Origin of the sequence: Limosilactobacillus equigenerosi DSM 18793 = JCM 14505 (assembly GCF_001311375.1) — a bacterium.
Lineage (GTDB): Bacteria > Bacillota > Bacilli > Lactobacillales > Lactobacillaceae > Limosilactobacillus > Limosilactobacillus equigenerosi.
In genome coordinates, this window is sequence record NZ_BBAS01000001.1 from 57,672 (window position 1) to 115,342 (window position 57,671).

Annotated in this window: 50 protein-coding genes, 2 tRNA genes, 1 other RNA gene, 20 pseudogenes and 2 other annotated features (1 of these 75 only partly in view); of the genes and pseudogenes, 13 read left to right on the forward strand and 60 right to left on the reverse strand. The window is 45.6% G+C overall.

The annotated features are described in order from the left end of the window. The 3 genes and pseudogenes from prfB to JCM14505_RS00285 all read right to left on the reverse strand — a co-directional run. Nucleotides 1-103 (reverse strand): annotated as a pseudogene (gene prfB / locus JCM14505_RS00275) (peptide chain release factor 2) (it extends 1,014 nt beyond the left edge of the window). Between the two features lie 63 nt (nt 104-166). After that, nucleotides 167-2,536, reverse strand: coding sequence for a preprotein translocase subunit SecA (gene secA / locus JCM14505_RS00280; protein ID WP_054652056.1), 2,370 nt, complete (start codon nt 2,534-2,536; stop codon nt 167-169). A gap of 154 nt (nt 2,537-2,690) precedes the next feature. Continuing rightward, a complete protein-coding gene (locus tag JCM14505_RS00285) occupies nt 2,691-3,329 on the reverse strand; it encodes a redox-sensing transcriptional repressor Rex (RefSeq protein WP_054652058.1) in 639 nt (212 codons plus the stop codon). 160 nt (nt 3,330-3,489) lie between these two features. On the opposite strand from JCM14505_RS00285, the pseudogene JCM14505_RS00290 reads away from it, so the two are divergent. After that, nucleotides 3,490-5,419 (forward strand): annotated as a pseudogene (locus JCM14505_RS00290) (ABC-F family ATP-binding cassette domain-containing protein). A 45-nt stretch (nt 5,420-5,464) separates the two neighbouring features. On the opposite strand, the gene JCM14505_RS00295 reads toward JCM14505_RS00290, so the two are convergent. The 32 genes and pseudogenes from JCM14505_RS00295 to tadA all read right to left on the reverse strand — a co-directional run bounded on the left by JCM14505_RS00295 (nt 5,465) and on the right by tadA (nt 27,445). Beyond that, entirely contained in the window at nt 5,465-6,424 is a 960-nt protein-coding gene (locus JCM14505_RS00295; protein WP_054652060.1) for a biotin--[acetyl-CoA-carboxylase] ligase, read from the reverse strand. Next, nucleotides 6,415-6,962 (reverse strand): annotated as a pseudogene (locus JCM14505_RS00300) (biotin transporter BioY). Before JCM14505_RS00300 ends, JCM14505_RS00295 begins: the two are co-directional and overlap by 10 nt. 104 nt (nt 6,963-7,066) lie before the next feature. Further along, nucleotides 7,067-7,824, reverse strand: a pseudogene (gene fabI, locus JCM14505_RS00305) (enoyl-ACP reductase FabI). A 14-nt stretch (nt 7,825-7,838) separates the two neighbouring features. Then, on the reverse strand, nt 7,839-8,612 hold the full coding sequence (gene accA / locus JCM14505_RS00310) for an acetyl-CoA carboxylase carboxyltransferase subunit alpha (RefSeq protein WP_054652064.1): 774 nt from the start codon (nt 8,610-8,612) through the stop codon (nt 7,839-7,841). Continuing rightward, nucleotides 8,605-9,456 (reverse strand): annotated as a pseudogene (accD, locus tag JCM14505_RS00315) (acetyl-CoA carboxylase, carboxyltransferase subunit beta). Before accD ends, accA begins: the two are co-directional and overlap by 8 nt. Then, nucleotides 9,437-10,821, reverse strand: a pseudogene (gene accC / locus JCM14505_RS00320) (acetyl-CoA carboxylase biotin carboxylase subunit). Before accC ends, accD begins: the two co-directional pseudogenes overlap by 20 nt. Before the next feature lie 11 nt (nt 10,822-10,832). Continuing rightward, nucleotides 10,833-11,267, reverse strand: a complete 435-nt coding sequence (gene fabZ / locus JCM14505_RS00325; RefSeq protein WP_054652066.1) for a 3-hydroxyacyl-ACP dehydratase FabZ — start codon at nt 11,265-11,267, stop codon at nt 10,833-10,835. Nucleotide 11,268: 1 nt separating this feature from the next. Then, nucleotides 11,269-11,706 carry an acetyl-CoA carboxylase biotin carboxyl carrier protein gene (accB, locus tag JCM14505_RS00330; RefSeq protein WP_054652067.1) on the reverse strand — a complete coding sequence of 146 codons (438 nt, stop codon included), beginning with the start codon at nt 11,704-11,706 and terminating at the stop codon, nt 11,269-11,271. Beyond that, nucleotides 11,696-12,942: pseudogene (fabF, locus tag JCM14505_RS00335) on the reverse strand (beta-ketoacyl-ACP synthase II). Before fabF ends, accB begins: the two are co-directional and overlap by 11 nt. 13 nt (nt 12,943-12,955) lie before the next feature. Then, entirely contained in the window at nt 12,956-13,687 is a 732-nt protein-coding gene (locus tag JCM14505_RS00340; RefSeq protein WP_054652069.1) for a 3-oxoacyl-ACP reductase family protein, read from the reverse strand. Further along, on the reverse strand, nt 13,671-14,621 hold the full coding sequence (locus JCM14505_RS00345; RefSeq protein WP_054652071.1) for an ACP S-malonyltransferase: 951 nt from the start codon (nt 14,619-14,621) through the stop codon (nt 13,671-13,673). The genes JCM14505_RS00340 and JCM14505_RS00345 overlap by 17 nt, the downstream gene beginning before the upstream one ends. Before the next feature lie 4 nt (nt 14,622-14,625). Then, nucleotides 14,626-14,871 (reverse strand): acyl carrier protein, encoded by a 246-nt coding sequence (locus tag JCM14505_RS00350; protein WP_054652073.1) that lies wholly within the window; start codon nt 14,869-14,871, stop codon nt 14,626-14,628. Between the two features lie 29 nt (nt 14,872-14,900). Further along, nucleotides 14,901-15,872, reverse strand: a complete 972-nt coding sequence (locus tag JCM14505_RS00355; protein ID WP_054652075.1) for a beta-ketoacyl-ACP synthase III — start codon at nt 15,870-15,872, stop codon at nt 14,901-14,903. Nucleotides 15,873-15,883: 11 nt separating this feature from the next. After that, a complete protein-coding gene (locus JCM14505_RS00360) occupies nt 15,884-16,333 on the reverse strand; it encodes a MarR family winged helix-turn-helix transcriptional regulator (protein ID WP_054652077.1) in 450 nt (149 codons plus the stop codon). Between the two features lie 33 nt (nt 16,334-16,366). Further along, nucleotides 16,367-16,814, reverse strand: a pseudogene (gene fabZ, locus JCM14505_RS00365) (3-hydroxyacyl-ACP dehydratase FabZ). Nucleotides 16,815-16,961: 147 nt separating this feature from the next. After that, complete coding sequence (tsaD, locus tag JCM14505_RS00370) at nt 16,962-17,990, reverse strand: tRNA (adenosine(37)-N6)-threonylcarbamoyltransferase complex transferase subunit TsaD (RefSeq protein WP_054652079.1); 1,029 nt, start codon at nt 17,988-17,990, stop codon at nt 16,962-16,964. Continuing rightward, entirely contained in the window at nt 17,986-18,120 is a 135-nt protein-coding gene (locus JCM14505_RS09835; protein ID WP_263848917.1) for a hypothetical protein, read from the reverse strand. Before JCM14505_RS09835 ends, tsaD begins: the two co-directional genes overlap by 5 nt. A 2-nt stretch (nt 18,121-18,122) precedes the next feature. Beyond that, complete coding sequence (locus tag JCM14505_RS00375; protein WP_225352208.1) at nt 18,123-18,431, reverse strand: GNAT family N-acetyltransferase; 309 nt, start codon at nt 18,429-18,431, stop codon at nt 18,123-18,125. 5 nt (nt 18,432-18,436) lie between these two features. Then, nucleotides 18,437-18,826, reverse strand: a complete 390-nt coding sequence (locus JCM14505_RS10215) for a hypothetical protein (protein ID WP_305068848.1) — start codon at nt 18,824-18,826, stop codon at nt 18,437-18,439. A 61-nt stretch (nt 18,827-18,887) separates the two neighbouring features. Next, entirely contained in the window at nt 18,888-19,109 is a 222-nt protein-coding gene (tsaB, locus tag JCM14505_RS10220) for a tRNA (adenosine(37)-N6)-threonylcarbamoyltransferase complex dimerization subunit type 1 TsaB (RefSeq protein WP_305068849.1), read from the reverse strand. Nucleotides 19,110-19,343: 234 nt separating this feature from the next. Next, nucleotides 19,344-20,338, reverse strand: a pseudogene (galE, locus tag JCM14505_RS00385) (UDP-glucose 4-epimerase GalE). 76 nt (nt 20,339-20,414) lie between these two features. Then, nucleotides 20,415-21,155, reverse strand: coding sequence for an acyl-[acyl-carrier-protein] thioesterase (locus JCM14505_RS00390; RefSeq protein WP_054652083.1), 741 nt, complete (start codon nt 21,153-21,155; stop codon nt 20,415-20,417). A 13-nt stretch (nt 21,156-21,168) separates the two neighbouring features. After that, the gene (locus JCM14505_RS09840; protein WP_263848918.1) at nt 21,169-21,444 is read right to left on the reverse strand and encodes a hypothetical protein; all 276 of its coding nucleotides are present in this window, start codon (nt 21,442-21,444) and stop codon (nt 21,169-21,171) included. Nucleotides 21,445-21,511: 67 nt separating this feature from the next. Continuing rightward, nucleotides 21,512-22,023: pseudogene (gene rsmI / locus JCM14505_RS09845) on the reverse strand (16S rRNA (cytidine(1402)-2'-O)-methyltransferase). A 2-nt stretch (nt 22,024-22,025) separates the two neighbouring features. Continuing rightward, nucleotides 22,026-22,370: a DNA replication initiation control protein YabA gene (locus JCM14505_RS00400; RefSeq protein ID WP_054652085.1), complete on the reverse strand. Its 345-nt coding sequence runs from the start codon at nt 22,368-22,370 to the stop codon at nt 22,026-22,028. 21 nt (nt 22,371-22,391) lie between these two features. Next, nucleotides 22,392-23,393, reverse strand: a complete 1,002-nt coding sequence (holB, locus tag JCM14505_RS00405) for a DNA polymerase III subunit delta' (RefSeq protein ID WP_054652087.1) — start codon at nt 23,391-23,393, stop codon at nt 22,392-22,394. Between the two features lie 17 nt (nt 23,394-23,410). Beyond that, nucleotides 23,411-24,038: pseudogene (tmk, locus tag JCM14505_RS00410) on the reverse strand (dTMP kinase). Nucleotides 24,039-24,049: 11 nt separating this feature from the next. Next, nucleotides 24,050-24,649 (reverse strand): recombination mediator RecR, encoded by a 600-nt coding sequence (gene recR / locus JCM14505_RS00415; protein ID WP_054652089.1) that lies wholly within the window; start codon nt 24,647-24,649, stop codon nt 24,050-24,052. A 12-nt stretch (nt 24,650-24,661) separates the two neighbouring features. Continuing rightward, nucleotides 24,662-24,970: a YbaB/EbfC family nucleoid-associated protein gene (locus tag JCM14505_RS00420; RefSeq protein WP_054652091.1), complete on the reverse strand. Its 309-nt coding sequence runs from the start codon at nt 24,968-24,970 to the stop codon at nt 24,662-24,664. 23 nt (nt 24,971-24,993) lie between these two features. Beyond that, nucleotides 24,994-26,684, reverse strand: a pseudogene (gene dnaX / locus JCM14505_RS00425) (DNA polymerase III subunit gamma/tau). A gap of 115 nt (nt 26,685-26,799) precedes the next feature. Continuing rightward, an RNA gene (gene ffs / locus JCM14505_RS08530) (signal recognition particle sRNA small type) lies at nt 26,800-26,885 on the reverse strand. A 41-nt stretch (nt 26,886-26,926) separates the two neighbouring features. Next, the gene (gene tadA, locus JCM14505_RS00430; RefSeq protein ID WP_268872724.1) at nt 26,927-27,445 is read right to left on the reverse strand and encodes a tRNA adenosine(34) deaminase TadA; all 519 of its coding nucleotides are present in this window, start codon (nt 27,443-27,445) and stop codon (nt 26,927-26,929) included. A gap of 269 nt (nt 27,446-27,714) precedes the next feature. On the opposite strand from tadA, the gene JCM14505_RS00435 reads away from it, so the two are divergent. The 5 genes and pseudogenes from JCM14505_RS00435 to nrdF all read left to right on the forward strand — a co-directional run bounded on the left by JCM14505_RS00435 (nt 27,715) and on the right by nrdF (nt 31,121). After that, complete coding sequence (locus tag JCM14505_RS00435; protein WP_054652093.1) at nt 27,715-27,894, forward strand: glutaredoxin family protein; 180 nt, start codon at nt 27,715-27,717, stop codon at nt 27,892-27,894. Between the two features lie 16 nt (nt 27,895-27,910). After that, nucleotides 27,911-28,749: pseudogene (locus tag JCM14505_RS09850) on the forward strand (ribonucleotide reductase barrel domain-containing protein). Nucleotides 28,750-28,753: 4 nt separating this feature from the next. Further along, nucleotides 28,754-29,772 (forward strand): annotated as a pseudogene (locus tag JCM14505_RS09855) (ribonucleotide reductase barrel domain-containing protein). 11 nt (nt 29,773-29,783) lie between these two features. Continuing rightward, nucleotides 29,784-30,080, forward strand: a complete 297-nt coding sequence (locus JCM14505_RS09860; RefSeq protein ID WP_263848919.1) for a ribonucleotide reductase barrel domain-containing protein — start codon at nt 29,784-29,786, stop codon at nt 30,078-30,080. A gap of 39 nt (nt 30,081-30,119) precedes the next feature. Continuing rightward, complete coding sequence (gene nrdF, locus JCM14505_RS00445; protein ID WP_054652095.1) at nt 30,120-31,121, forward strand: class 1b ribonucleoside-diphosphate reductase subunit beta; 1,002 nt, start codon at nt 30,120-30,122, stop codon at nt 31,119-31,121. Between the two features lie 407 nt (nt 31,122-31,528). On the opposite strand, the gene rplL is transcribed toward nrdF, so the two are convergent. Both rplL and rplJ read right to left on the reverse strand, forming a co-directional pair. Next, on the reverse strand, nt 31,529-31,894 hold the full coding sequence (gene rplL / locus JCM14505_RS00450; RefSeq protein ID WP_054652097.1) for a 50S ribosomal protein L7/L12: 366 nt from the start codon (nt 31,892-31,894) through the stop codon (nt 31,529-31,531). Between the two features lie 65 nt (nt 31,895-31,959). Further along, the gene (gene rplJ / locus JCM14505_RS00455) at nt 31,960-32,463 is read right to left on the reverse strand and encodes a 50S ribosomal protein L10 (RefSeq protein WP_054652099.1); all 504 of its coding nucleotides are present in this window, start codon (nt 32,461-32,463) and stop codon (nt 31,960-31,962) included. A gap of 33 nt (nt 32,464-32,496) precedes the next feature. Beyond that, nucleotides 32,497-32,620 (reverse strand) — a sequence feature (ribosomal protein L10 leader region). A gap of 127 nt (nt 32,621-32,747) precedes the next feature. Between rplJ and JCM14505_RS00460 the strand changes: the two genes are divergently transcribed. Beyond that, nucleotides 32,748-33,470 carry a DUF554 domain-containing protein gene (locus tag JCM14505_RS00460; protein ID WP_054652101.1) on the forward strand — a complete coding sequence of 241 codons (723 nt, stop codon included), beginning with the start codon at nt 32,748-32,750 and terminating at the stop codon, nt 33,468-33,470. A gap of 272 nt (nt 33,471-33,742) precedes the next feature. Beyond that, a pseudogene (locus JCM14505_RS00465) lies at nt 33,743-35,070 on the forward strand (APC family permease). A gap of 32 nt (nt 35,071-35,102) precedes the next feature. On the opposite strand, the gene JCM14505_RS00470 reads toward JCM14505_RS00465, so the two are convergent. The 8 genes and pseudogenes from JCM14505_RS00470 to JCM14505_RS00505 all read right to left on the reverse strand — a co-directional run bounded on the left by JCM14505_RS00470 (nt 35,103) and on the right by JCM14505_RS00505 (nt 39,343). Beyond that, a complete protein-coding gene (locus JCM14505_RS00470) occupies nt 35,103-35,951 on the reverse strand; it encodes a chloride channel protein (RefSeq protein WP_054652103.1) in 849 nt (282 codons plus the stop codon). Next, nucleotides 35,905-36,330, reverse strand: a complete 426-nt coding sequence (locus JCM14505_RS00475) for a voltage-gated chloride channel family protein (RefSeq protein ID WP_054652105.1) — start codon at nt 36,328-36,330, stop codon at nt 35,905-35,907. Before JCM14505_RS00475 ends, JCM14505_RS00470 begins: the two co-directional genes overlap by 47 nt. 64 nt (nt 36,331-36,394) lie before the next feature. Beyond that, nucleotides 36,395-37,086 (reverse strand): annotated as a pseudogene (gene rplA, locus JCM14505_RS00480) (50S ribosomal protein L1). A gap of 88 nt (nt 37,087-37,174) precedes the next feature. Continuing rightward, entirely contained in the window at nt 37,175-37,600 is a 426-nt protein-coding gene (rplK, locus tag JCM14505_RS00485) for a 50S ribosomal protein L11 (RefSeq protein WP_054652109.1), read from the reverse strand. Nucleotides 37,601-37,718: 118 nt separating this feature from the next. Beyond that, the gene (nusG, locus tag JCM14505_RS00490; protein ID WP_054652111.1) at nt 37,719-38,264 is read right to left on the reverse strand and encodes a transcription termination/antitermination protein NusG; all 546 of its coding nucleotides are present in this window, start codon (nt 38,262-38,264) and stop codon (nt 37,719-37,721) included. A 109-nt stretch (nt 38,265-38,373) separates the two neighbouring features. Next, nucleotides 38,374-38,547 (reverse strand): preprotein translocase subunit SecE, encoded by a 174-nt coding sequence (gene secE, locus JCM14505_RS00495; protein ID WP_370717875.1) that lies wholly within the window; start codon nt 38,545-38,547, stop codon nt 38,374-38,376. Between the two features lie 22 nt (nt 38,548-38,569). Then, nucleotides 38,570-38,719 carry a 50S ribosomal protein L33 gene (gene rpmG / locus JCM14505_RS00500; RefSeq protein WP_054652113.1) on the reverse strand — a complete coding sequence of 50 codons (150 nt, stop codon included), beginning with the start codon at nt 38,717-38,719 and terminating at the stop codon, nt 38,570-38,572. A 54-nt stretch (nt 38,720-38,773) separates the two neighbouring features. Then, entirely contained in the window at nt 38,774-39,343 is a 570-nt protein-coding gene (locus tag JCM14505_RS00505) for a sigma-70 family RNA polymerase sigma factor (protein WP_054652115.1), read from the reverse strand. A 233-nt stretch (nt 39,344-39,576) separates the two neighbouring features. Between JCM14505_RS00505 and JCM14505_RS00510 the strand changes: the two are divergent. Both JCM14505_RS00510 and JCM14505_RS00515 read left to right on the forward strand, forming a co-directional pair. Then, nucleotides 39,577-41,052 (forward strand): annotated as a pseudogene (locus JCM14505_RS00510) (Y-family DNA polymerase). Beyond that, the gene (locus JCM14505_RS00515) at nt 41,049-41,468 is read left to right on the forward strand and encodes a hypothetical protein (protein WP_054652117.1); all 420 of its coding nucleotides are present in this window, start codon (nt 41,049-41,051) and stop codon (nt 41,466-41,468) included. The pseudogene JCM14505_RS00510 and the gene JCM14505_RS00515 overlap by 4 nt, the downstream one beginning before the upstream one ends. An 87-nt stretch (nt 41,469-41,555) precedes the next feature. Here the strand turns inward: JCM14505_RS00515 and JCM14505_RS00520 are convergent. The 6 genes and pseudogenes from JCM14505_RS00520 to JCM14505_RS00545 form a co-directional block, all read right to left on the reverse strand. Beyond that, nucleotides 41,556-41,627, reverse strand: a tRNA-Gln gene (locus JCM14505_RS00520). Nucleotides 41,628-41,636: 9 nt separating this feature from the next. Beyond that, nucleotides 41,637-41,719, reverse strand: a tRNA-Tyr gene (locus JCM14505_RS00525). Between the two features lie 162 nt (nt 41,720-41,881). Next, the gene (locus tag JCM14505_RS00530; protein ID WP_054652119.1) at nt 41,882-42,265 is read right to left on the reverse strand and encodes a DUF956 family protein; all 384 of its coding nucleotides are present in this window, start codon (nt 42,263-42,265) and stop codon (nt 41,882-41,884) included. Between the two features lie 7 nt (nt 42,266-42,272). Continuing rightward, nucleotides 42,273-43,196, reverse strand: coding sequence for a PTS system mannose/fructose/sorbose family transporter subunit IID (locus JCM14505_RS00535; RefSeq protein ID WP_054652121.1), 924 nt, complete (start codon nt 43,194-43,196; stop codon nt 42,273-42,275). Between the two features lie 20 nt (nt 43,197-43,216). Continuing rightward, a pseudogene (locus JCM14505_RS00540) lies at nt 43,217-44,019 on the reverse strand (PTS mannose/fructose/sorbose transporter subunit IIC). Nucleotides 44,020-44,037: 18 nt separating this feature from the next. Continuing rightward, nucleotides 44,038-45,033: a mannose/fructose/sorbose PTS transporter subunit IIA gene (locus JCM14505_RS00545; protein WP_054652123.1), complete on the reverse strand. Its 996-nt coding sequence runs from the start codon at nt 45,031-45,033 to the stop codon at nt 44,038-44,040. Between the two features lie 182 nt (nt 45,034-45,215). Between JCM14505_RS00545 and JCM14505_RS00550 the strand changes: the two genes are divergently transcribed. Further along, complete coding sequence (locus tag JCM14505_RS00550; RefSeq protein WP_054652125.1) at nt 45,216-46,178, forward strand: type I phosphomannose isomerase catalytic subunit; 963 nt, start codon at nt 45,216-45,218, stop codon at nt 46,176-46,178. Between the two features lie 479 nt (nt 46,179-46,657). Here JCM14505_RS00550 and asnB read toward each other — a convergent pair whose 3' ends face one another. The 4 genes from asnB to JCM14505_RS00575 all read right to left on the reverse strand — a co-directional run bounded on the left by asnB (nt 46,658) and on the right by JCM14505_RS00575 (nt 50,628). Further along, entirely contained in the window at nt 46,658-48,250 is a 1,593-nt protein-coding gene (gene asnB, locus JCM14505_RS00555) for an asparagine synthase B (RefSeq protein WP_054652127.1), read from the reverse strand. A gap of 64 nt (nt 48,251-48,314) precedes the next feature. Beyond that, nucleotides 48,315-48,587, reverse strand: a binding site (T-box leader). 50 nt (nt 48,588-48,637) lie between these two features. Then, nucleotides 48,638-49,576, reverse strand: coding sequence for a nucleoside hydrolase (locus JCM14505_RS00565; protein WP_054652131.1), 939 nt, complete (start codon nt 49,574-49,576; stop codon nt 48,638-48,640). Nucleotides 49,577-49,708: 132 nt separating this feature from the next. Next, complete coding sequence (locus JCM14505_RS00570) at nt 49,709-50,032, reverse strand: MmcQ/YjbR family DNA-binding protein (protein WP_225352195.1); 324 nt, start codon at nt 50,030-50,032, stop codon at nt 49,709-49,711. Nucleotides 50,033-50,052: 20 nt separating this feature from the next. Next, the gene (locus JCM14505_RS00575) at nt 50,053-50,628 is read right to left on the reverse strand and encodes a TetR/AcrR family transcriptional regulator (protein WP_056995505.1); all 576 of its coding nucleotides are present in this window, start codon (nt 50,626-50,628) and stop codon (nt 50,053-50,055) included. A gap of 232 nt (nt 50,629-50,860) precedes the next feature. On the opposite strand from JCM14505_RS00575, the gene JCM14505_RS00580 reads away from it, so the two are divergent. Both JCM14505_RS00580 and JCM14505_RS00585 read left to right on the forward strand, forming a co-directional pair. Next, nucleotides 50,861-51,589 carry a deoxynucleoside kinase gene (locus JCM14505_RS00580; protein ID WP_054652135.1) on the forward strand — a complete coding sequence of 243 codons (729 nt, stop codon included), beginning with the start codon at nt 50,861-50,863 and terminating at the stop codon, nt 51,587-51,589. 34 nt (nt 51,590-51,623) lie between these two features. After that, nucleotides 51,624-52,133, forward strand: coding sequence for a nucleoside 2-deoxyribosyltransferase (locus JCM14505_RS00585; protein ID WP_054652137.1), 510 nt, complete (start codon nt 51,624-51,626; stop codon nt 52,131-52,133). A gap of 354 nt (nt 52,134-52,487) precedes the next feature. On the opposite strand, the pseudogene JCM14505_RS00590 reads toward JCM14505_RS00585, so the two are convergent. The 5 genes and pseudogenes from JCM14505_RS00590 to JCM14505_RS00610 all read right to left on the reverse strand — a co-directional run bounded on the left by JCM14505_RS00590 (nt 52,488) and on the right by JCM14505_RS00610 (nt 57,617). Next, nucleotides 52,488-53,131, reverse strand: a pseudogene (locus JCM14505_RS00590) (ABC transporter ATP-binding protein). 44 nt (nt 53,132-53,175) lie between these two features. Then, nucleotides 53,176-54,222 carry an ABC transporter permease gene (locus JCM14505_RS00595; protein WP_225352196.1) on the reverse strand — a complete coding sequence of 349 codons (1,047 nt, stop codon included), beginning with the start codon at nt 54,220-54,222 and terminating at the stop codon, nt 53,176-53,178. 92 nt (nt 54,223-54,314) lie between these two features. Then, nucleotides 54,315-55,344 (reverse strand): annotated as a pseudogene (locus tag JCM14505_RS00600) (YeiH family protein). Nucleotides 55,345-55,457: 113 nt separating this feature from the next. Further along, nucleotides 55,458-56,327: a homoserine kinase gene (thrB, locus tag JCM14505_RS00605; protein WP_054652139.1), complete on the reverse strand. Its 870-nt coding sequence runs from the start codon at nt 56,325-56,327 to the stop codon at nt 55,458-55,460. Nucleotides 56,328-56,336: 9 nt separating this feature from the next. Then, the gene (locus tag JCM14505_RS00610; protein WP_054652141.1) at nt 56,337-57,617 is read right to left on the reverse strand and encodes a homoserine dehydrogenase; all 1,281 of its coding nucleotides are present in this window, start codon (nt 57,615-57,617) and stop codon (nt 56,337-56,339) included. Between the last annotated feature and the right edge of the window lie 54 nt (nt 57,618-57,671).

Consider the following 57,671-nt stretch of genomic DNA (forward strand, 5'->3'; position numbering starts at 1 on the left):
GCGATAGTCTCGTTTAACGCATCAAGGTCAAAGCGACCTCCCGAAGCTGGCAACCTCAGTTTGGAGCGCTTCTATTTGTTTTTTTAATTTCGCTTAATTCCATTTTTACTTCCTTTTTTTCGACAAAAAAACGGGGCTGCTACTCGCCAGTCCCGTTCTTCGTGGTTTATCGTGTCACGTTTTGGCGAATTTCGGACTTCATAAAGAGTCGCGTTACTTCGTATTCAATATCCGTGATCATTTGTTCAAACATTTGATAACCGGCCATTTGGTATTCAACCAATGGGTTCCGTTGACCGTAACCCCGAAGTCCAACTGATTGCCGGAATTGATCCATGGCATCGATGTGTTCCGTCCACCGTGAATCAACAACCCGTAAAATAACAACTTTTTCAAATTCCAACATTTGGCTCGCGTCATAAAGTTGGTCGCGTTTTTCTTCGACCCCTTGGTGAGCCAAGTTCATAATAAAGTCGTACATCTTATCAGCTGACTTGCCCGTTAAATCAGCCACACTAATTTGATCTGGTTTAGCAATCACTTCAGTTGCAAATTCAACAATCTTGTCTAATTCCCATTCTTTTTGGGAACCTAACGTGTGTTGATCGATTGCCCGCCGAACGGTCCGTTCAATCATTGGCATTAAGACGTCATCTAAGGATTCCGTTTCCGTAATCACTTGTTGCCGTTCACCATAAATGATTTCCCGTTGTTCCCGCATCACGTCATCGTATTGCAAGACATTCTTCCGGGAGTCATAGTTGTTCCCTTCGACCCGCTTTTGAGCTGATTCAACTTGACGGGTTAAGAAGCGACTCTTGATAACCACATCTTCGTCATCAGGGTCAACTTGCATCCGTTCCAAGAAGGCCTTAATCCGGTCCCCCCCAAAGCGTTTCATCAAATCATCTTCTAATGAAAGATAGAATTGGGATAAACCAGGATCCCCTTGCCGACCCGACCGGCCCCGGAGTTGGTTATCAATCCGGCGACTTTCATGCCGTTCGGTCCCGAGCACGGCTAACCCGCCTAATTCACGTACGCCGGGTCCTAACTTAATGTCAGTTCCCCGTCCGGCCATGTTAGTCGCAATCGTAACGGCACCAACTTGCCCCGCGTTCTTCACGATTTCAGCTTCCTTAGCATGGTTCTTGGCGTTTAAGACGACGTGTGGAATGTTTTGTTCATCTAACAAGTGCGATAAGTATTCTGACGTTTCGACAGCGACGGTCCCGACTAAGATTGGTTGGCCCTTCGCGTGGAGTTCGACGATCTTGCGCACGACGGCATGGAACTTACTTTCTAACGTTGGGTATAAGATGTCAGGTTCATCTTTCCGCGCAATTGGTCGGTTCGTTGGAATGGAAATCGTGTCCATGTTGTAGATTTCCCGGAATTCTTCCATTTCCGTCCGCGCCGTCCCAGTCATCCCCGATAACTTGTTGTACATCCGGAATAAGTTTTGGTACGTGATGTTGGCCATCGTCTTGTTTTCTTCTTGGATTTCAACGTTTTCCTTGGCTTCGATTGCTTGGTGCAACCCATCAGAGAACCGCCGACCATCCATCACCCGTCCGGTAAATGAATCCACGATTAAGACTTCGCCATCGCGAACCACGTAATCACGGTCAATTAACATAATGTAATTAGCGCGCAAGGCTTGGTCCAAGTGGTGCGTTAAGGCCGTGTTATCAATATCATACAAGTTGTCTAAGTTGAAATATTGTTCGGCCTTCTTAATCCCTTCATCCGTCAACGCCACCGTCTTAGATTCAAGATCAATCGTGTAATCATCGTCTTCTTTTAATTGCTTCACTAAGCGATCGGCTTGGTGATACAACTGTGACGTGCCAGTACCGGGACCCGAAATAATCAATGGCGTCCGGGCTTCGTCAATCAAGATGGAGTCTACTTCGTCGATAATCGCAAAGTTAAGGCCCCGTTGGACTTGATCTTCTTGATAAACGGCCATGTTATCCCGTAAGTAATCAAACCCAATTTCACTGTTGGTGGAATATAAAATATCCTTTTGGTAGGCTTCTCGCTTTTCATCCGGCGTCTTTTCGGCCCCGTTGACCCCAACCGAAAGACCCAACCAGTTATAAAGTTGGCCCATTTCGGCCGCATCCCGTTCGGATAAGTATTCGTTAACGGTAATCACGTGAACTCCCCGACCGGCGAGAGCATTTAAGTAAACCGGCATCGTGGCTGTTAACGTCTTCCCTTCCCCGGTTTTCATTTCCGCAATGTTCCCACCATGGAGCACAATCCCCCCCATGATTTGGACGTGGAATGGGTATAATCCCAAGACCCGCTTCGCCCCTTCTCGCGCTACCGCAAAGGCTTCGGGTAAAATATCATCTAACGTTTTTCCGGCGGCTAATTCCGCTTTTAAGGCCGGCGTTTTTGCTTGTAATTCTTCATCCGTTAAAGCGGCCATTTCATCGGCTAATGCTTCAACGCATTTGGCTAATCGTGAAATCCGCCGCAATTCACGGCGGTCACTTTCGACCCACTTTTTCAGTACGTTCACCATGTGTAATCCTTTCTCCTTCAATGTGATTTTATAATTAATAAACTGATTATTATCACAAAATCTTCAATCTCTAATATTTTATCATGAAACCCCAATTTATCCAACGTAAAACAACGGTACCAAGCGGATTTTACCGCCCGGTACCGTTGCGTTGTTAAGCTTGATTTTGGGTACTTTCAATAAAGTAAATCAAGGTTTGTAATTCATTCGTTAAATCAATGTTTTGCACTTGTACACCCTTCGGAACCGATAACCGGACCGGCGTAAAGTTCAAAATTCCCCGGATCCCAACCGAAACTAACTCATCCGTCACGGCTTGGGCTTGATCGCCAGGCACCGTTAAAATTACGGCATCAAGGCGTTGATCCTTGATTTGTTGCTTCATATCGGCCACCGGATAAACCGGAATCCCACTTTGAATCGTATTTGCCAATTCAGGCTTGGGATCAAAAGCACAACTAATCCGTAAGTTGGTATTTTGGTGGAAGTTGTAATTCATCAACGCCCGACCAATGTTCCCGACCCCAACTAAAGCAATGCTCGTCAATTGATCTTGATTCAGCACCCCTTTAAAGAATTCGAGTAATTTTTCAACATCATATCCATAACCACGCTTCCCTAACTCACCAAAATATGAAAAGTCACGTCGGATGGTTGCCGAATCCACTTGAACAGCCTCGGATAATTCAGTTGATGATACTCGCCGCTTGTTGGCGTTTAACAAAATATTTAAATAACGATAATATACCGGTAACCGCTTTGCTGTGGCCCGGGGAATTTTCCGTTCTGCCATGTTTCTTGGATCTCCCATTTTTAGTCTGGTATCATCATACCAAGTTTTAGCGAGTTTGTGAAATGTTTTTCATAGTAAATCGGTTCTATTATTGCTTTTGCCCTTTATATGATAAAATCATACCGAGACAAATTTAACCTATTAAATAAACGAGGCTAGTATGTTACTTTTACAAACGCAAAATGTATTACGTCGCTTTGGAGCCGACGTTTTATTTCACAAAATCAATCTCCAAGTTAATGAACACGATCGGATTGCCCTAGTTGGCCGGAATGGAGCCGGAAAGACGACGTTGTTAAAAATGATTGCTGGGATTACCACCCCCGATGAAGGGACGATTTCAACCAGCAAGAATCTCTCCATTGGCTACCTCGCCCAAGACCAAGGCCTTGATAGCCAACACTCAATTTGGGCCGAACTTGATAGCGTCTTCGCTGATTTACATACTTTAGAAACCCAAATCCATACTTTCGAACACCAATTAGCGCAACTCACCCCCGGCACGCCGGATTACGACCTAATTTCGAAGCAATATGACCGCGCCCAACATGATTTTCAAGCCCGCGGTGGGTTTGAAATTAACTCCAAGCTCCGCGGTATGTTAACCGGCTTCGGCTTTGGCCCCGAAATGGATGACCAACCCATCACCGCCCTATCAGGAGGGCAAAAAAACTAAGTTGGCCCTCTCCAAAATCTTATTACAACAGCCGGACTTATTAATTTTGGATGAACCGACGAACCACTTGGATATGGACGTATTAAGTTGGTTAGAAGACTACTTAAAAGGCTATCCCGGCGCCTTACTCGTCGTTTCCCACGACCGGTACTTCTTAGACCGGATTGTCACCAAAGTCTATGACTTAGACCAAGGTACCTTACGTCACTACACCGGGAATTATTCCCAATTCGTTAATCATAAAGCGCAATGGTTAGCTAGTGAAATGAAACACTATGATCAACAACAAAAAGAAATTGCCAAGTTAGAAGACTTCGTTAACCGGAATTTGGTCCGGGCTTCGACCACCAAACGGGCCCAAGCCCGGCGGAAACAACTCGATAAAATGGAAAAGATGGACCGGCCAATGACCGATGACCAATCGATCCACTTCAGCTTCCATAGTGAATATCCAAGCGGGAATGAAGTCTTAACCGTGACGGATTTAAAAATTGGTTATGATGAAATGACCGTCGCCGGTCCCTTTAGTTTTGAAGAACGCCAAGGGCAACGGCTCGGCATCATCGGGCCCAACGGAATTGGGAAATCGACCCTATTAAAAACTATTTTAGGCCAATTACCACCGATTACCGGGACCATTAAACTCGGCGCTAACTTACAAATTGGGTACTACGACCAAGAGCAACAACAGCTCCACCCGGATAAAACGGTCCTTGATGAGGTCTGGGATGAACATCCAGAAATCGACGAAACCGAAATTCGAACCTTATTAGGGAGTTTCTTGTTCACCGGTGAGGATGTCTTTAAACTCGTCAAAGACTTAAGCGGGGGGCAAAAAGCACGGTTAGAATTAACCAAACTTTCCTTTAACCCGATGAATTACTTAATCCTTGATGAACCGACCAACCACTTGGATATTGACAGTCGGGAAGTCTTAGAAACCGCGATTAATGAATTTGATGGTACCGTCTTGTTTGTTTCCCATGACCGGTACTTCATTAATCAAGTGGCCACTCATATCTTAGCCGTCAACCCTGATCACGCCACCGTTTACCCCGGCAATTACGATGATTACTTAGCCGCCACGGCCCCAACTGCTAGTGATACCCCAACTACTAACAGTCAAAAAGCGCCAAGTAATCAACAACAGGCTTATCAACAATCCAAAGAAGTGCAACGGGCACGACGGAAAATTCAACGCCAAGTCGATGACATCGAACAACAAATGGAAGGCCTCGAAACCAAGGTCAACGAAATTCAGGCCGAGATGAACCGACCGGAATTAGCCGCGGATATTGGCAAGCTAACTGATTTGCAAAAAGATTTAGACGCCACCCAAGCCCAACTTGAAGAAGTCGAACTCGCTTGGGCCAGCGCCGCCGAAGAATTAGAAACCTTTGATCAAGAAAATTAACGTTTAAAAAAAAGTCGGACCTGCATCCATTGCAAGTCCGACTTTTTAGTTTGTAAGCTTAACCTTGACCACTTCTCCGGCCCCGTAAGCTTTCACGCCCGTCTGGGTAGCTACTTGTAAGGCATATTGATCACCAATTCCTTGCACCGTTCCAGTTACTAATTGCTGGCCATATTGTAAGGTCACTTGTTTTCCAATTAGCCATTGCCGGTGCCGATACGCCGTGAGCCACCGCTCATCACGATAAGTCGTTAACACCGTCGGCCAGCGCTTTAACAGTCGTTGTACCAATTGATTCCGATCAACGGTTTGGGTCGTAATCCCCGTCGCCCGGTCCGCAATTTCAACCGGCCACTCACTCGGATTTAAATTAATCCCAATCCCTACAATCACTTTAGGTGGTTGTGGCGTATCAAGCGCTTGCCAGCCTTCCGTTAAAATCCCCGCCACTTTACGATTATGTAAATACAAATCATTGACCCACTTAATCTCGATTTTTTCGCTTGGCACCAAGCGTTGGATTTCTTCACTGACCATCACCGCCACGGCCCCCGTTAAGAACCCAGCGGCGTCGGGGGTCCAATCTACGGGCAGTGGACTGACAATGCTTAAATACACCCCCGTTTGCGCGGGCGAATAAAATTCCCGGCCCCGCCGGCCATAGCCCGCGGTTTGATGATTGGCAATCACGGCTATCAAGTCCTTCACTGCGGCACTAGCTAATTGACGCGCGCGATCTTGGGTCGAACCCAGCGTCTCCCAGACTTCTAATTGCCAGTCCGTTGCCAAACCAGCTTGAATCAAGGCAGCATTCAATTGCGTTGTCCGTTCAAAGCGATAGCCTAATTTGGGGTGGCTCGCAATCGTAGTCCCCGTTGCTTTTAACTGTTGAATTGCTCGGGCAACGCCAGCCCGGGTGACTTGCAATTCCGTCGCTAATTGGGGGCCTCGCACCCAATCCCCGGCCTTAATCAGCCGTTCTAAAATTTGTGCTTTTAAGTCCATTTCATCACCCGCGTCCGCTTTAACGCTACTACCATCGCCGTCGCAACAATTGCCTTCATCGTATCACCAACTAAGAATACCAAACTCGAACTCAAACTGGCTATCCATGGTACGCGAAAAACCAAACTTAGTACCACCGCACCACCAAGATCAATTAACACGACAGTACTCAGCCACGTCACTAGCAATAATTGCCAATTGCGTTGCGGAAGTCCATAAAATTGGCACCACCAACTAACTAGCAATGGACCAACCAACCACCACAGCAAGTACGCCCCACTGGGGGATAACAAAATACTCAAGCCACCACGACCACCAGGTAAAACCGGTAACCCTAGGGCGGCCAATAAGAAAAAACTCCCCATCACCACGCTGTTTTGCGCCAAGGTAATAACCAGCCCATTAACATGACCGCTAAATTTTGCACCACAATTGGAACCGGAATAATCCCAATTGGGACTGGGGGCAACCAAGCCATCCCTAATAAGACGGCTAACATTAAGGCCGCCCGCGTTAATTCATTAATTTGTTGTTTCATATTATATCCCCCGAGTTCGTCAACGAATTATTACTTTTGGTTGACGAACTATTTTTGAAAAAGCGACCGTCAATTCGGTCGCTTTTTTTTAGCTAATTTGAGCCCTAAATTAAGTGGACCCCTTTATCAACGTAAATGATGTCCCCCGTAACCCCGGTTGATAAATCACTCATCAAGAACGCACAAGCGCCCCCAACTTCCGCTTGGGTCACATTTTCACCATCAACCGTCCGGCGTTGGGATTCAGCTAAGAGGTCTTTGTAACCACCAACCCCACTCACGGCCAAGGTCTTAATCGCCCCGGCTGATAAGGCGTTCACCCGAACCCCATATTTTCCCATATCCCGGGCTAAATAGCGCACGTTGGCTTCTAAGGCTGCTTTGGCCACGCCCATCACGTTATAGTTAGGGATTGCCCGCGTTGCCCCCATGTAACTCATCGCCACAATGCTAGCCTTGGGTTGTAAAATCTTTTGTCCTTGGCGACTAACGGCAATTAATGAGTAAGCGACGTTGATTGCGCTAAATCGTAACCATCCTTCGTGACACTCATAATTTCACCATTTAAATCTTCACTGTTCGCAAAGGCAATTGAGTGCACAATTCCGTCAACCTTCCCAAACCGCGTAAAAATCGTGGCAAAGGCTGCTTCGATACTCGTTTCGTCCGTGGCATCACATTGAATTAACCGGTTGTCGTCGTCAATGATTTTCCGCAAGCTCTTTAACGTTCGGTCCCGATTATACGTATAAATAATTTCGGCCCCTTGTTGCTCCATCACTTGTGCACATCCCCACGCAATTGAGCGCTTATTGGCGACTCCCATCACTACAATTTTTTTACCTGTTAATAATCCGTTCATGTTCTCTCCACTTTCTAAAATTTCCGATATCGTGCTTGCCGTTGATTTAACATCGTCGTTTCATCAAGAGCTTGTAAGTTAGCTAACTCCCGCACTAACACTGTCTTTACATTTTCAATAGTGACATTATGATCACTACTTTCCGGAATAACCCCTTCGATGACGCCTTGGGCTAACAAAGCTTGCGGCGTCATCTTCATCACTTCGGCGGCGTCATCGGCCCGGGAACTATCTTTCCATAAAATTGACGCAAACCCTTCTGGGGACAAGACTGAATAAGTACTGTTTTCCAGCATCCACACCTGATCGCCACACGCTAAGGCCAGCGCCCCCCCGCTGCCCCCTTCACCATAAATAATGGTGATAATTGGCGTTGGTAGTTGACTCAGTTTCAATAAGTTTTCCGCAATCGCTTGCCCTTGTCCGCCTTCTTCCGCTGAGGTTCCCGGAAAGGCCCCTGCCGTATTAACCAACATAATCACCGGCCGCTTAAATTTGGCCGCGTTTTCGGCTAACCGCAGCGCTTTGCGGTAACCACCTGGTTCGGGACTCCCAAAGTGCTTGGCAACCCGCTCACTAATACTTTCACCACGATCGGTCGTAATCACCGTGACCGCTTGCCCGTTCAACGTTGCTAAACCACCCACAATCGCAGGATCATCATGACCAACCCGATCGCCGTGCAATTCAAAGAAGTCCGGGAAAATCGCTTGAATCATTTCCAGCCCCGTAATTTTATCTTCACTCCGGGCGGCTTTCACTATTTCGGCTGCCGTTAAATTACACATGACGCGCACCTCCCGTTTGAATTAACCATTTCAAGGTTTGCTTTTCAGCCGGGCGTTTCACAATCTGATCAATAAAGCCGTGAGCCAACACATTTTCGGCGGCTTGCAAATCATCCGCAATTTTTTTTCATGCATCGTTTGTTCAATCACCCGCCGCCCGGCAAAGCCAACTAGTGCATGCGGTTCGGCTAAAATAATGTCCCCTTGCATCGCAAAACTAGCCGTTACTCCACCTGTCGTTGGATCCGTCAAGACCACAATGTACAACAAGCCAGCTTGACTATGCTTGGCAATCGCATTCGAAACTTTCGCCATCTGCATTAAGGACATAATCCCTTCTTGCATCCGCGCGCCACCAGAGGCCGTAAATAATACGACTGCCCGACGATTGGCCGTCGCATCTTCAAACAACCGGGTAATCTTTTCCCCAGTAATCGTCCCGAGTGACCCCATAATAAAGGTTGGATCCATAATTCCTAAATTAAATTGAACATCGTCAATCGTCGCTAACCCCGTTGCCACCGAGTCATTTAACCCCGTTACTTGCCGAAGCCGTGCCAATTTAGCCTGATAACCCGGAAAATTCAATGGATCTTGACTTACTAGCTCGGTATCAAACGGTTTAAAATCGTCAACTAACCACCCTAAACGGTCACTAGCACTTATCCGGAACCCATAATCACAGCTGGGACAAGTCATATATTGATCGAGTTGCTTAGTAAAGATGGCTCGTTGACACTTCGGGCATTTTTTTCCACAATCCATCCGGAACTTTATCGACGGCTTGCGGATCCGCTTTATCATGCCGTTCACTTAAGGTATTGTTATTCCGATATAACTTCACTTTGACCGGCTCCTTTCCACCGTGGTAAAAATTCGGTTTCTAAATAATTAGTGGTAAGCTGCCCCGTTAAAAAGACGGGATCATTTAAAATTGCTAAATGGAATTTTTGGTTCGTTGTCACCCCTAAAATTACCATTTCATTGATTAACCGCTTCAATTTTTCAATTGTTTCATTGCGCGTTTTCCCTTGCGCAATCACTTTGGCAATCATTGAGTCATAGTATGGGGTAACTTTAGAACCAGGGTACAGGTCTGTATCAATCCGCATCCCTAAATTACCAACTGGTAAGTATAAGTAACTAATTTCCCCCGTTGAGCATAAAATCACGGCGCGGGTCTTCGGCATTAATCCGACATTCAATCGCATGCCCATTTAATTGAATATCAGTTTGACTAAAGGGCAGTGGTTCGCCACTGGCCACCATCACTTGCGCTTTTACTAGATCGATCCCAGTGACCATTTCCGTCACCGTATGTTCCACTTGAATCCGCGTGTTCATTTCCATGAAGTAGAAATGATGTGCTTGATCCATTAAAAATTCCAACGTCCCAGTATTGCGATAATCAATTGTTTCAATCGCCCGCAAGGCAATCGCTCCCAATTCCGCCCGTTCACTCGCTGTAATCAAGGCACACGGACTTTCTTCAATCACCTTTTGCTTATTACGTTGCAATGAACAATCCCGTTCTGGGAAGTAGACCGCATTGCCAAAGTCATCCCGGAAAACTTGTACTTCAATATGCTTAACATTTTCCATGATTTTTTCTAAGTACATCCGGTCATCATTAAAGGACACGCGGGCTTCACTTTGCGCTTCAGCAAATGACCGCGCTAATTGATCCGCCGTATCAATCCGGCGAATCCCTTTACCACCCCCACCAGAAGTGGCTTTTAACAGCACTGGATAGCCAATTTTTTTCAGCAATTTCAAGGGCTTGGTCCGCCGTTTTGACATACCCGTCACTCCCTGGAATGACCGGAACTTGCCCCTTAATCATTTGTTCCCGGGCATGTTCTTTGTTCCCCATTTGGTCAATCGTACTTGGCTTGGGGCCAATAAATTTAATTCCTAAATCTTCGCACATTTCCGCAAATTCGGCATTTTCGGATAAAAATCCAAAGCCGGGGTGAATCGCTTCGGCCCCCGTTCCCACCGCGGCCGCTAAAATATTATTCATGTTTAAATATGAATCTTGCGGACGAGCCCCACCAACACAAACGGCTTGATCAGCCAATTGCACGTGTAAGCTTTCCCGGTCCGCCGTTGAATAAATCGCCACTGATTGGATTCCTAATTCCCGCAAGGAGCGAATAATCCGCACCGCAATTTCACCACGATTGGCAACGAGTACTTTTCCAAACATTGAAATCTCTCCTATCCAATAAAGAACGTTAATTCAGCGGTGCAGGCTTTCTTGCCATCCACCCACGCAATCCCAGTTCCCGAACCAATATTGCGCTTAACTTTATCTAACGTCACTTCTAATTTCATCACATCGCCAGGTCGAACTACCTTCCGGAATTGCGCTGACTTAATCCCACCAAAATAGGCCGTTTGTCCTTTAAATTCGGGTTGGGATAATAATGCTACCGCCCCAGTTTGGGCCAATGATTCTACGATCAACGCCCCGGGTAAAACTGGATTATCTGGGAAATGTCCTTGGAAGACACTTTCATTAATCGTTACATTCCGGGTTGCCACCGCCCGTTGACCAGGTTCTAATTCATCCACTCGGTCAATTAATAACATTGGAAACCGGTGGGGTAAAATCTTTTGTATTCCACTTACATCTAACACTGGTTCGCTCATCTTAATCCTCCGCAATTGTAACTAAAGGTTGTTCAACTTCCACTAATTCACCGTCGCTAACGTTAATCGCCGTCACCGTTCCCGTTACATCACTCTTAACTTCAGTCATCATCTTCATCGCTTCGACAATGCAGACGACATCGCCGGCCGCAACATGGCTACCAACACTAACATACGCATCCGCATCTGGTTTTGGTTGTAAGTAAACCGTCCCTACTAATGGTGACTTCACTTGCTTGCCACTTGCCTTAGGCGCTGATTCGCTTGGGGCCACCGGCTCTACTGTCGGGGCACTCGCCACCGGGGCAGTGGTAACTGGCGCTGCCACCATTTCATTTTTATTTAAATACAAATGAAAGTCGCCATCATCGAGCTTCATTTCCCGCATTTGGGAACTTTCAAAGTTCGCCATTAAGGATTCAATCTCTTTAAGCTTCACGTTCATCACTCCATTTCCGGAAGGCGAGGACCGCGTTGTGGCCCCCAAATCCTAAGGAATCACTTAAGGCGTATTCAGCCGTTGGTTGGTCTTGGTTCGCTGGCGTAACTAGGTTAACTTGACACTCAGGGTCTTGCACTTCACACCCAACGTTCATTGGTAACTTACCTTGGGCTAAAGCTGCGACCGTAATCACGGCTTCGACCGCCCCGGCACCACCAAGTAAGTGGCCCGTCATCCCTTTCGTACTACTTACCAAGACATCACTATCTTGACCAAAAACTAAGTTAATTGACTTAGCTTCCCCACTATCATTAGCATGCGTGGCCGTCCCGTGCGCATTGATGTAAGACACGTCCGCTGGGGTAATCCCGGCTTCTTTAATCGCTTGTTGCATGGCCCGGGCAGCCCCTTTTCCTTCGGGATCAGGTGACGTAATGTGGTATGCATCCGCCGTTGCTCCATAACCAACAATTTCACCCAGAATCTTAGCGCCCCGGCTTGGCATGGTCTAAACTTTCTAGCACCATTGCGGCCCCACCTTCACCAAGGACAAACCCATTGCGATCTTGGTCAAATGGCATTGAAGCACGCTTAGGACCCGTACTCGTTGACAATGCCGTTAAGGCTGCAAAACCCGCAATCCCGATTTCATTAACTGAAGCTTCAGAACCACCAGCAATCATTACTTGAGCATGCCCTTCTTTAATAAAGCGGAAAGCATCGCCAATCGCGTTCGTCGCCGTTGCACAAGCTGTCACCACAGACGTCACCATGTTTTGGGCGTTAAAGCGGATTGAAATATTGCCGGCCGCCATATTCGAAATGGCCATGGGCACAAAGAATGGTGATACCCGCCGCGGACCTTTTTCGTGCATTTTAATAATTTGGTCTTGAATGGTGGTTAAGCCACCAATCCCGGAACCAAAAATCACCCCAAGGTCTTCTGGATTCGTATTCGTTTCATCAATCCCCGCCATATCCACGGCCTCTTGCGCCACTTGAATCGCGTATTGAGAGTATAAATCCATCCGCCGGGCTTCTTTTTTTACCGACAACAGCCGCCGCATCAAAATCATCAATTTGACCCGCAACCGTAATGCCGGTTTCTGTCGCATCAAATTTCGTAATCGGCTTAATCCCAACTTGACCAGCTAACGTATTGTTAACAAAATTTTCAAAGCCATTCCCGTTGGCAGCAATGGCGCCCATTCCGGTAATTACAACTCGTGTCATTCTTTTCGACCTCCTACATGGTCATTCCGCCATCAACCACAATTACTTGGCCAGTGACGTATTCATTTTGTGCTAAGAAAACTGCCGCTTGGGCCACTTCATCGACTTGTCCTAAGCGCCGTAATGGAATCTTCGTTAATAATTGTTCCTTAACTTTATCGGATAAAACATCCGTCATATCACTCTTAATCATCCCTGGGGCAATCGCATTACACCGAATTCCCCGTAAGGCTCCTTCTTGGGCAATCGTCTTCGTTAATCCGACAATCCCCCCTTTACTAGCCGCGTAATTAGCTTGCCCAGCATTTCCGTGCAAACCAACCACACTCGCTAAGTTAATAATGCTCCCCGAACGTTGCTTATTAAACTTCTTGATTAAGGCTTGAATTAACATAAAGGGACCGCGTAAGTTAACATTTAACACCGCATCAAAATCAGTTAACTTCATGCCCACCAGTAACTTATCCCGGGTAATTCCCGCGTTATTAACTAACACATCAATATGCCCATAAGCTTCCCAGGCTTGCGTCGCAAAGTCAGCCACGACCGCTGGGTCCGCCATATCACCAGCAATAAATTGGTAATCGGCCCCGAGGGCATCTAATTGATCAGTCAATTCAGTGGGTAATTCATGCCGAGCATTCAGGATTACCTTGCTACCAGCCTTAGCAAAGGCTAGGGCCGTTGCCGCACCAATCCCACGTGAGCTACCAGTAATTAAAACTACTTTATCCTTGAGTTCCATCTTGGATCTCCTTTACAAATGCTTGATAACTTGCTAAATCTTCCATTTGGTACCGCGTTAATGAACGATCAACTTGCTTGGCAAATTGTGATAACGTCTTGCCCGGTCCAATTTCTAAAATTGTATCCACCCCGTAGTCATTGACCATTACAGCTAAATCATCCCCAAAGTGAGTTGGGACGGCTAATTGACGGGCCATCACGCTCGCAATTTCGGCTTGCTTTAGGGCTTGACTGGTCGTGTTACTAATCATTGGATACTTTGGTTCGGTAAAGGTTACCGTTTGCACCCGCTCCGTTAACTTAGCCTTCGCCGTGTCAAATAATGGCGTATGGAAGGCGCCATTGACCTTTAAAATGACCGCCTTCTTAGCTAAGCCTTGCGCACTAATTTGATCAACAACCAATTGTAAATCGGCTAATTTCCCACCTAAAACAATTTGACTTGGTGAGTTGTAATTAGCGACATACACTCCATGTCCGTTGGCTTGGGCAGCTGAACATAATTGTTCAATCGCCGCTACATCCGGTTTAACAATGGCGGCCATCGTACTAGGCGTGGCATCCGCATCCGCTTGCATATACTTTGCGCGGTCCGCTAACAGCGCCATTCCGGAGTCAAAACTCACCGCTTCACTCGCTATTAACGCTGCATATTCACCTAATGACAAACCGGCCATCGCCGTAATTGGCAAGTCTGGCAAATCCCGTTGGAGCATCTTAAACAAGCCCACACTGACCGTGACGAGGGCCGGCTGGACATTGATGGTCGTGGCTAATTCGTCGTGTTCACTTTTCAGAATCGTTGGTAAATCTTGACCAGTAATCGCACTCGCAGCAGAAACCACCTTTTCAAAAAGGGGATCGGCCAAAAGGTCAATCCCCATCCCTGGTTTCTGTGCGCCCTGGCCGCTAAACAGAATCCCTAATCGCATTGGCTTAAGCTTGTTCGTCCATTTGGGTCTTCACAAAGTCAACCACATCACCAATCGTTTGGACGTTTTCATCAACGTCTAATTGGATGTCAAACTTGTCTTCTAATTCGTTCATGATTTCAAAGACATCTAAGCTATCCGCGTCCAAGTCTTCCTTGATCTTGGCGTCTAACGTCACCTTAGCTTCATCAAGGTCTAATTCTTCAACAACAACTTCCTTTACACTTGCAAATACTTCTTCCTTCGTCATGATTAAAATCTCACTTTCATTCTTTATTTTTATAATTTAATAATTATCGTTCCGACGGTTAAGCCACCGCCAAAACCACTTAACGCTACAATTTCACCGGGTTGTAGCTCCCCGGCTTGGACTAATTCATCCAATAAAATTGGCTCACTAGCTGCGGAGGTATTCCCATACCGATTAATATTAATGGGAAATTTATCCATTGGTTGATCTAACCGTTTCGCGACTTGCTTGATAATCCGCGCATTGGCTTGATGTAACAAGAAATGATCGATTTGATCAACGGTAATGCCAGCCTCCATGGCGGCTGCGGTAATCGAAGTTGGCACTTCATGGGTGGCAAATTTATACACCGCGCGGCCATCCATCGCAAACGGCTTAATTGACGTGACCGGCCCCCCCATTGGTTGGGGAGCGGTTAAGCCAGCATTTAACTGTTCAACGGCCCCACCAAAAGTGGCCCAATGTTGACCTAACATAAATGGCGCCGTTGTGGATTGTTTTTCCAATAACACCCCCGCCGCGCCATCGCCAAACAACACGGCCGTCCGGCGATCAGTCCAATCAATTAATTTTGATAAGACTTCACTCCCAATCACCATGATGCGCTTGAGCTGGCTACCTTTAGCCATCGCATTCACCACTTGCCACGCATACACAAACCCAGAACAAGCCGCCGAGAGATCAAACGCCACGGCATTAGTTGCCCCTAAGGCGCCTTGAACTGTGGCCGCCGTAGCTGGCGTATAAGCATCCGGTGACATGGTTGCGACGACAATTAAGTCCAGGCTCGCCGCCGACCAGCCACTTTGCGCTAACAATTTTCTCCCGACGCTAATTGCGAGGTCTGAGGTGTTTTGCGTTTCGCTAAGATGCCGTTGTTCAATCCCCGTTCGTGATTTAATCCATTCATCCGAGGTCTCCATGATGCGACTTAAATCATCATTGGTCACCACTTTAGCTGGAATTTCCCGAGCGGTCGCGACTAACTTTAAATCTTCCACCTGCCGTCTCCTTACTTACTCAGATTATCATTCAGGAATTCTTCTAAGTTGTTTAAACTTTGTTGAACTGCTCCTAAATATTGATCATCGATATCTTTTAAGAAACTATTGGCCATCCGATCATGATACGCTTGTTGAATCCGGAAAATTAACCGGCCCCGCCGCGTTAATTTAATCCGAATGACCCGGCGATCACGGCTATCAACTTGTCGCTCTGCATAACCTTTCCGGCACAACCGATTAATTGTTGCGGTTGCCGTTCCCGGGGCCACCCCTAGTTTCTGAGCTAATTCCGATGCGGTGGGGGATTCATACATGCTAATCACCGAGATGGTATGCATTTCAGTGATGGTCAAATCGCTAAACCGGCTTCGTTTTAACTCTTGTTCTTCCCAACGTAAAATTAAATCATTCACCCGGGATAAAGATCGGGCTATTTCTCGATTTGCTGATTTACTCATTGTCCTTCACCTTTCTAACTAACCTACTGGTGACTAAATCTTTTCAGTCCGTTCAGCAACTACAAATGTCAATTCGGCACTACAAACTTTTTTTGCCGTCGACGGTAGCAACGGCATTCACAATTCCCATCCGCGCGCGCACTTTTAACATTTCGATGTGTAATTTCATCACATCCCCAGGTTTAACCATCCCGCGGAACTTGGCATTCTTCACCGCTCCTAAGTACGCCGTCTTTTTATAAAAGGCAGGGGACTTCAAAATCAAAATTGAAGCTGCTTGGGCCAGCGTTTCAATAATTAAGACCCCGGGCATCACGGGATTTCCCGGAAAATGACCGCGGAAAAACGATTCGTTAATCGTTACATTCTTCGTGGCCACAATACTTTCATCCGGCACCATTTCATCGACATAATCGATGTAGCAAATTGGATACCGGTTCGGAATCAAATCCATGATTTCCTGGGCTGACATAATTGCCACTAGTGAGCACCTACTTTCAAATTTATTTCGAATATCAAAATATTCGACTCAGCTAGTATATATCAGGGTTATTTTGAATGTCAAACTATTTTTCGACAAAAATAAAAACTGACCAGCTAGATTGCTTCCAGCAGTCAGTTTTAATCCCTATAATGACAAGCCTGGTTGGGCATTTAAATCCCACGCCGCCCGGTCACCAAATTGATAATTAATGTATCCCGCGGCCCCAATCATGGCGGCGTTGTCACCACATAATTTTAATGGCGCTAATAATAAATTAACTTCGGGTTGTTGCGTGGCTAACTGTTCCGTAAGCGCCGTCCGGAGCCCCCGGTTGGCAGCCACCCCACCAGCTAAGACCAATTGTTTCACTGGATATTGGGCCAACGCCCGCATGGTTTTATGCACTAATACATCGACGACACTTTGTTGGAAACTGGCTGCTAAATCAGCCCGATTCAGCGTTTCGCCCCGTTGATCAGCGTTGTGGACCGTATTAATAAAGGCACTTTTTAACCCACTAAAACTGAAGTCAAAATTATCTTCATTCTCCATCGCCCGTGGGAAGTTAAAGACATCTTGTCCTTGCGCGGCTAATTCGTCAACGGCTTTCCCCGCTGGATAGGCAATCCCCATCACGCGACCAATTTTATCGTAGGCTTCCCCGGCCGCATCATCACGGGTTTCCCCAATAATTTGGTATTCGTGCGGCGCCGGCATATAAACTAATTCAGTATGGCCACCAGACACTAATAAGGCCATTTGCGGATAATTAAATTCACCAGCAAAGCGGGCCGCATAAATATGCCCCGTCATATGATTAACCGGGATTAATGGTAAGTGGTGGGCCCAAGCGACGGTTTTGGCGGCCATTAACCCAATTAACAACGATCCGACCAGTCCTGGACCATATGTCACCGCCACCGCCGTTAGCTCATCATACGTTACCCCAGCCGTGGTTAGGGCATCCTCAATACAACTCGTAATTTGTTCAATATGATGCCGACTCGCCACTTCAGGCACGACCCCTCCAAAGCGTTGGTGACTCGCAATTTGGGTGGCAACGATATTACTTAAAATCTTCGTCCCATCTTCAATTACGGCCACACTTGTCTCATCACAACTCGATTCAAATGCTAAAATAATTGTTTTTTTCTGCCATGCTTCATCCTCAATTCGGTGCTAACTTTGCCACCATCTCCCAGGCATCCGCCCCATCATCTTGATAATAATGGCGCCGTACCCGTAATAAATCAAATTTTAAAGTTTGATATAAGCTAATGGCGCGCTCATTATCACGCTTCACTTCTAACTCATCGTTAATAATTTGGCTTGTCGGGCTAGCTGTTGCAATTCATGAATACAACGCGTTCCAATCCCCATCCCTTGATAAGACGGGGCAATCCCGATATTCGTAAGATGCATATCCCGTTGATGCTGATTAACGGCCACTCCCACATACCCAATCACAGCTTGATCCGTAGTAAGGGTAAACCAATGGTGATGCCGACTTTGAAAATAGGCCCGAAAGCCGGCACCGCCCCACGGTGGGGTAGCATATAATTGTTGTTCAATCACTTCGAACGCAACAATATCGTTAACCACACTTGGACGCATCGTAATCAACTGGTCGCCAATCCACCATTGCAATGTCGTTGATTGGAGTGGCGTTTGCTGCCACCACCGTTTAAACTTTTTTTAACATAATCATTCGCTAATGGATCGGCATCCGGATGGTCATGATACCAATTCATTTCCGCTTCCGTTTGCCGTAAATAACGCGGCACCACCGCATCAATATCGGCTACGGGCGCTTCACCTTGTCCGGCTAGCGCGACTTGATATGGGTTCGGCGTGGCCCAAACTGCACCCAGCAAGTGAACATTGGCTGGTAAGTCCGCCAGCACTGGCGCTAACTTCGGGGTTACTTCTCCGACTAACCAAACTGGTTGGGCTAATTCACCCAAAGCTGCAATTTCTTGTTGCAATTCAACATGGTGATCAGCAACCAAAGACGTTAATTGATCCCCTTGCCATTGATACCGCCCGACAAACGCGGTCCCCCGGCGGGCATCAAAAAAATGGGACTATCACGGCCTCCGTGATGGCCGGTACATTCCGAGCCAACACCGCTAAACTCGACACGACTACTAATTCAATTTTTAATGTCGCCGCTAAGGTTTTCGCCGTCGTGACCGCAATCCGTACCCCCGTATATGATCCTGGTCCGGCGGCCACGACCACCCGATCTAAATCTTGCGGTTCCCAGTTTACTTGTTGCATCAAGGTATCCATCACTGGTAACACGTAGACACTATGGTTTTTTTACCATTTTTAACGTTGTTTGCGCCAAGAGTTGTTCATCTTCAACTAAGGCAATATTCATCGGTTGATTAGAAGTATCAATCGCCAAAATTTTCATACTCGTCATCCTTTCTTATTCCCGTTAATAATCATACCATATAACAACGAAACCGACCGAGCACACTGTCTCCGTCGGTTTAATTTTTAACTATTTAATTCACGACCTTAGTTCCGGTCATCGTAACCCTTGGGATGACTTTCATGCCAGTTCCATGCCGTAGCAATAATGTCATGTACATCATCATATTGGGGTTGCCAACCTAAGACTTCCCGCGCCTTATCACTAGCTGCCACTAATGAATCTGGGTCCCCAGGGCGCCGTGCGCAATCTTCGCTGGGATTGGCTTGCCCGTCACTTCGCGGGCCGCTTCTAACATTTCCTTATTCGAGAAACCAGTTGATGAGCCAAGATTAAATGCGTTACTTGGGTTACCAGCCTTTAAGTACTTCACGGCTAAAATGTGCGCATCCGCTAAGTCCATGACATGCACGTAATCCCGGACATTCGTCCCATCCGGCGTATTGTAATCGTCCCCAAAGATACTCAATTCATCGCGCTTACCTTGGGCAACTTGCATAATAATTGGGACCAAGTGCGTTTCCGGACCATGGTCTTCCCCAATCGTGCCATCTGGCGCCGCCCCAGCCACGTTAAAGTACCGTAAGGCGACAAATTTAATCCCGTAGGCTTGATCAGCCCAGGCCATCATTTGTTCCATCATTAACTTCGATAACCCATATGGATTAATTGGCTTTTGTGGATCCGTTTCCTTAATTGGCATCGTTTCTGGCGTGCCGTAAGTAGCGGCCGTTGATGAGAAGACGATGTACTTAACGCCAAAGTCGTGCATTGCTTCTAATAACGTCACCATTCCGCTGGTGTTGTTGTCAAAGTACTTTAATGGTTCCTTCATTGATTCTGGCACGATTGAAAAGGCCGCAAAGTGCACTACCGCCGTAATGTCTTCATTGACAAAAATCCGGTCTAAAAAGGCCCGATCGCGAATATCACCGTAGTAAAACTTCGCCCCTGGATTGATTGCCTTCTTGTGTCCCGTTGATAAGTTGTCAGCGACGACCACATCTTCGCCGGCTTCCACTAACCGCTTAACCATGTGTGAACCGATATAACCGGCTCCCCCTGCTACTAAAATTGCCATTACAATACCTCCATTGATTATGTATCCGCTTTCAAATCCATTCTAGCACACTTTTGTCCGTTTGCTAGCCATGTTTTTATTTTCCGACTGTCACCCACGTTAATTCGGCGCGGGCGGCTCCTTGATCAGCGGTTTTAATTTGATGATAAGTGACTAAATCCGCCACTTTGGCTTGACTCGTCACCCGTTGACCATAACGAACCTCATGATCAAATTGAATTTTAACCCCGGTTAATTGATGCGTTTGCAAAAATTCGGCCCCTAAGGCTTCCAACATCCAATCAAAGTAGTGGGAGTTATTGACGTGTCCGTTCATATCAATATCAAAATACCGCACATCATATTGATGTTGTTGCCACGTATCATCCACCACCAAGTCACTTGGCGCTGGGACACGCGGAATCCGCTTCACCGGTGCTAAATCATATTGTTCAATCAAAACCGGTGGAATCGTCATAATTCGGCGCTTTACTAGATCCATAAAAACAAAGGTTGCTTCATAATGAACCCATTCATGCCCAGTATGATCTCGAATGCTAAATTCCCGCAGTGAGAAAAATTTATTAAAAGCTTTCACCCGCGTCGCCACCACAATTTGATCCCCGGCGTGAAAATGGGTTAAATCAAAGGTCCCGGCATAATTAACAACGACCCAGCCACCGCCTAATTGATTGGCAGCCCCTAAGCCGACGCCGGTCCCTTGATTTTCAATTTCGGCGGCTAACACCCCGAGGTTAAAGAGCATCCCTAATTGCAAATTCCCTTGCGGATCACATTCGTAATAAGTTAATTGATGCGGTAATTCAAACCACTTCATGCGCTAACTCTCCTTATAACTCGTGAAATTGCCGGTACAATTCTTGCCGGTTTAAATCACGTTCTTTGGCCACTTGCTTAATCGCCGCATTAACTTTCGTTCCATTGGCAATCAACGATTGAATCGCTTGCAGTGGGTCATCATCAAACGTCACCGTTTCCTTCGGGGCCCCGCCAATTAGCATTACAAATTCGCCCCGTACCGTCGCCGTTTGCGCCCAATTTAAAAGTTCCGCCGCCGTGCCCCGCAAATATTCTTCATAACGTTTGGTTACTTCCCGCGCTAACACCACCGGCCGCTCCGGACCGAGCACTGCGACCACATTGGCGAGCGTTTTGGCTAACCGATGCGGCGCCTCATAAAAAAATCATCGTTTCTTCCCGCTCCTTTAAGGCGGTTAATTCGGCTTGTTGGGCTTGTTGTTTACGGTCTAAAAAGCCATAAAAATAAAATGGCTGTGGGACTAAGCCCGAAGCGACTAATGCCGTCAACGCCGCATTCGCCCCTGGCAAGGCCACAACTGGTAAATCAGCCTCCACACAAGCTTTAACGAGTTCCTTGCCGGGATCCGAAATTGATGGCATCCCCGCATCACTAACTTGGGCAATGTCTTCGCCATTTTGCAATCGTTCCAACAATTGCGGAATTCGTTGCGCCGTATTGTGTTCATGAAAACTAATCGTCGCGTCGTGATTTCAAAATGATTTAATAATTGTTGCGTATGCCGCGTATCTTCCGCTGCAATTAAACTAACCGCTTCCAAGGTTTTAACGGCGCGCATCGTCATATCCTCTAAATTCCCAATCGGGGTTGGGACTAAATAAAGGCGCCCCGTTGACGCCGTTTGAAAACTAGAAATTTGTTGCATCTTTACCCCTTCGTCCGATGATCATTGTAAATAATATCAAGACAGAATGTACATGATTCGGCATCCGCTAACCGCTTACCGTAATACTCGTTACAAACATGAAAGCCTTCTTGATATAAATTTTGTAAATTTTGGCGTGAGGCCGTCAATCCATTTGACGTGGTTTCGTGGCTTTGAGCGGCAATCGTCTGCCGAAGGCGGTCATTTTCAATCGTTAACTCAACGTTTTCTTGTAAGACCGCGCTCATTTGTTGTTGTAAACTCACCACTTCTTCCGCCAACGTCTGCGTTTGCCGGGCCAGCGCCGTCAATTGATCATAAAGTTTTCCTTTATCAATCCGTTCCACTGGTGCGATTACTCCCTTCAATTACTTATTTGTTAAGCATTTTATCACAAATGCTTCCCAAACATTTTGATAGTTTAGATTTCGTTCAAATTGTGGTTGTAAAGCTAACGCCGCTTCATTCATCGCTAAACATTGTGGCAAGGTAAGCCCTTGCACCGCCGCTACTAATTCTGCACGCCAATTAGCAAAATATAAGTCCAATCGTTGGTCATCAACCTTTAGGACTAAGGCATCGCGCATTAATAAGGTTACTAATGATAACCCGATTTTTTGTTGCGACCGGTCTTCAAACAATGGCAAGAGCTTGGTTTGAATTTCAACATAGGCTAATGGATCACGGGCTAACACTAGTTTAAACCATGGTAATAGTTGTTTCACGACTTGACCAAGCCAGTCGTCAACTAACCAAGCCGTTGCTTCTTGGGGGGATTGCGTTAACCCGACCACGACTGATTGTAAATAGTCCGGAATCCCCGCCGTGGCAAGTTGCGTTTTTAATTGCACCGGTGATAACGCTGGCAACTCCACAATTTGCGTCCGCGATTGAATCGTCGGCAAGATTGCTTGCTTATTGGTGGTCAGTAAGAAAATATAGACATCTTGTCCCGGTTCTTCAATAAACTTTAACAAACTATTGGCCGCATTGACCGTCATCGTATCAGCTTGGTCGATAATAAAGACTTTTTGTTGCCCTTCCACGGAACGTTTGGTAAATTCGGTTTTCAAATAGCGAATTTGGTCAACCTTAATTTGCCGACCATCTGGTTGGACCATCACCACATCGGGATGATTATCGGATAAGATTCGCTGACATTCCGCACAAGTATAATCCGGTTGGTTCGCTTGCGGAGCCAAACAAAATAGCCGCAACGCAATCCATTTAGCTAAGACCAGTTTCCCCGTCCCACTCATTCCAGCTAACAAGTACGCATGGGCTAATTCATGGTTAGCAATCACTTGTTGAAATTGCTCCACCAAAGGCGAAGTTAAGACTGGCGTCGCTTTAAATTGCGTTGTGTCCATCCAACCGGACTCCTTTCTTATAATCTTGTTTCAATCACTTGCCAAACGGCTGCAACCACCTCTGCGAGTGGTTGCGTTGCATCAACTACGACCAGGCGAGCCGGATTTTCTTGAGCCAAGGTAAGAAAAGTTGCCCGCACCCGTTCGTAAAAGTCTGCTTGTTCTTGATCCAGGCGATTAACCTGATTTTGTCGATGTTTTTGAATTCGTTCCAACCCAGCGGTTCGCGGGACATCTAAGAAGATGGTTAAATCCGGTAAACAATCGTTAACAGCCACGGCATTAATCGCTTGGACCGTCTCCACGCCGAGTTGTCGGCCGCCCCCTTGATAAGCTAGGGAACTATCTAAAAATCGGTCTGACAACACCCATTGTTGTTTGGCTAGGGCGGGTTGAATTTTTTTCCACCACATGTTGCCGCCGGCTGGCCGCAAATAACAACGCTTCCGTCACCGGGTCCATTGTTTTAGCCGCATCTGCTAACAAGACTTCCCGAATCGTTTCCCCCAAAGGCGTTCCCCCTGGTTCACGGGTCATCACAATTTTATCGGCCCCCAGGCGCTCAACTAGGCGGGCTTGGATGGCTTGCATCACGCTCGTTTTGCCTGATCCATCTAATCCTTCAAACGAAATAAACTTTCCCATCGCTCTCCCTACTACATTTCTGTCCGTCCTTGGACCGCTCTAAATAACGTCAATTCATCCGTGTAGTCAATATCAGCCCCCGCACTCAACCCATGGGCTAGGCGCGTCACTTTAATTCCGGCCGGTTTTAACAACCGCGCTAAATATTGAGCCGTTGTTTCACCATCCATCGACGCATTCGTGGCAATAATAACTTCTTTGACTTCATTATGTTGCTTCAAGCGGTCAATTAAACTTGGAATATTAATATCCATCGGTCCTGTGCCTTCACTTGGTGAAATCGTTCCATTTAGGACGTGGTACAACCCATGATATTCATTCATCCGTTCCATCGCCATAATGTCCCGAGGGCGTTCCACCACCAGAATTTGGCTTTGGTCACGACTTTGATCTTTACAAACCGGGCAGGGATCGTCTTCGGTAATATTGCCACAAATACTACAAAAATGGAGATCTTGCTTCACCGCAGTCAGGGAGGCGGCAAAATTCTTCACGTCTTCAGTGTCCATCCCCAACGTATAAAAGGCGAGGCGGGTCGCTGACTTTTCCCCGATCCCCGGTAATTTCATATAACTATCAATTAACTTCGCAATTGGTTCTGGATACTGCATACCAACTGCTCCTTATAGTCCTAAGCCCCGAGTGTACTTCCCCATCTTAGCTTGGGTGGCTTGATCAACTTTGGCTAACCCATCATTAACCGCCGTTAAGACCATGTCTTGTAACATATCCGTATCTTCAGGGTCAACAATGTCCGGCTTAATTTGCAAGTCGGTTAATTGCTTATCGCCACTAAAAGTTGCTTTCACCATCCCGTTAGGCGCTTCCCCCGTAAACGTTTGCGCCGCTAATTCTTCTTGTTCGGCCATCATTTGCTTTTGCATCTTTTGGGCTTGCTTCATCATTTGTTGCATATTCATTCCACGCATCATGGTTAAATACCTTCCTTTATCATTTAATCATCATTAACAGTAATATTATCGGCACCAAAAATCGCCGCCGCTTCATCAACCACCGGATTAGCGACTGGTTCATGTTCAGCCGGCGCATTTTTAGCTTTAAATTGATCTTGATGTTGCGCCAAGTAATCTTGACGAATTTCGGGCCACTTAGCCGCCGGCACAAACGTCACCGTCCGTTCATTACCAGTTAATTGTTGTAAGCCGGCCGCCATGTGTTGCCCCAGCGGTCCATCAACCGCCCGTTGGAACAAGAATTGGTTATCAAAGGCCACCACCACGCCAGTTGGACTGGCCGCCACCGGTTGCGAAATACTGATCAAGGACCGTTCCGCTGGTACAAGGATATTTAATAAGTCGCCCCACAATTCTTTGACATTGTCTAAATCTTGCCGAGTCGCAGCTCCTAAGACCTCATGAATTGGCACTAAGTTTAGCCGTACGGGAGCCTTTTTAGCTGGTTCCTTAGCTCGCGTTGGCGTCGGCGCCGGTTGGGCGGGGCGAGCTAACACTTGTTGCAGTTGTTGTTGTAATTGGTTAACTTGCGCTTGAAGTTGGCTAACCTGTTGATTATCAACCCCGGCGCTTTGACTTACTCCTAAGTCCGGTTGACTAAGCCGCACCGTTAAAACTTCCAAGTAAACATCCGGGTGATTGGTGAAGCGCATTTCGTCTTGCACATGATTAATCGTATCAATCATCGTGTACAGTTGTGCTGGTTGCGTCGCTTGGGCTAGTGCCGTGAAATCATCACTCGTTAACCCGGTCATGACGACATCAACTAAGTCTCGCGCTTCTTGGAATAACAACACATCCCGCACTAACGTTAGTAAATCTTCGGTAAAACGCTGACCATCTTTTCCCGCCGCTAAAATTTGTCCCATCGTTTCTAACGCCGGCGCACTTTCATGCTGAACTACTTGTAAGAAGTATTGCTTTAATAATTGCTTGGTAACACTTCCCGTGACTAACAAGGCGTTATCAAGGTCCACTTGATCTTGACCGTACGAAAGGACTTGATCGAGAATACTCAATGCATCCCGCATTCCCCCTTCGGCCGCATTCGCCACCACTCGTAACGCTTGTTCATCATACGGGATTTGCTTTTGATCTAAGATGTAGACCATCCGATCAAAGGCTTGTTGCGGTGAAATCCGCCGGAAATCAAACCGTTGCACCCGCGAAATAATTGTTAACGGAATCTTATGCGGCTCGGTCGTCGCCAAAATAAAAATAACATTGGCTGGCGGTTCTTCCAGTGTCTTTAACAAGGCGTTAAAGGCCCCCGTCGAAAGCATGTGAACTTCATCGATAATGTAAACCTTATAATCAGCTAGCGTTGGCGCATACTTGGCCTTATCCCGAATGTCGCGAATTTCTTCGACCCCATTGTTAGACGCCGCGTCAATTTCGATTACATCGCCAAGTTGATTATTCGTAATCGCTTGGCAAATTTCACATTCGTTACATGGTTCGCCATCGACTTGATGATGACAATTAATCGCTTTGGCAAAAATTTTCGCCGCCGACGTTTTCCCAGTTCCCCGTGGGCCAGAGAACAAGTACGCATGGGTCATTTGCTTCGTAATAATCGAATTTTTTTTAAAGTTTTGACGACCACCTCTTGTCCCACCATATCTTGGAACTTTTGGGGCCGCCAAACCCGGTATAACGCTTGATAACTCACCGTTAATTGTCCTCCCTGCTTCGTAATTAACTCTTTTCTATTATACCGACCAAACCGTGGTATTGCTATTAAAAATAGGGAGCCCACCAAAGATGGACTCCCAACTTAATTTCATCGTAACACAGAACACAAATGACATCTTACTTAGTGCTGCTTCCTTCCGGACCTGACACGGTTCGTAAGCACACCTTGTCCTGTGGCCTTACGGCAATATTAATCATACACTACTTTTGTTCAAAATGCTAGTTGGAAGTTAGCTCATTTTTAGCGACCGCTCGGCGGGCTTTTTTGGCCGCCTTTTGCCGTTGCCGAATCGCTTTAAAGAATTGTTTCAGCATTTGACTACTCTGCGCTTCCATCACGTGCGGGTGCACGGTGACTTGGTGATTCAACCGGTCATCTTCTAACAAACGATACAAACTCCTGGTCGCCCCGGCTTTGGGATCATCGGCGCCATAATAAACCGTCTTAATCCGGGCATTCACAATCGCTCCGCTACACATCAAACATGGTTCTAGCGTGACGTATAATTCGCAATCTTCTAACCGCCAACTTTTTAACGCTTGGTTAGCTTCCATAATCGCTAACATTTCTGCGTGATACGTCACATCTTGGAACCGCTCGCGCATATTGTGACCTCGGCCAATAATTTGACCGTCATGCACAATCACCGCTCCAATCGGGACTTCGCCCATTAATTCCGCGGCATGGGCTTCTTTAAATGCTTCTTGCATATAATATTCTGGATTTGGTTGGTTCACAAAAAAAACTACCTTCCTCGCTCTAATTTCACCTTTCATTATAGCAATTCAATCCGCCCGCTTAAAATTTTTTTTAACAAATCTTTTTAAACGTTCCCACCCTTGGGCTAGCGTCATTCCCAGCCCTTATAACCACAATATCTTGTGTCGAAGTGAGTTGCTAACCACAAGATATTGAGTATACTAATATCATTATGATTATATCCTAGGGAGGCATTTAACCATGGAAATTACGGTTTACTCAAAAAAACAATTGTGTCCAATGTACAATGACGAAACGATTTTTAAATGAACACGGGGCCCAATTTAACGAAATCAATTTAAGCGACCACCCCGAATTAATTGACGAACTTAAACAAGCTGGCTTCGCCGCCACCCCTATTATCAAAACGGACACTGGTGTTAGTTTTACTGGTTTCCGGCCCAGCGATTTACAGCAGCTCATTTAACCAAGGAGGAAAGTTCATGGCTCTGTCAGATATCGACGTTACCCAAGCAAAATACTTTGAACTCAACAACCAAATTAACATTCCCAAAAACGGTCAAATTCAACTCGATAAAGATCAAGCGGCCCTAGCCGACTTTCTCGCCACGAACGTGAAACCCAACACGAAGACGTTTAACTCCGTGGCCGAACGCTTAACTTGGTTAATTGATCACGACTACTTAGAAGCTGACTTCATTCACCAATACCCAATGGCCTTTATCGAACGGCTATACCAATACTTAAACGATCAAGATTTTCATTTTCAATCCTTTATGGCCGCCTACAAGTTTTACGCGCAATACGCCTTAAAGACCGACGATAAAGAATTTTATTTAGAAAATTATCTTGATCGCGTGGCCATGAACGCCCTCTTCTTAGCCCATGGCGACCAAGAATTGGCGATGCAATTGGCTGACGAATTAATTCACCAACGGTACCAACCAGCCACCCCAACCTTTTTAAATGCAGGACGGAAACGGCGTGGCGAATTCGTCAGTTGTTTTGAACTCCAAGCAACGGATGATATGAACTCCATTGGGCGGGTCATTAATTCGGCCCTCCAACTCTCTAAAATTGGGGGTGGGGTCGGCATTAGCTTAACTAACTTGCGGGAAGCCGGGGCCCGATCAAAAAGATTAAGGGCGCTAGTAGCGGGGTCGTCCCAGTAATGAAGTTATTAGAAGATACCTTCTCGTACTCCAACCAACTTGGTCAACGCCAAGGGGCCGGGGTGGTTTACCTGAGCGTCTTCCACCCAGATATTATCGACTTTTTAGGGGCTAAAAAAAGAAAATGCCGACGAAAAAGTCCGGATTAAGACCTTGTCCCTTGGAATTACCGTTCCTGACAAGTTTTACGAATTAGTCGAAGCTAATGCTGACATGTATTTATTCAGTCCTTACGACGTCGAAAAAGTTTATGGCCAACCATTTGCTTACGTTGATATCACGGCGGAATACGACCGAATGGTAGCGAACCCCGCTATTCATAAGGTGAAAGTGAACGCGCGGAGTTTAGAAGATGAAATTAGTAAACTCCAACAAGAATCAGGCTACCCTTATATCGTTAATATCGATACTGAAAACCGGGCCAATCCAATTGCGGGGCGGATTATTATGAGTAACTTGTGTTCCGAAATCGCGCAAGTCCAAACCCCATCCCAAATTAACGATGATCAAACCTATGCCCACCTGGGAACTGACGTGAGTTGTAACTTGGGGTCAACCAACGTTGCCAATTTAATGGAAACCCCCGACTTCGGCCAATCCATCCAAGCGATGGTGCGCGCCTTAACTTATATTAGTGACATCGAAAGTTTGGCCACTGTTCCAACGATCAAGCACGGGAACGATCAACTGCACGCCATTGGCTCGGGGCAATGGGCTTGCACGGCTTTTTAGCTAAGCACCACATCCAATACGGGAGCCCCGTCGCCGTGGAATTCACGAGCGTCTACTTTATGCTGCTCAACTACTGGTCATTAGTGGCCTCCCATCAATTAGCCGTCGAACGGCATCAAACCTTCGCTAACTTTGAGGATAGCCAATACGCCACGGGCGAATATTTTGACCAATACCTTAACCACGACTACCGGCCACAATCAACGGCCGTGCAAGCATTATTTGCCAATCATTTCCTACCAAGTCCAGCTGACTGGGCCACGTTAAAAGCGCAAGTGATGTCGGATGGTTTATACAACGCCTATCGCCTAGCGGTCGCTCCCAACGGCTCGACCTCTTACATCGGGGATTCCACGTCCAGTCTGCACCCGATTATCAACCGGATTGAAGAACGGCAAGAAGCTCCATTGGAAAGATTTACTACCCAGCGCCATATTTAAGTAACAATACGTTGCCATACTATCAATCTGCCTATGACACGGATATGCGCCACGTGATTGATACTTACGCCGCCGCGCAAGTCCACGTTGACCAAGCGTTATCCATGACCTTATTCTTGCGCTCCACGATTCCAAGTGGACTCTATGAATGGAAAGCTGGCCGGACGGAGAAAATGACGACCCGGGATTTAAACATCCTCCGCCACTATGCGTTCCAAAGTGGCATTAAATCCATTTACTATATCCGTACATTTACGGATGACGAGAGTGAAATTGGTGCGAACCAATGTGAAAGTTGTTCCATTTAGCTTATAATAAGATTATTAACTAACTTAAAGGAGCCACGCATGAACTTAACAAATTATGATGCCATCAATTGGAACCAAGTATCCGATATGATTGATAAGGCAACTTGGGAAAAATTAACCGAACAATTTTGGTTAGATACCCGGATTCCAGTCGCCAATGACCTTGGTGAATGGCGGGAATTAGATGATGATCACCGTTGGGTCGTTGGTCACGTTTTTGGGGGCTTAACCCTACTTGATACCCTGCAATCGGAACAAGGGTTGGCCGCGTTACGACAAAACGTTCAAACGCCCCATGAAACGGCGGTTTTAAATAACATCCAATTCATGGAATCCGTCCACGCGAAGAGTTACTCAACGATTTTCTCGACGTTAAACACCAATGAAGAAATCGATGAAATCTTTGAGTGGTCAAACACCCAAGAATTCTTACAAAAAAAGGCGATTGAAATTGGTAACCTCTACATGGATTCCACCGTTGATCCATTAAAGAAAAAGGTTGCCAACGTCTTTTTAGAAACCTTCTTATTCTATTCTGGTTTCTACACCCCGCTTTACTACTTAGGTCACAACCAACTAACCCACGTCGCTGAAATTATTAAGTTAATTTTACGAGACGAATCGGTCCATGGAACTTACATTGGCTACAAGTTCCAAGTCGGGATGCGCCAATTAACTGATAATCAACAACAAGATATGCGGGATTGGATGTACAATTTCTTATACGACTTATACGATAACGAAGAAAAATACACCCACCTGTTATACGACACGGTTGGTTGGTCTGAAGACGTCTTAACCTTCATTCGTTACAACGCCAACAAGGCTTTAATGAACCTCGGGCAAGATCCGCTCTTCCCAGATACAGCCAGTGATGTTAACCCTATCGTGATGAATGGAATTTCAACGTCGACGATTAACCACGACTTCTTTAGTCAAGTCGGGAATGGTTACCGGCTCGGCGAAGTAGAAGCAATGAACGATAACGATTACCGCGTCCAACGTCCGAACGCCAATAAAGACATCAACCAAGCTGATTAAATAACAAAACCGTCGCTGCTAAGTCGAACTGACTTAACAACGACGGTTTTTAGTTAGGCATGTTTTTGGCGATACCATTTGTATAATTCATACAAATTATCACCAATCACCATAACCGGTAACACTTTAAAAAAAGAACAACGATCCTTGGTCAAACACCCAACCATAAATACCAGCGACTACTCCAACAACTAAGAAAAATAAAATTACCCCTAATTCCTTATCCATTTATTTCGTCACCTCCATCATTAAACTTTTGTCTAATTATACCTGATTAGCTAACGTAATAATCAAAAAAATTTTAAACGTCACGTTTTTTGCATTAAGCGTTAAAATTCCCTCTTTAGGCCACAAAAAAAACCGCCTTCCCAAATGGGAAAGCGGTTTTTGAAGCATTAAGGGTGAAATTACTTAAGCGTAATCGTAGCACCAACTTCTTCAAGCTTAGCCTTGATGTCGTTAGCTTCGTCTTCCTTAACGTCTTCCTTAACGGCTGCAGGAGCACCGTCAACGATAGCCTTAGCGTCCTTAAGACCAAGACCAGTGATGTCCTTAACAACCTTGATAACCTTAACCTTAGCAGAACCTGCTGAAGTTAATTCTACCGTGAAGCTGTCCTTGGCAGCAGCATCGCCACCAGCAGCACCAGCAACGGCAACTGGAGCAGCAGCTGAAACGTCAAATTCTTCTTCGATTGCCTTAACTAAGTCGTTAAGATCTGAGATTGATGCTTCCTTTAATGAAGCAATGATAGCATCCTTATCAAAAGCCATGTTATTATCCTCCGAAATATCTTATATAGCTATTTGTAAATTAAAATTATGCGGCCCAAAGCTGATTATGCAGCTTCTTCTTCGGCCTTGTCGGCAACTGCCTTGACAGCCCGCGCGATCTTGCGCATTGGGTCTGACAATGCAGAAGCAAGCATTGAAAGTAATTCTTCACGACCAGGCATGTTGGCGTATTCGTTAATTTCGTCAAGCGTCTTAACGGCACCTTCAATGAACCCACCCTTAATTTCAAGGGCTTCGTGGGCGTCAGCGAACTTCTTTACAATCTTGGCTGGGGCAATTGGATCTTCATCTGAAGAAACGATAGCCGTAGGTCCAACAAAGACATCGTTCAATGCTTCGTAGTCCGTACCTTCAACGGCGCGGGTCAAGATCTTGTTCTTAATAACTTGCATCTTAACACCGGCTTCACGTAATTGCTTACGTAAATCAGTAACTTCTTCCACCGTTAAACCACGGTAGTCAACTACTAAGGCCGTTGCAGCGTTAGTTAACAATTCGTTGGTTGCCTTAACGGCTTCCGCCTTCTTTGCGATTGTTGCTTCACTCATTTCAATTTCACCTCCATTCTGTCTAAATTTGATTTGGATTTAAAAAAATCCCTATGACAAGCAGACATAGAGAAGAACATTTACACGTTTCTTCCTCGGCAGGCAAAATTAAGACTATCATAGTCGCCTGAGTCTTAGGTCGAGTCATATTTAATCAACTATTAAAGTTTAGCAAACTCCGCTGCTATTGACAAGGAAATCATCCCATTTTCTTCAAATTAAATTTTGTCTCATATTCTTAGATTTGCTATAATAATCAAACTAATTATATGGAGGAAGATTATATGCCTGGACTTGGAACAATTATTAACGCCCTTGCCATCATCGTCGCTGGCTGCGTTGGAATTGGCTGCCAACGCATCTTAACCCCAGCGATTCAAAAAAACGTCCTACAAGCCATCGGGATTAGTGTCATTTTCGTCGGAGTCACCGGGACGATTGCTAATAGTTTGCTTTACCAACACGGTCAATTTAACACTCAAGGCTCGATTGCTAGTATCATTTCACTTGCCCTTGGAGTTGCCCTGGGGACTTGGTGGGATTTAGATGGTAAATTTAACCGCTTTGGGATTTGGTTACGACATAAAGTTAACCGCGATCACGATTCTCACTTTATTGATGGCTTTATTACCGCTAGTTTAACGGTCATCATTGGGGCCATGGGGATTGTTGGGGCCTTTCAAGACGGGCTTGACCATAATTTAACCACCCTGATTACCAAAGCAATCATTGACTTTATTACCGTCGCTATGATGTCAGTGACCTTTGGCGTCGGCCCTTTATTCAGTGCCTTTCCGTTGGCAATTTATCAATTAACAATGACCTACTTAGCCGTCATTTTAAAACCCTTACTCAGCGCGACCATGATTACGGGGATTTCCTTGGTTGGGTCCATCATCATCACTTGTATCGGGCTCAATCTCGCCTTTGACACTAAGATTAAAGTCGCCAATTACGTCCCGGCTTTAATCGTGGTTGTATTATATTTAGCACTTTGGCCATTATAGGGGTTGCACATTAAAAAAAGACCATGATAAAATTCTAATATACTTTTAATTTAAGGAGGACATACCAATGAACAACACAAATCAAATCAACTTATTCATGCTTAACACTTCCTCCTCCTCATCTAGTTTGACATAACTGGTTGAGGCTTTTTACCATGCATTAAAAGTAAAACATTAATTTGCAAACAAAAACCATTAACCAGTTAATCGTCTTATCGAACGACGAACGCGGTTAATGGTTTTTTTTCGTTGCACGAAAGGAAGGAATTAGCATGAAGAACACAGACACACCACATTTACAACGCTCGCTCGGCTTTACGTCGGCCATCTCGATTGTCATCGGGACCTTAATTGGATCAGGGATCTTTTTCAAACAAGGGTCGGTTTTAGAAAATGCCGGTTCATCAAGCATGGCGATTTTCGCTTGGATTTTCGGGGGGTTAATCACGTTAACTGGGGGACTCACCGTTGCTGAAATTGGGGCACAAATGCCGGAAACCGGTGGTTTATACGCCTACATCGAAAATATTTATGGCCGCTTACTCGGTTTCCTCTCAGGCTGGATGCAAATCATCGTTTACGGGCCGGCCATTATCGCCTCGGTCGCTGGGTTCATGAGCATCCTCATGGTTAACTTCTTTGGACTGGGACCGGAATGGAAGATTCCATTAGCTGTGATTACCGTGATTGGGATTGGGGCCTTGAACTTACTCGAAAACCGGGTCGGCGCTGCCTTTTCGGTCATCACGACCATTGGGAAAATGATTCCAATCATCGCGATTATTGTCTTTGGGATTGGTTGGGGACATTATGATGCGCTCGGCCAAACGATGACGACTTTAACCCACAACCACGGTGGGTTTGGGGTTGCTGTCTTAGCCACTTTATTCGGTTATGACGGGTGGATTTTAATTGCCAGCCTCGGGGGCGAATTAAAGAACCCGCAAAAATTATTACCCCAAGCCATTGTCGGCGGGATTTTAATCGTCATTGCCATTTACACATTAATTACCATTGCCGTTTTGAAATTCATGCCCGCCAACCAAATTACTGCCCTTGGTGACCAAGCCGTCGCCCATTTAGCTACGAGTGCCTTTGGTCCCTTAGGTGGAAAGTTATTGTCAGCCGGAATTATCATTTCGATGATGGGAACGATTAACGGGAAAATCATCACCTTCCCACGGGTTGTTTACGCAATGGCCAAGCGCCAAGATATTCCGTTTGCTAAGACCTTAACGTACTTAACTCCAAAAGGTAAGTCACCCGTCTTAGCCACTGGTTTCATTATCTTGTTAGCCACAATTATGATGTTCTTATTCGACACTGACCGGTTATCAGACCTCTGCGTCTTCACGGTCTACATTTTCTACTTACTCGCGTTCTTTGGCGTCTTTATCTTACGTAAGCGTAACCCGAACCAAGCACGCCCATTCTCAACGCCACTCTACCCATGGGTGCCAATCATCTCAATCTTAGGTGGGATCTTCGTGATCATCAGTGAAATCCAAAACGATCCCGCGGGGTACTTCTATTCGTTGGTACCGTGGTGGTCGGCTTACCAATTCTCTACCTTGTGAAACGTTACTATCAAGGTAAGTAAAATTAAAAAAATCAGGCCACTTCGGCTGATTTTTAATTTAATTTAAACCAGCGTTGCATTAACCACGCAACGAAGACCGCCATTCCTAAGTAAATCGCGTCCATCACTGGCAACTGGCAAATTTCCATCATCATCACCAGCGCCATCCACGGCGCCCGTTGGGTTACTGACAAGACCGTGGTGGCCCCCACGATACCTGCTAACACGGGATTAAATGACCACCCCGCTGGCATCAAGATACACGCAATCATCAACGCACTAGTCGCACCGATGGCAATCGACGGCGCAATCACCCCACCATAGGCGCCGGCTTTTAGCGTTCCCAGCGTTAACAAGGCTTTGGCCACCAACATGACTACTAACCCACCAAGCAACATCAAACTCGGCTTTGTCGTCATCGCAAGTTGCGCTAACCCCCGACCATTGCCCATCACTTGCGGAAATTTTAATGCTACAAGCCCGGTTAACAAGGCCATCACTGGCAATTGCCATAAAATGTGACGATCCGTTACGTGATGGGCTTTAGCGGTCGTAATTCCGTAGCGGAAAACTACCCCCACGAATGTTAACAACGTGGCTAACAAAATCACCCACGGCACTTGTGACCAATCCCACGTCGGCTTCACGACCGCATAATATGGCGACCAACCTTTCACACTCGCCCCAATCACCGTCGCAATCCCACTCGCGATTAAGCTAACCACGACTGAATTAACGGTGACTTTCCGATACAACATTTCCACCACAAATAGCATGCCGGTTAGGGGTGAAATATAAACCCCCGCAAACCCGGCCCCCGCTGACGTGGCCATTAATAAACGTTGTTCGTCAGCATCAAATTGCCACCGGGGCCAATGGCGACTTACTTGTTGCCACACCATCACTGCTCCTTCTCGTGGTGCTAATTCCCGTCCGACCGAACCACCAGAACCAACGTAAAAAAATTTGGGTTAAAACGTCTAAAATGGTCGCCTTCACTGGCATCACTTGTTGTTTGAGGGCCTGATTAATATTAACTAATTTCCGCTGTCGTTGCAGATAGTACCAACTGATGGCAGCGATGATGCCCGCAAGCGTTACCGATAATAAGCGCCACCAGGGATTCGTACCGGTCGCAATCGGATGGAGATTAGTTTCATGATAATGCAACATCACGTGTTCCACGCCATCCAGGAATAAACTCAAACTAGCTGCCACTACCCCAGCAAGGATCCCAATCACCATTCCTGCCCCCACTAAGGGCCATTTTAATTTTTGCATATTCGCTCCTTTTGGGTACAAAAAAGGCGAGAATCACTTCTCGCCTTTTTTACTATCAATCGACTTAGAAATCAGTCAAGTCAAGCGTCACACTTGGACCAAACGTTGAAGCAATTGATGCGTGCTTAACGTAAGTCCCACGTACAGAAGCTGGACGAGCCTTAACAACTATGTCTTGGATAGCCTTTAAGTTTTCAGCTAACTTATCAGTATCGAATGAAGCCTTACCAAATGGTACAGCCACGTTTCCGTCCCGGTCAGTCCGGTAAGTAACCTTCCCGGCCTTGGATTCAGAAACAGCCTTAGCAACATCCATCGTCACCGTCCCAGTCTTAGGGTTTGGCATCAAGCCTTAGGACCAAGCACCCGACCTAATGCCCCAACTTGTGGCATCATGTCTGGCGTTGCAATGGCAACGTCAAAGTCTAACCAACCATCCTTGATTTGGTCAACTAAGTCTTGGTCACCAACAACGTCGGCACCAGCTTCCTTAGCTGCTTCAGCGTTAGCACCCTTAGCAAATACGATTACCTTTTGGTCCTTACCAGTCCCGTTTGGTAATACAACTGCCCCCCGTAATTGTTGGTCAGCTTGCTTCGTGTCAACGTTTAAGTTGAACGCTACTTCGATCGTTGAATCAAAGTTGGCGAAATCAATATCTTTAACTAAGTTGATTGCGTCGTTAACAGCGTATTCTTTGTTGCTGTCAACCTTCTTTAAAGCTTCTTGGTATTTCTTACCGCGAGTTTTAGCCATCTGTGTTTTCCTCCTTGCAAATGTGGTCTAACGGGATATTCCTCCCACGAGAAATTCCGCTTTCACGAAATTTCCGGCCTACAACGAATTAGTCTTCGACAACGAAGCCCATGCTCCGTGCAGTACCTTCAATCATGCGCATCGCTGCTTCAACGTCAGCGGCGTTTAGATCTTGCATCTTAGTTTCGGCGATTTCCTTAACTTGTGCCTTGGTTACCGTAGCAACCTTATTCGTGTTAGGTTCACCGGAACCCTTTTCAACACCAGCGGCCTTCTTAAGTAATACAGCGGCAGGTGGAGTCTTCGTAATGAAGTCGAAGGAACGGTCTTCGTAAACCGTAATTACAACGGGGATGATCATACCCTTTTGATCAGCCGTCCGTGCGTTAAAGTCCTTCGTGAACCCCATAATGTTGATCCCTGCTTGCCCAAGAGCTGGACCTACTGGCGGAGCTGGTGAAGCTGCACCGGCAGGAATTTGCAATTTAACAATATTTGCTACTTTCTTTGCCACGAGACAAAACCTCCTTAGTCCGTGTTGTGGTAATGATGAGACATCTTGATTTATCTCTCCCACGTATGACGATAGCATACAAGAGTAATAGTATCATAGCTGTCTCAAAATTTCAACTTTATTTTAAAGTATCAACTTGTTCAAAGCCGAGGTCAGCAATTGTTTCCCGACCGAACATTTCAATTGACACCTTCAACTTCATCTTATCATGATCAACTTCCGTTACCGTTCCAGTCATGTCAGAGAAGGCCCCAGCAATGATCTTAACTTCGTCCCCAACTTCAACATCAATATCCGTCCGAGCCACTTCCATGCCCATCCGCTTCATAATGCGATCAACTTCTTCTGGCAACATTGGAGTTGGCTTAGAACCACCCCCGTGAGAACCTAAGAATCCAGTTACTCCGGGCGTGTTCCGGGCAATATACCAAGCTTGGTCCGTCATAATCATTTCCACTAAGACATAACCAGGGAACGTCTTTTCTTCGATTTGCTTGGATTCACCATCTTTGACTTGGTTAACCGTTTCTTCTGGGACCACGACTTGGAAAATATAATCTTCCATGTTCATTGATTGAACCCGTGATTCCAAGTTACTCTTCACCCGGTTTTCGTAACCGGAGTAAGTATGTAAGACATACCATTGTTTTTCCATCGTTTCCACGTTGCTTTCTCCTTTTTTTACGGTTGATTAGCAGTAAAATAAAAAAACCTCGTACAACCACGAAGTTTTCCTTAACAACACTAATTATAGCAGTTTTTACTGAAGTTGACTACTTCGTCAATAAAAACAACCCTTGCTTAATTAACCAATCAAATAATGCAAAGAACAACATAAAGAAAATGGTAATTGATAACACCACCCGTGTATCCCGCGCATTTTCTTTCCGCGTTGGCCAAACGACTAAGCGCATTTCATGGCCGACACTTTTAATGAATCGGATCACGTTCCTCTACCTCCAGACTTACCTAGCGAGTTTGTTGATGGACTGTTACTCGCCCACATTGTTTACAAAATTTATTCAACGTCAGTCGTTGGTCGGGCTTCCCACTAATGGGCACCGAATAATTCCGCCGACCACAAACCGAACAGGCTAATGGTTCTTTTTGTTTCCCCATTTTATCACCTCTTTAATACTATCCAAGCTTACACGTAAATCGCCTAAATTGCAACTAGCGCTCAAAGAGTTCGCGTTGAAAACAATGTTTAAATTTTAAGCGTCCCCGCCCAAAACACCGGCGAACTTCGGGCATCGTCATCGCTTGCTTGGTTGCAATCTCGCGCATTGAATATCCCGCCCAGCGTAATTGATAAACTAAATATTCTTCCTGCGTGACCATCGCTTTAAAGCGCGCTATCGCCCCTTGAAGGCAGAGTTGTTGTTCAATTTCATGCACCTCATCTTTCGGCACATAGTACAACTCACTCGCTAAATAATCATCATAGTCCACTTGATTTTGGCGTGGCCACTTTTTCTGGGCCGTTTCGCGCCGTAATAAATTCACCCACCGATTATGCAACGCTTGTTTATAGTAACTCCCAAAGGTCACCGTTTGCTGTTGGTCATACTTCTGCCAACTATCATAGAGCGTTACCCAAGCTTCTTGCTGCCAATCAAGATACTCCATCCCCAAAATCGGGTGCCGGCGCCACATCGACCGGACTAACGGATAATATTGCTGCATCAACTTCCCTAATTCATCCGTCACTTGCGCTTCATTTTGCCAATCTAAATTTCCCATTTGCTAATCCCCCATTAACAAATTCAAGGCACCAAAAACAATCACAAGGATATATATAAACCGTGGTGCATCAACGTTTCTCCCCACATCACTATATCAAACAACGCCTAAATGCTCCACCTAATTTTAATGATTTCACCTAAAATTCCGCCAACCCGAACACTTGTTCCGATAAATAATTCTTACTATAATAGAACCAATAAATATTCACGATTAACGGAGGTCTTACCAAAATGCGAACGTATCTAGCGATTGATTTAAAATCATTTTACGCATCTGCTGAATGCGCTGCCTTAGGTCTTGATCCGTTAAACGCCAATTTAGTCGTCGCTAACGCCGCCCGCACTGACAAAACCATTTGTCTCGCCGTTTCCCCAGCCTTAAAATCTTTCGGCGTCCCTGGACGCCCACGGTTATTCGAAGTTAAAGCGACCCTCCGGAAATTAAATCGGCAACGCCGCGCCTTTAATCACTACGAATCAATTTACCGCGACGAATTACTCAAACATCCCCGGCAACAAATTACGTTCAAAATCGTACCTCCCCGGATGCAATATTATCTCGAATTAAGTAATCACATTTATGAAATTTACTTACGCTACTTTCAATCCAAAGATATCCACGTTTATTCCATCGACGAAGTCTTCATTGATATCACTGATTACTTAGCCACCCACCGGACCTCTGCCCGCCAAGTTGCCAAACAAGTTATCCTAGCGATTCAGACCGAAACTAAAATTACCGCCACTGCTGGCATTGGCGAAAATTTATACTTAGCCAAAGTCGCGCTGGATATCGTGGCCAAAAAAAATTAACGGTGATCACGATGCGTCCGGATAGCCCAGCTAACTACCACTAGCTACCGGCAACTCCTATGGGCTCACCAACCCTTAACAGACTTTTGGCGCGTTGGCCGTGGCTATGCCAAACGCTTAGCCAAACTCGGCCTCCACACCATGGGTGATATCGCACGTGTAGCAGTGGCCCCCTTAGATCAGCCATTAAATCCCGAAACGCTTTACCAAACTTTTGGTAAAAACGCTGAACTCTTAATCGACCACGCTTGGGGCATCGAAACGGCGACCATTGCCGACATTAAAAGCTACCGCAACCATGATCATGGCATTTATTCAAGCCAAGTGCTCCCACGACCATATCATGCTGACGAAGCCAAAATCGTGGTGACTGAAATGGCGGATGATTTAGCCTACCAGTTAATGAAACGGCGCGCCACGGTCCAACAACTCGCTTTACGAATTGATTATGATCCCCAAAGTTTGCAACAACCCGGATACGACTATCCCGGCGAATTAAAAACCGACTTTTACGGGCGCCAAGTTCCCAAAACCACCCAAGTTAATCTAACGTTACCGCGCTATACTGATTCTGCCCGCGAACTAAAGCGTGCCTTTGCGCAATTATACCAACAAGCGTTTAATCAACACTTGTTAATTCGCAAAATCACCGTTATCGCCAACCAATTATTCTTAGAAACTAACCCTAACCACCAAACGCGCAGTGAACAACTTGATTTATTCGCCCCCACCCCATCTAACGATCAAACTACGAAAACTGACCATCAACTCCAACAAGTTATTATGAAAATCCGCGACGAGCATGGTAAAAACGCCATCCTCACCGGAACCGACTTACTTGATGGGGCCACTGGAAAGAAACGCCACAACGAAATTGGAGGGCATGACGCATGAACCGCCACGAATTAGCCGATTTATTTCCTGACACAAGCGAATACACTGATTTAATCGATCAGCCGGCCCCGAAAGTTCCTGGGCACTATCCAATGAGTAACAATGACCGGGCGATGCAATTCGCCCCTTTCGCCGCTTTAACGGGCTACCATGAATTAATTCAGCAAACTAATCAACGCTTTGAACGCAAAACTTATTTAACCGGCGCACAATTGCGGCGTCTTCAATCGCAAATTTTATTACTTGCTGATAAATTACCCCTCCAAGTCCAAATTGAGGCCTTTAATCCCTCAAGTGGTTACTATGAAACGAATACCGACACCTTAACCGCCATCCAACAACAAGGGCAGCAATTAGTCCTTGATCAACTCGGTAACGTGAGCATCTACAATTTACGCAAAATCACCCCAAAGTAAAACGGGACCGGCCATTATTGACCGAGTCCCGTTTTTTTCGTAATTAGCAATTAAAAAAACAGCTACCAATCGGCAGCTGTTAATTAGTTGGGCTAGCTGGATTCGAACCAGCGCATGACGGTACCAAAAACCGTTGCCTTACCGCTTGGCTATAGCCCAATAATAAAATGGGGGAGAGTGGATTCGAACCACCGAACCAAAAGGAACGGTTTTACAGACCGTCGCGTTTAACCAGACTTCGCTACTCCCCCAGGAGCTTAATCACGTATTCGCAATTAACAAATATTATATTACCGTATCCCCCCTCTTTGACAACCCCTAATTTGAATAAAATTAAGTTATTTTAAGATTAGTAAATAAAAAAAATGCCAAGCACTGACCAAACAGTCAATGCTTGACATTTTAAACTATCATCACTTATGCCGGCGTCGTTGCCAAAGCGCGTGTAAGCCGCGCTTAATCCCCTGAAAGAACGTTAATGATTTAACCATCCGTTCAGCTGGTACATGTTCGCGAATTGCCCGTAACACCACTTTCGGTTGTGAACTAGCAAACGAATACGTCCCGTTTTTCTTTGTCCGAATCGCATATCGCGGAATCCAGCGACCACCAAATAAAACTTCAGCAATCACGTAATCTACTTCTTCCCAAGGAATTTGAATAAAGTTTTTCCGATCACGTTCATCATAAAATTCAAATCCGCGATCACCAACCATAATTTGGCCGTAACTACTCAAGCCTAAATAAGACGTCCCTGACACGACCACCGTAGCCTTTGTATTTAATGACTCAACCATTATTAGATTAACCTAACAACCCGATAACGTGGAGTAAAATTCCGGCTGCAAAGATTCCGATAATGATCCAAATTGGTGAGACCTTCTTCTTCAAAAGCCACATACAAAGGAACGTTAATAAGAGGGCTGCTAAACCAGGAATTAATTGATCCAAGTTATCTTGTAAAGTAACAACCTTCGTACTTGAAAGGGCAAGTCCCTTTCCCATGTTCCATTGCGTTAAAGCTTCTTGGATTGCATGTGCACCACCAGGTAACTTGTCCCAGTGAATGTAGGCATCTGGTTGTAACTTCGTCTTAGAAACCACTGGGGTAAAGTTAATTGAAACCCAACGTTCAATCAACGTCCCTAAGATGAACATCCCCATCATTGCGGCCCCACGTGAAACGGTTTGAAGTGACAATCCATTAGAATCATCCGTAATCTTCGTCCCAGCGCGGTAACCAAATTCTTGCGTGTACCACATAAAGGCAATCCGTAAGACATTCCAAATAACAAAGAATAAAATTGGTCCTAAGATGTTCCCTGAAATCGCCAATGAAGCACCTAACCCGGCAATAATCGGCCGTGCCGTGTACCAGAAGATTGGGTCCCCAACCCCGGCTAATGGTCCCATCATCCCAACTTTAACCCCAGACATCGTTGCATCTGGAACTTCAGCTCCGTTAGCCTTATCTTCTTCTAAGGCTAACGTAACCCCGATAATTGGTGAAGCTACGTATGGGTGTGTGTTAAAGAATTCCAAGTGACGCTTAGCAGCGGCTGCTCGGTCTTCCTTAGTCTTGTAAAGCTTCTTGATGGCTGGCATCATTGCGTAGGCGTAACCACCGTTTTGCATCCGTTCGTAGTTCCATGAACCTTGTAAGAATGTTGAACGCCAGCAGACATCCCAACGAGTCCGCTTGCTTAATTTAATTTCCTTTTCCGCCATGATTTGACTCCCCTTCTCTTCTAGTAATCATCTAAAATGTCGCCAAGTGGATCACCTGTCCCACTTGCACCATTTCCGTTACCTGAACCGCCTTTACCTTCTAATTGGAGGTAGAGCAACATGAATGCCGCCCCTAAAGCCCCAATCGCAATTAAAGTTAATTGTGAAATAGCGGCTAAGACAAACCCGATGATAAAGAATGGCCAAACTTCACGCGTTGCAATCATGTTAATAACCATGGCGTAACCAACGGCCACAACCATTCCCCCACCGATGGTCATCCCTTGTGTTAACCATGCTGGCATTGACCCAAGGAAGTCCTTCACAACACTAGCAGGAATAAACGTTAAGGCAATTGCTGGTAACATAATCCGCAACCCTTGCAAACTCGTGGCAATTAATTGCCAAATTTCAATTCCACGTAAGTCACCAGCTTCGGCACGCTTGTCCATAATATGAGCGATGGCAACTGAAATCGTCCGCACAACCATCGTTAAGAATAAACCAGCCACAGCTAATGGCACCGCCAACCCAATGGCCGTCCCAATGTTCTTCGTGTCAGCCCCACCTTGAACAAAGATGATGGCAGAAGCAACAGCGGCTAAGGCAGCATCAGGGCAACCGCGGCCCCAATGTTAGCCCAACCTAAGGCGATCATTTGAAGTGATCCCCCTAAAATAATACATGGTACTAAATGACCAGTAACTAAACCGATTAATGTACATGCAATTAAAGGTTGGTGGAATTGGAATTCATCCAAAACCCCTTCAATCCCAGCTAAGAAGGCCACAATAGCCACTAGGATAATAGAAATTGTTGACATAATAAGTTCTCCTTCTAACTATTTTTGTTCATCCACTAATTGTTGTGCCCGCTTTAATAAAGCATCCGGATCTTCAGGCGAATCAGATGGCACCTTCCGAATATCTAACTTGATACCCATTGATTGCAATTCACGAAGCGTATCAATGTCATCTTGGTTCATTGAAAGCACTTTGTTAACATTGACTTTTCCTTCACTATAAGCCATGGAACCAATGTTTAATTCTTTCAATTCAACCCCGCCCTTGATAGCAGCCAAGGCATCTTGTGGCGTTTCGAACAGCAACAGCGCCTTGGTGTTCCCAAAACGTGGATCCTTGGCAACTGCTTCCATTTTCTTCAATGGCACCGTGTTCGCCCGAACCCCAGCCGGCGCTGCTTGCCGAATCATATCTTTCCGTAATGTATCCTTAGAAACGTTATCAGAAACAACAATAATCCGGTTTGGATTCATCGCCTTGGTCCAACCAGTTGCCACTTGCCCGTGTAATAGTCGCGTGTCAACCCGCGCAAAGACATACTTAATCTTCCCATCACCAATAACCGTACCTTCTGGGATGGCTCCCGTAGATTGATCATCAGCTGCCTTTTCAGCTACTGGCGTCGCTTCAGCTGGCATCAAGCTTTCTGGTTTCGTCTTGACCCCATCTTTAGCTACATCAACAATATGGGTTGCAATTTCTTGGGCTGATTCCATGGAGAACCGAGAAGCATATGCTTCAATAACCATTGGTAAATTCATCCCCGATACAATTGCCCACTTCTCATGACCATCCATCAAATTTGAAACTTGATTAAATGGTGTTCCTCCCCATAAGTCAACCAAGAATAAAACTTCTTCTTGATCGTCAAACGAGGCGACTGCATCTGATAATTTTTGGAAAATATCTTCTGGACCTTCAGATGGCTTTAAAATCACCGCCGCAACATTGTCTTGGTGACCAAAAATCATTTCACCAGATTGATAAATTCCTTCGGCAAAGCCACCGTGACTTGCCAAAACAATTCCAACCATACTTTCTTCCTCACTTCCACTATATTCGTCTCTTGTTGAAAGCGTATTCATTATACGCCTTTTTTTTAATCGGTTGACAACGATATTCACAAAAAATCATCATATAACGGTAACCGCTTTCATTTATTTTATGTATGGATTACACTGGCAGTGTCAAGTTACTTCACAAGGAGGATTTCACAATGAATGCGACTGACTTAATTACTTTAACCCCTGTTTTCCATCGTAAAATGTGGGGCGGGCAAAAATTACGCACTGATTTTCACTTTCCAATCAAACCAGAACCAACTGGGGAAGCTTGGACCATTGGCGCCCATCCTAATGGTGATTGCGTAATCAAAGCTGGTCCCGGGGGTGGTCAAACGTTGTCACAACTCTACCAACAACAACCGGCATTATTCGATAATCCAACAGAGACCACTTTCCCGTTATTAGTTAAGATTCTCGATGCTAACCAACAACTCTCCGTGCAAGTCCACCCCGATGATTCATACGCCTATGAACACGCCCATGAACGGGGCAAAACCGAATGTTGGTACGTTTTATCAGCCGAACCAAACAGTTACCTAATTTACGGCCACACCGCCCAAACGAAAACTGACCTCGAAACAATGGTTAATCACCAACAATGGGCGGCGCTTCTCAAAAAGCGCTACGTTAAAACCGGCGACTTTGTGTACGTTCCTAGTGGTACCCTGCATGCAATTGGCCCCGGCGTAGTCGTGCTAGAAATTCAACAAAGTAGTGACACCACGTACCGTTTCTACGATTTCGATCGGGTTGATCCGGCGACTGGCACTACTCGTGAATTACACATCGCTGATTCACTTGCCTGCACAACGGTTCCACATCACGATCCAGTCTTACCTGATCCAGTTCATCATCCAGGCAAATCTGAAACCCTTTTAAATGAAGCTAACTTTCACGTCATTCGGTGGCAAGTTGATCAAGAAACGATTAACGCCCATCATCATGGTGCCCCATACACCCTCTTATCCGTAATTGACGGAACGGGTGCAATTATAATTGGTCATGAAACTACTCCAATTACTAAAGGCGACAGTTTTATTGTGCCAGCAACGATTGACGAATGGCAATTCAGCGGTAATTTAACGGTCATTGGCGCTGAACCTACTATTAAATAAACCGACCAAAAGGGAGCGTGACAGAACTAAAATTGCTAAATTTTAGTTCGTCTTCACGCCCCCGAAAGCGCGAATAGGGCTCGCATCGTTCGAATTTTCGACGTTGCGAGCCCATTCGCGTACTGCGCTGTTCGATTTTTTTCAAGAGGTTGCCTGACTTATGTCACATCCTCTTTCTTGTTCCCTACTTTCAAACGGCAACTTATGTTGATAATTAATGTTCTACGGCAACCTTGTAACTTCGTTCGGCGGACAGCCACCAAGTCATAACGCAAAACTGACGCCGACGGATATGCTATCCGCCAACGCCAGCTTCAACGTTATGATAAGGTGGCCTTTACGTCCGCCTCACGACCTGATTAGTAACTACGCTCGCCGAGCAAGCGACTAGGACTAACTGAAACGGACTCCGACGTGTTACCACGTCAAAGCCCGTTTCCACGTTAGCCTACCGTCGCTTTTGATGCTCGGCTCGCGACCTATTTACCACTATCACCATAGTTTGCTAAGACCCGGGCACTTGGATCATCAACATCCTTTAAGGCATCCCATTCCTTGTTTGGCATCCAGAAATCCTTAATCCACATTGCCTTACCTGGGAAGAATTCTTCAAAGATGTCCCGGTACAATAATGATTCCTTCGTAAACGGCGTTGCATAATCGTACTTTTCACCGGCCTTAGCCACATCTTCATCCGTGTACAATTCTTCGGCGTATTCCTTCAAGTCATCAACTAATGAGTGCCCCACAGCATCACTAAAGGCCGCCTTTTCCCGTAATAAAATGTCATCTGGTAAGTAACCTTGACCAGCAAAGGCTTGCCGCAACAAGTACTTCCCCTTACCATAAACATTCATCTTCATTGCCGGATCGAGGGCCATTACATAGCGAACAAAGTCGCGGTCCGCAAACGGCACCCGTCCTTCAAGGGAGTTCGATGAAATACAACGGTCAGCCCGCAACACATCGTACATGTATAATTCACGAATCCGTTTTTGTGATTCCGCTTGGAAGGCCGCTGGACTTGGTGCGTAATCAGTGTACTTGTAACCAAACATTTCGTCGGAACATTCCCCCGTCATCAAGACCTTTAAATCAGTCGTGGCATGGATTTGCTTACATAACAAGTACATCCCAATTGAAGCCCGAATCGTCGTAATATCCCACGTTTCAAGCGCATAAATCACTTCCCGTAACGCCCCTAAAACGTCATCTCGCGTCATAATAAATTCCGTATGGTCAGTTCCTAAATAATCAGCAACTTCCCGCGCATACTTCAAGTCGATTGGGTTGCGGTCCATCCCAATCGCGAACGTCTTCATTGGTACATCCGGATGGTTCTTCTTGGCAATCGCACAAACTAAAGATGAGTCCAAGCCCCCTGACAACAAGTAACCTAATGGCGCATCCGCGTGAATCCGTTTTTCAACCGCCGCCACTAACCGATCATGAATTCCCTTCGTGGCTTCTTCAATCGTCGCTGGTACCATCGCTTGGCTTAATGACAAGTCGTTGTAGCTGACGAACTTTTCGCCATCATAGTAATGACCAGGTGGGAAGGGGAAGATTTCATCACACATTGGCATTAATGACTTCGCCGTCGAAGCAAAGGCAATCGCATGGTCTTCCTTGGTGTAACCATAAAACATTGGCCGAATCCCCATTGGGTCCCGGACCGCCATCACCTTATCCGTCGTTTGGTCATGCATTACAAGGGCAAATTCACCATCAAGCAACTTACTCATAATATCAAGGCCATACTTCCGGTAAAGTGGTAATAAAACTTCACAGTCACTGCCACTTTGAAATTCATGGATATCCTTAACTTTAGCTTCTAAGGCTTGGTAGTTATAAATTTCCCCGTTGCAGACCAACGTTACCCCATGATCTTCAAACGGTTGCATCCCATCCGGACTTAAATCCATGATTGACAGGCGGTTAAACCCAAATTTAACACTACCAGCATCTTTAACCCACGTCATATCTGGTCCCCGCCGCGCATCCAGGGCTAAACATTTTTCAAATTTGCTCATATCATACTTATCAGCACTAACTGTTAAAAATCCACACATAATTTTTCTCCTGTTTTTTAAGGTCAGAAGGGAAAATTAAAAAGCCTTCCCGTCCCAGCTCTACGCTTGGGACGAAAGGCTTTTTTTCCGCGGTACCACCCAAATTGTTAGGGAAACTCCCTAACCAACTCATATCAAGTACAGACCGCACAAGTACAATCTCATACTTGTCCGATGGTAACGGTTCGGCAATCCGTTTAAGCCTACTCTGACAATGGTCATTTGGGTTAAATTGATCGAAAGTGTTTTTCATCAGCCACAGGGTTATCACCTTCCCACTCCCGGTGACTCACTGGTTAAATAATGCCTGACTACTCGTCTTTCTCATCTCGTTTTAATATTTGTTTAATATAATATCACTAATTCCGAAGTTTGCAAGGATATTTATTAAAAAAGTTCGGCGTGTTTACAAAGTTGGTCGTAATGCCGCCAAAATTTTTCTGAATCCGCGTGGGTGACTAAGGTTACCCCCCGGCCGGTTTCATCACGCTCAAACCGAGCCGCGGATGATCCAGTGGTTAAGACCGTTGATTTCACTTCTTCAGTAGTAACAATTTCAGGGAACAACGCCGCCATCACCGTTAACACATCCCACAAATAATATTCCGTATCAACTTCGGCTGAATTAACTAAGGCATAAATGTTCCCCAGTAAATCAAACGCTTGGTAGCGCCGATTCGTGGCGAAGTGTTGGTGCATTGCCGGCGTGACGGGTAACTCTTCACTTGATTCCAACCCAATTTGATAAATATCCAAGTCCGAATCCCACACTGTTGCACAAGCCGCCGGATCCCACCAGGCATTCCATTCTTGCGTCCCATCCGCGTTGGGCATGTGAACATTGCCACGCCCATTTTGCGAACCGCCCATCCAATACAACGTCGCAATTTTATGTGTAATCGTCGGATCAGTTTCTAACGCCCGCGCTAAATCCGTTAATGGCCCCGTAAAGACTAACGTTACCGGTCCCGTCGCCTGATGCAAACATTCAATTAAATGTTGATGAGCCGGTAAATCACTCAGGGGCGTCTTGACACAGCCATGTTCATTTAGCAACGGAAATTGATTGACCGAATACGCCGCCACGCGCCACGCATCTGGAAATTGGTGCACCGCACGCGAATTCGATTGAGCGACTGTAATTTCATCATGACGTTGATTAAACCGATCAATAATTTTTCGCGACGCCGCTACGGCTGGTTCGACGTATCCGTCCGCATCCGTAACCCCCACTCCGATTAAGCGAATGTCCGGGGCTAATAACATCAGTAACAACGAGGCATAGTCATCCATATTACCATCGTGATTTAAATAAAATTCGCGCATCTGTTTCTCCTTCATGCTGTTTGCGACTACCATTACGGTTATTATACGCACATCATTCGGAAAAACACGCAATTATTTTAATTTCTCAATTAAATCATTCGTATTTAACTATTTTTTCATCATTCACCATTGCTAAACGTTCGTCAAACTGAAACTTTGGGCAATTAAATCTAACACCGTCGTTGACTCGACGACAGCTAAATCAATCGACACCCAGTGTTGCTTATTCATATGATACGCCGGGTAAAAGCCGACGCCTTGGGTTAAAATTTCAATTTCCGTTGGGTCAATTTTCACGTTCACAATCAACTTCAGCTCATGACTTGGTCGCCCCAATTTATCCCCCGCCACTTCCATCACCAACGCAAACCATTTTCGATTTCGTTGATGACGAAAAATAACATAATCAGGATGTTTTTTTAAATAGCTGTTCTGGTTGAACTTGATAAGTATCAACTAATGATTGCGTTAATTCATCAATCGTCATGATTACTTTCTCCTCTATCCGCTAATTGATTAATGATTTCCACAATAAAGTTAATTGCTTGGGCTTGTTGGGTTTCATCACGATGCTGACTATCAATAATCATTGACGTAACTCCCCCCGCTAAAAATTTAATCATTAATTCGGGTTGCGTAGCTTGTTTTAACATTTGAATAATCGGATCACATTCAACGGTTTGATTCGCTTCATAAAATAACGTCATCGCTCGTTCCACCATCCGTAAAAATTCGACGTGGAAATTCGCCCGTTGTTGATTCGATGGATTTAAATGGCGAATGATTGCTTCATTCCGACTCACAAAGCGTTGCACTCGTTCCAACACCAACCCATCTACCGGATCCATTAAATCACGCATGCCCAAATATTCAATTAACGCTTCGGCGGCGGCGTATTTATCTTCAAAGTACCGATAAAACGTGCTCCGCGTTACTAGCGCCACTTCACAAATCGCTTGAACCGTAATTTGTTCAAAGGTCGTCGTCTGTAAAATTTCAGCTAACGCCAAAATAATATCGCGTTGGGTTCGGGATCGCTTTTGTTCATTCATCAATTTTTCTCCCATTTTTTTGAATTTCTCTTATACTACACCCCGTAAGGTTTTCATTCCATTTTCATTTCACCAACCACAAGATATAGCGTTCGATAACAATTTAAACCACAAGATATTGTGGTTATTGTTTAATTTTTTTCCCTTGTAGTTTATCCGTGGTTAGTTTAAACTGTTTAAAGCGTCTTGATGACAGACGAAATATTTCCAAAGAAAGAAGTTGAAGATTATATTGATTACTTTAAGTGGGATCATCGGATCCGGAAAAACCAGTTTAACCACCCTATTGTCAGAAAAGCTAGGAACGAAAGCCTTCTTTGAACCAGTCGATGACAACCCCGTCTTACCATTATTCTACAAGGGAAATGAAATTGCGGCTGAAAAACGCGCCAACGGGGACAAGGAAGCAACAAACCCTTACGCATACTTACTTCAAACCTTCTTTCTTAATCGTCGGTTTGCGATGATTAAAAAGGCCATGGCTGATGACAACAACGTCTTAGACCGTTCAATCTACGAAGATGAAATCTTTATGCGGATGAACACGGACATGGGAAACGCCACACGGGTCGAATACGACATTTACAAGTCCTTACTTGAAAACATGTTGGAAGAATTACCATACGCCGCTCACAAGAAGGCACCTGATTTGATGGTCATGATTGATGTTTCCTACGACACGATGATCAAGCGAATCAAGAAACGGGGTCGGGAATACGAACAACTTGAAAACGACCCATCATTAGTGGAATACTACCACACCTTATTGAAGTACTACGATGTTTGGAAGACGGAATACGATGCTTCACCATTATTAATCATCGACGGTAACAAGTACGACTTCATGACCAACGAAGCCGATCGTCAAACTGTATTAAAGATGATTTACGATGAATTATTAAAGCTCGGCTCTATTGATGACAATAAGCATGCTGAATTAATGGTCGATTTAAACGCCTAAGTCCTTTTAACCCTGACCTTGGAGGAATCAAATTATGAAGAACATTGATGCACAACCAATTACGAAAATCTACCTCGCTACGAGCTTCTTCAACGATGAACAAAAAGCCCGTGTCGACAAGGCCTTAGCAGCCTTGGAAAAGAACCCAACCATTGGGGTAATTCACCAACCATTTGATTTCCAATACAAGAATGCGTTAATCGACAACGACCCTGAAGGCATCTTCGGGACGCTTGAATGGCAAGTTGCTACTTACAACAATGATATCAACGCCGTCGGCAATAGTGATGTCTGTGTTGCCCTTTACGATATGGACCAAGAAGACGTTGGGATTGCTTTTGAATTTGGAATGTTCACGGCCCTCGGCAAGCCAATTGTCTGCATCCCATTCACGCAAAAAGACGATTTAAGCGAATATGAAATGAACTTAATGCTTGGTCGCGGGGTTACGACTTGGTTAACGCCAAACGACTTTGATCAATTAAGCACCTTCAACTTTAATCACCCAATGGCCCAACCGGTTTGCCCATTCCCAGTGATTTAATTGATTCCAAATAATACATAAAAGCTCCAATCGAGAATTTTCTCAGTTGGAGCTTTTTGTTATGATAAATTCAATAAAAATAATCCCGGCTCCGTAGAACCGGGATTATTTTGTTTTCGACGGCAACCTTGTAACTTCGCTCACCCAGCAGACGGATATCCTATCCGCCAACGCCAGTTTCAACGTTATGATAAGGTGGCTTTTTTGTCCGCCTTACGACCTGGATGTAACTACGTTCGCCACGCGGAAGCCTAGTGCCTAACTATGACAAAAGCGTCGACCCTAGCTTTGCTAGTGCCAACGCCTTGTCTACGTTAGGCCACAGCTTCCTTGATGCGTGGCTCACGACCTAACCTATACTAATTCACCATCGACCAAATGATATGTTCGATCAGCATACGGATTCAATCGGTCGTCATGCGTCACGACCACAATCGCCCGTTGCTTGTCATGCGCTAAATTAGCTAATAATTGACCGACTTCCTTCACCCGTTCACTATCCAGTGATGCAGTTGGTTCATCGGCTAAAATAATTGCTGGATTGGTGTATAAAGCCCGCGCAATGGCAACCCGTTGTTGTTGCCCACCAGAGATTTGATCCGGATATTGATTCTTCAAGCGACTAATATCCAAGTCATCCAATAATTGATCTAATTCGGTCGCACTCAGATTTCCTTGTTTCCGGACCCGATCAACTAATTCAAATTGTTCCGCCACCGTTAAGTAAGGTACTAAGTTATAGGCTTGTAGGACAAAGCCTATTTTGTTAAGCCGCATTTTTTTTCTAATGCTTTCCGGTTCATCTTTGCTACGGGTTGGTCATCGACATACACTTCACCACTATCAGCCGTTTGAAGCCCACCAGCAATGGTTAGAAAGGTACTCTTCCCCGACCCGGATGGCCCTAAAATTAAGACTAATTCACCTGGTTCAGCGGTAAAGTTAAGGTCCTTTAACACATGAACCCGCCCCAAATCGTGACCGAAAAACTTGTTAATATTTTTTTAATTCAATCGCTGGCATCATTAACCTCCAATCACCGTTACCGGATCCACTTTAGCCACCATCGGACCGGAATTAATGACCCAAGTAATGACATCACAACAAAGCCAAGGCTAATCAAGGCTAGCCAAACTGGTTGAAAGGCCATTGGGACAGCCGCTGGCAACGCCATAGCCGTTAAACCACTTGCAATTAACGCAATGGCCACCCCAAGTACGGTTAATACCACGGCTTGAGCTAAGGTGGCCCGAATTAACAAACCACCTGGCATCCCTTGCGCCCGGAGCACCGCGTAATTACCGAGTTTTTGCATTGTAATGATGTATAAGAAGATGGCAATTACAATCAGGGAAATGATTAATAAGAACCCAATCATGAACCCAAACGTCATATTTTGGGCTGAGTAACCAGGTAACTTATCAATTACTTTTTGAATTGGATAACTAGCTAACGTTTGATCATGAACCGTGACCTTAGCTTGTTTTGAAACGACCGCACTACCGGCAAAGACATTCCCCGTTCCGCGGTTCGCTTGCCAGACCGGAATAGTTGTGTAAACCACCGGCGCAATTTGGAGCATTGAATCCTTGGCAAACCCAACAATCTTATACTTGGATTGATTAGGACCTAAGGTAATCTTGTCGCCCAACTTGTAACCTTTAGTTTGGTAATTAGTATCCACGATGACTTGGTGATCACCATTAATTCGGTGCCCAGCCGCCAATTGGACTGACTTGGCCACAAATTGATTTTCAGGCGTCCCCACTAACGTCGCCGCTACTTTTTCCCGGCCCTTGGCTTGCGTAATAATCGAACTAATGCCGACTACCGCCGTCTTGTCATTATCAGCTTGTAACTTTTTAACTTGGTCCGGCGTCAAGGTTGATTGCCGCAATTCTTGATCAGAACTCTTCGACAACACTACGCTTCGAACGCCCCACGTATCCAAGGCCTGATAACCCTGTTGCGCTAATCCTAAGGCGAGCGCTGCTAAAACGAATACCAAATAACTAATTAAGGTAATCATTAAAGCGACCAGCCCGTACCGTAATTTTTCGTGCTTCATTTCCTTTAACGCTAGAAACATGGTTGCACCTCCTCATACCGCCAATATATATTTATAATCGCCAGTATTATACACCCATTCGAAGCGTTTTCAACACTAATTTGCTCTCATCTTTACCAAATATTAAGGAAATGTTGCATCAGTAAACTAGCCACCGTAATTCCGAACCAACAACTAGCCCCGAGTAACAACGGTTTGCCACCGGTCCGAATTAATTTAACAACATCCGTATTCATTCCAATCGCCACCATCGCCATCACAATCATAAACTTCGCTAATTGCTTAAAAATGTTAAAAGTATCTGGATTGGCACCAAACCCATGAACACTAATTGTTGTAATCAAAGCCGCCAAGATAAAGTACAAAATAAACATTGGGAACGCCCGTTTCAAACTAAAATGGTTATCCCCACTACCACGATGTTGCCGAACTTGGTAAAGTGCTAACCCAAAGGTAATTGGAATAATTGCTAACGTCCGTGTCAATTTAACCGTCACGGCCGTCGATAACGTTTGTGAACCTAAATGCCACATACTATCCCAGGTTGCTGCGGCCGCCGTGACAGATGACGTATCATTAATCGCTGTTCCCGCAAAAATTCCAAACGCATGACCAGTCGTCGTTGAAAAGCCAAGCCAATGCCCCAGCCATGGGAATAAAATCGCCGCAATCACATTAAAAAAGAAGATTACCGACATAGCTTGGGCAATTTCATCATCATCCGCGTCAACGACTGGAGCCGTAGCTGCAATCGCTGACCCACCACAAATTGAAGAACCAACCCCTATTAAGGTGGCCGCATTCCCCGTTAACCCTAGCGTCCGGTGCAAAACATAAGCAATCACTAAGGCGACCGTAATCGTTACGACAATAATCGGCAGCGAGGTCACCCCGGTTTGCCAAATCACCCCGAGATCCAGACCAAACCCTAGCAGTACCACGGCCACTTGTAAGACCTTTTTTTCCCGTCCAGTTAATTCCATCTTGGAAGATCCCCTTATCAGGCCACAATTGGGTAATAATCATCCCCAAAATAATGCCCAGCACGGGTCCCCCAATAACCGGCCACAGATTTCCTACCCACCAAGCTGGAATCGCTAATAATAAACATAACCCAATCCCGCTTAACCGTTCATGTTCCATTAATATTTCCTCCTCTAAATTCCAATATCTGTTTCATTGTAACACTCCCAACTAACCCGGGCGGCACCCAATTTAAAAGGCCGGTGAAAAACTCACCGACCTGTTAAAATAATTTACGCTCGCTCAACTTGAACCCCAGTTGCAACTGACGTTAATACTTGAATTGGCGCCTGTAAACCAGCTCCTTGAATTGCTTGGACCACCTTGGCCGTACAATCAGGGCCACTCAATATCATAATCGTTGGTCCCGCCCCACTTAAATACGTCGCTACCGCTCCGGCTTCGTGCGCCAATCGGCGAATTGTAGTTAATTCCGGCACTAAGCGTTGCCGAAAAGGTTCGTGGAACTGATCCTGTTCTAACAATTGCGCCACAACCTCATATTGTTGCGCCACTAAGGCCGCCGCCAAGGTATTGGCAATAGCACTCGCATGCGTCGCTTCCTGAAAGGATAACGTTGCCGGCAACACCGCTCGGGCATCCGCAGTCGCTAAATTATACGCCGGAATATACGTAATTAAATCCCACGGTAACGCTGGGGCAGGAACCGCTAAAAACTTTTCTCCCGCCTTCGTCCCAATCACCAGGCCACCTAAAATCGCTGGCGCCACATTGTCAGGATGCCCTTCAATTTGACTGGCAATTAAAACTTTTTGCTCAGCTGGCAACTGTAAATCAGCCAATTGGTTGGCTAATTCAATTCCGGCGACGATTGCACTCGAACTACTTCCCAGGCCATGCGCAACCGGAATTTCACTCGTAACTTGTAAATGATGAGGAGTTAAGTCTGGCGCCACTTTTAACGCCGTTTGCACAATTAAATTGGTTTCATCGTGCGGTAAATCGCCTAAATCATGCTCAACTTGCCAAGCCGCCGCTGGTTCGATAACTTTCACCGTTAAATAAATCGAAACCGCCATCCCAATGGAATCAAACCCAGGGCCTAAATTAGCACTCGTGGCTGGTACTTTAATCGTTAACATCCCATCCTCCTAATTTAAAACTTTATAGGCTGCTTGTAAGGTCAACGTTGGTGATTGTTCAATTCGCGCTTGAAAGGCGTGTAATTGTTGTTCGTCCATCGTATGCGTAATAATTACCACGTGCGCCGTTTCCCCATCAGAAGCTGGTTCTTGGGCAATTTCACTAAAACTTGCGCCTAAATCCGTCATAATTTGCGTTAATTGTAGCATTTGCCCCGGAATATCCGGCATCGTTAAAGATAAGTAATATGGATATTTAACATCCGTTGGGGCGGCTGGGACGTAATGTTGATGATAGTTATTAAATTGGTTCCCGTTGGTTTGTAAGACCAAATTCTTCGTCACCGTCGTAATATCACTCAACACACTATTGGCGGTTGGCAAGCCCCCCGCACCCGGACCATAGAAGAGCGTGTCACCGACGGCCTTCCCGGTCACCATTACGGCATTGTTTTCATTTTGCACCGCCGCTAATGGATGCGATTGGGCTACTAACACCGGGGCGACTTCCACAAAGACGCCACCATTGGCCACTTGCGCAAGCCCGATTAATTTAATTACATATCCAAAGTCTTGGGCTTTGGCAACATCAAAGGCTTGTAATTGATCAATCCCCGTGACTTTAAAGTCGCTGGTTTGGACATCCGTTCCAAAGGCAAACTGACTTAAAATCACCATTTTATAAGCCGCATCTTTCCCCGTCACATCATTAGTCGGATCACTTTCCGCAAACCCTAGTTCCTGGGCTTTTGACAACGCCTGGGCGTACGACCAATGTTGTTGCGTCATTTGGGTCAATATATAATTGGTCGTCCCATTCACAATTCCCTTCACGGCCGTAATTTCATCGGCGGCAAAACTATTGGCAATCGTGCGTAAAATGGGAATCCCCCCAGCGACACTGGCTTCATACATTAAGTCACAGTGATTCGCTTGGGCCAATTGACTTAACTGTGGTCCCGCCACGGCAATTAAGTCTTTATTGGCCGTCACCACGTTTTTGTGTTGCTTCAGTGCAGCTTCAATATATTCTTGGGCCGGATGAATCCCTCCCATTAATTCGACAATAATTTGAAGGTCATCATCATTTAATAACTCATCAACGTCACTCGTTAACGCCACTTGATCAGCAACCGCTTGGTAATTTTCTGGGTGCCGGACTAATACCCGTTTCACCTTTAATTCACAACCGGTGACCTTAGCTACTTTAGCTTGGTTTTCTTGAATCATTTGTAAGACCCCAGATCCAACAGTCCCTAACCCAAGGAGGCCAATTTGAATGGTTTTCATCTTCCGTTACGCTCCGCCTTCTAATCTTATTTTAATTTTAGATTGTATCATACT

Bases quoted from the DNA above. Each gene is read 5' to 3' on its own strand.
- secA (WP_054652056.1), bottom strand. From the start codon at position 2,536: ATGGTGAACGTACTGAAAAAGTGGGTCGAAAGTGACCGCCGTGAATTG.
- JCM14505_RS00285 (WP_054652058.1), bottom strand. From the start codon at position 3,329: ATGGCAGAACGGAAAATTCCCCGGGCCACAGCAAAGCGGTTACCGGTA.
- JCM14505_RS00295 (WP_054652060.1), bottom strand. From the start codon at position 6,424: ATGGACTTAAAAGCACAAATTTTAGAACGGCTGATTAAGGCCGGGGAT.
- accA (WP_054652064.1), bottom strand. From the start codon at position 8,612: ATGTGTAATTTAACGGCAGCCGAAATAGTGAAAGCCGCCCGGAGTGAA.
- fabZ (WP_054652066.1), bottom strand. From the start codon at position 11,267: ATGAGCGAACCAGTGTTAGATGTAAGTGGAATACAAAAGATTTTACCC.
- JCM14505_RS00340 (WP_054652069.1), bottom strand. From the start codon at position 13,687: ATGGAACTCAAGGATAAAGTAGTTTTAATTACTGGTAGCTCACGTGGG.
- JCM14505_RS00345 (WP_054652071.1), bottom strand. From the start codon at position 14,621: ATGCGATTAGGGATTCTGTTTAGCGGCCAGGGCGCACAGAAACCAGGG.
- JCM14505_RS00350 (WP_054652073.1), bottom strand. From the start codon at position 14,871: ATGACGAAGGAAGAAGTATTTGCAAGTGTAAAGGAAGTTGTTGTTGAA.
- JCM14505_RS00360 (WP_054652077.1), bottom strand. From the start codon at position 16,333: ATGAGTAAATCAGCAAATCGAGAAATAGCCCGATCTTTATCCCGGGTG.
- JCM14505_RS00375 (WP_225352208.1), bottom strand. From the start codon at position 18,431: ATGCGTCCAAGTGTGGTTAACGATATTGTTGCGTTCGAAGTGATTGAA.
- tsaB (WP_305068849.1), bottom strand. From the start codon at position 19,109: ATGGATACCTTGATGCAACAAGTAAACTGGGAACCGCAAGATTTAGAT.
- JCM14505_RS00390 (WP_054652083.1), bottom strand. From the start codon at position 21,155: ATGAAGTGGTTTGAATTACCGCATCAATTAACTTATTACGAATGTGAT.
- holB (WP_054652087.1), bottom strand. From the start codon at position 23,393: ATGGACACAACGCAATTTAAAGCGACGCCAGTCTTAACTTCGCCTTTG.
- recR (WP_054652089.1), bottom strand. From the start codon at position 24,649: ATGCAGTATCCAGAACCAATTGCGAAGTTAATTGATAGTTATATGAAA.
- JCM14505_RS00420 (WP_054652091.1), bottom strand. From the start codon at position 24,970: ATGATGCGTGGAATGAATATGCAACAAATGATGAAGCAAGCCCAAAAG.
- JCM14505_RS00435 (WP_054652093.1), top strand. From the start codon at position 27,715: ATGACGAAACGATTTTTAAATGAACACGGGGCCCAATTTAACGAAATC.
- nrdF (WP_054652095.1), top strand. From the start codon at position 30,120: ATGAACTTAACAAATTATGATGCCATCAATTGGAACCAAGTATCCGAT.
- rplL (WP_054652097.1), bottom strand. From the start codon at position 31,894: ATGGCTTTTGATAAGGATGCTATCATTGCTTCATTAAAGGAAGCATCA.
- rplJ (WP_054652099.1), bottom strand. From the start codon at position 32,463: ATGAGTGAAGCAACAATCGCAAAGAAGGCGGAAGCCGTTAAGGCAACC.
- JCM14505_RS00460 (WP_054652101.1), top strand. From the start codon at position 32,748: ATGCCTGGACTTGGAACAATTATTAACGCCCTTGCCATCATCGTCGCT.
- JCM14505_RS00470 (WP_054652103.1), bottom strand. From the start codon at position 35,951: ATGGTGTGGCAACAAGTAAGTCGCCATTGGCCCCGGTGGCAATTTGAT.
- JCM14505_RS00475 (WP_054652105.1), bottom strand. From the start codon at position 36,330: ATGCAAAAATTAAAATGGCCCTTAGTGGGGGCAGGAATGGTGATTGGG.
- rpmG (WP_054652113.1), bottom strand. From the start codon at position 38,719: ATGGGGAAACAAAAAGAACCATTAGCCTGTTCGGTTTGTGGTCGGCGG.
- JCM14505_RS00505 (WP_054652115.1), bottom strand. From the start codon at position 39,343: ATGGGAAATTTAGATTGGCAAAATGAAGCGCAAGTGACGGATGAATTA.
- JCM14505_RS00515 (WP_054652117.1), top strand. From the start codon at position 41,049: ATGAACCGCCACGAATTAGCCGATTTATTTCCTGACACAAGCGAATAC.
- JCM14505_RS00530 (WP_054652119.1), bottom strand. From the start codon at position 42,265: ATGGTTGAGTCATTAAATACAAAGGCTACGGTGGTCGTGTCAGGGACG.
- JCM14505_RS00535 (WP_054652121.1), bottom strand. From the start codon at position 43,196: ATGGCGGAAAAGGAAATTAAATTAAGCAAGCGGACTCGTTGGGATGTC.
- JCM14505_RS00545 (WP_054652123.1), bottom strand. From the start codon at position 45,033: ATGGTTGGAATTGTTTTGGCAAGTCACGGTGGCTTTGCCGAAGGAATT.
- JCM14505_RS00550 (WP_054652125.1), top strand. From the start codon at position 45,216: ATGAATGCGACTGACTTAATTACTTTAACCCCTGTTTTCCATCGTAAA.
- asnB (WP_054652127.1), bottom strand. From the start codon at position 48,250: ATGTGTGGATTTTTAACAGTTAGTGCTGATAAGTATGATATGAGCAAA.
- JCM14505_RS00565 (WP_054652131.1), bottom strand. From the start codon at position 49,576: ATGCGCGAATTTTATTTAAATCACGATGGTAATATGGATGACTATGCC.
- JCM14505_RS00575 (WP_056995505.1), bottom strand. From the start codon at position 50,628: ATGAATGAACAAAAGCGATCCCGAACCCAACGCGATATTATTTTGGCG.
- JCM14505_RS00585 (WP_054652137.1), top strand. From the start codon at position 51,624: ATGAAGAACATTGATGCACAACCAATTACGAAAATCTACCTCGCTACG.
- JCM14505_RS00595 (WP_225352196.1), bottom strand. From the start codon at position 54,222: ATGTTTCTAGCGTTAAAGGAAATGAAGCACGAAAAATTACGGTACGGG.
- thrB (WP_054652139.1), bottom strand. From the start codon at position 56,327: ATGTTAACGATTAAAGTACCAGCCACGAGTGCTAATTTAGGCCCTGGG.
- JCM14505_RS00610 (WP_054652141.1), bottom strand. From the start codon at position 57,617: ATGAAAACCATTCAAATTGGCCTCCTTGGGTTAGGGACTGTTGGATCT.